The 56605-nt window shown below is 65.9% G+C and carries 56 protein-coding genes (2 of these 56 only partly in view); 38 read left to right on the plus strand and 18 right to left on the minus strand.

The genetic code is table 11. The annotated features are described in order from the left end of the window. The 9 genes from uvrA to secG form a co-directional block, all read left to right on the plus strand. Positions 1-600, plus strand: partial view of an excinuclease ABC subunit UvrA gene (gene uvrA / locus FHG09_RS03745; protein ID WP_152346776.1) — the final stretch only. Its footprint begins 2271 nt before the window's first position; the window shows 600 of its 2871 coding nt (coding positions 2272-2871); its start codon lies off the left edge, out of view; the stop codon is at positions 598-600. A 5-nt stretch (positions 601-605) separates the two neighbouring features. Further along, positions 606-2465, plus strand: a complete 1860-nt coding sequence (gene uvrC, locus FHG09_RS03750; protein ID WP_152346373.1) for an excinuclease ABC subunit UvrC — start codon at positions 606-608, stop codon at positions 2463-2465. Between the two features lie 78 nt (positions 2466-2543). Beyond that, entirely contained in the window at positions 2544-3440 is an 897-nt protein-coding gene (gene rapZ / locus FHG09_RS03755; protein WP_152346374.1) for an RNase adapter RapZ, read from the plus strand. Between the two features lies 1 nt (position 3441). Continuing rightward, positions 3442-4437 carry a gluconeogenesis factor YvcK family protein gene (locus tag FHG09_RS03760; protein WP_152346375.1) on the plus strand — a complete coding sequence of 332 codons (996 nt, stop codon included), beginning with the start codon at positions 3442-3444 and terminating at the stop codon, positions 4435-4437. Between the two features lie 25 nt (positions 4438-4462). After that, on the plus strand, positions 4463-5446 hold the full coding sequence (whiA, locus tag FHG09_RS03765) for a DNA-binding protein WhiA (protein WP_152346376.1): 984 nt from the start codon (positions 4463-4465) through the stop codon (positions 5444-5446). Positions 5447-5455: 9 nt separating this feature from the next. After that, positions 5456-6457, plus strand: a complete 1002-nt coding sequence (gene gap / locus FHG09_RS03770; RefSeq protein ID WP_152346377.1) for a type I glyceraldehyde-3-phosphate dehydrogenase — start codon at positions 5456-5458, stop codon at positions 6455-6457. After that, positions 6454-7671, plus strand: coding sequence for a phosphoglycerate kinase (locus FHG09_RS03775; RefSeq protein WP_152346378.1), 1218 nt, complete (start codon positions 6454-6456; stop codon positions 7669-7671). Before gap ends, FHG09_RS03775 begins: the two co-directional genes overlap by 4 nt. A 14-nt stretch (positions 7672-7685) precedes the next feature. Further along, the gene (gene tpiA / locus FHG09_RS03780; RefSeq protein WP_152346379.1) at positions 7686-8471 is read left to right on the plus strand and encodes a triose-phosphate isomerase; all 786 of its coding nucleotides are present in this window, start codon (positions 7686-7688) and stop codon (positions 8469-8471) included. A gap of 55 nt (positions 8472-8526) precedes the next feature. Then, positions 8527-8772 carry a preprotein translocase subunit SecG gene (gene secG, locus FHG09_RS03785; protein WP_152346380.1) on the plus strand — a complete coding sequence of 82 codons (246 nt, stop codon included), beginning with the start codon at positions 8527-8529 and terminating at the stop codon, positions 8770-8772. A 173-nt stretch (positions 8773-8945) separates the two neighbouring features. Here secG and FHG09_RS03790 read toward each other — a convergent pair whose 3' ends face one another. Genes FHG09_RS03790 through tkt form a run of 3 tightly spaced genes read right to left on the minus strand, consistent with a single transcriptional unit; the run spans position 8946 to position 13755 of the window. Continuing rightward, on the minus strand, positions 8946-10577 hold the full coding sequence (locus tag FHG09_RS03790) for a glucose-6-phosphate isomerase (RefSeq protein ID WP_152346381.1): 1632 nt from the start codon (positions 10575-10577) through the stop codon (positions 8946-8948). Continuing rightward, positions 10574-11677, minus strand: a complete 1104-nt coding sequence (tal, locus tag FHG09_RS03795; protein WP_152346382.1) for a transaldolase — start codon at positions 11675-11677, stop codon at positions 10574-10576. Before tal ends, FHG09_RS03790 begins: the two co-directional genes overlap by 4 nt. Next, the gene (gene tkt, locus FHG09_RS03800) at positions 11674-13755 is read right to left on the minus strand and encodes a transketolase (protein WP_152346383.1); all 2082 of its coding nucleotides are present in this window, start codon (positions 13753-13755) and stop codon (positions 11674-11676) included. Before tkt ends, tal begins: the two co-directional genes overlap by 4 nt. Before the next feature lie 245 nt (positions 13756-14000). Here tkt and FHG09_RS03805 point away from each other — a divergent pair, with 245 nt between their 5' ends. Together FHG09_RS03805 and FHG09_RS03810 are read left to right on the plus strand one after the other, a co-directional pair. After that, a complete protein-coding gene (locus FHG09_RS03805) occupies positions 14001-14537 on the plus strand; it encodes a hypothetical protein (RefSeq protein WP_152346384.1) in 537 nt (178 codons plus the stop codon). Positions 14538-14547: 10 nt separating this feature from the next. Continuing rightward, positions 14548-15534, plus strand: coding sequence for a heme o synthase (locus FHG09_RS03810; RefSeq protein WP_152346385.1), 987 nt, complete (start codon positions 14548-14550; stop codon positions 15532-15534). A gap of 184 nt (positions 15535-15718) precedes the next feature. On the opposite strand, the gene FHG09_RS03815 is transcribed toward FHG09_RS03810, so the two are convergent. From FHG09_RS03815 to FHG09_RS03830, 4 genes are read right to left on the minus strand one after another with little or no spacing between them, the layout of a single operon-like run. Further along, positions 15719-16183, minus strand: a complete 465-nt coding sequence (locus FHG09_RS03815) for a VOC family protein (protein WP_152346386.1) — start codon at positions 16181-16183, stop codon at positions 15719-15721. Next, a complete protein-coding gene (locus tag FHG09_RS03820) occupies positions 16146-17048 on the minus strand; it encodes a COX15/CtaA family protein (protein WP_227492531.1) in 903 nt (300 codons plus the stop codon). The genes FHG09_RS03815 and FHG09_RS03820 overlap by 38 nt, the downstream gene beginning before the upstream one ends. 8 nt (positions 17049-17056) lie before the next feature. Next, a complete protein-coding gene (locus FHG09_RS03825; RefSeq protein WP_152346388.1) occupies positions 17057-17788 on the minus strand; it encodes an ABC transporter permease in 732 nt (243 codons plus the stop codon). Next, entirely contained in the window at positions 17785-18702 is a 918-nt protein-coding gene (locus FHG09_RS03830; RefSeq protein WP_152346389.1) for an ABC transporter ATP-binding protein, read from the minus strand. The genes FHG09_RS03825 and FHG09_RS03830 overlap by 4 nt, the downstream gene beginning before the upstream one ends. A 137-nt stretch (positions 18703-18839) precedes the next feature. On the opposite strand from FHG09_RS03830, the gene FHG09_RS03835 reads away from it, so the two are divergent. From FHG09_RS03835 to FHG09_RS03880, 10 genes are all read left to right on the plus strand, one after another. Beyond that, the gene (locus FHG09_RS03835; protein WP_152346390.1) at positions 18840-19559 is read left to right on the plus strand and encodes a helix-turn-helix transcriptional regulator; all 720 of its coding nucleotides are present in this window, start codon (positions 18840-18842) and stop codon (positions 19557-19559) included. Beyond that, entirely contained in the window at positions 19556-20986 is a 1431-nt protein-coding gene (sufB, locus tag FHG09_RS03840) for a Fe-S cluster assembly protein SufB (RefSeq protein ID WP_152346391.1), read from the plus strand. The genes FHG09_RS03835 and sufB overlap by 4 nt, the downstream gene beginning before the upstream one ends. Before the next feature lie 40 nt (positions 20987-21026). After that, positions 21027-22202 carry a Fe-S cluster assembly protein SufD gene (gene sufD / locus FHG09_RS03845; RefSeq protein WP_152346392.1) on the plus strand — a complete coding sequence of 392 codons (1176 nt, stop codon included), beginning with the start codon at positions 21027-21029 and terminating at the stop codon, positions 22200-22202. After that, positions 22199-22522 carry a non-heme iron oxygenase ferredoxin subunit gene (locus tag FHG09_RS03850; protein ID WP_407645401.1) on the plus strand — a complete coding sequence of 108 codons (324 nt, stop codon included), beginning with the start codon at positions 22199-22201 and terminating at the stop codon, positions 22520-22522. The genes sufD and FHG09_RS03850 overlap by 4 nt, the downstream gene beginning before the upstream one ends. Before the next feature lie 27 nt (positions 22523-22549). Continuing rightward, positions 22550-23308 (plus strand): Fe-S cluster assembly ATPase SufC, encoded by a 759-nt coding sequence (gene sufC / locus FHG09_RS03855; RefSeq protein ID WP_152346393.1) that lies wholly within the window; start codon positions 22550-22552, stop codon positions 23306-23308. Beyond that, positions 23308-24558: a SufS family cysteine desulfurase gene (locus FHG09_RS03860; protein ID WP_152346394.1), complete on the plus strand. Its 1251-nt coding sequence runs from the start codon at positions 23308-23310 to the stop codon at positions 24556-24558. The genes sufC and FHG09_RS03860 overlap by 1 nt, the downstream gene beginning before the upstream one ends. Before the next feature lie 16 nt (positions 24559-24574). After that, positions 24575-25054 carry a Fe-S cluster assembly sulfur transfer protein SufU gene (sufU, locus tag FHG09_RS03865; RefSeq protein WP_193627270.1) on the plus strand — a complete coding sequence of 160 codons (480 nt, stop codon included), beginning with the start codon at positions 24575-24577 and terminating at the stop codon, positions 25052-25054. Continuing rightward, complete coding sequence (locus FHG09_RS03870; RefSeq protein WP_025778421.1) at positions 25047-25382, plus strand: metal-sulfur cluster assembly factor; 336 nt, start codon at positions 25047-25049, stop codon at positions 25380-25382. Before sufU ends, FHG09_RS03870 begins: the two co-directional genes overlap by 8 nt. A 219-nt stretch (positions 25383-25601) precedes the next feature. After that, positions 25602-26291, plus strand: coding sequence for a ribonuclease H family protein (locus FHG09_RS03875; RefSeq protein WP_152346395.1), 690 nt, complete (start codon positions 25602-25604; stop codon positions 26289-26291). After that, a complete protein-coding gene (locus FHG09_RS03880; protein WP_152346396.1) occupies positions 26288-27886 on the plus strand; it encodes an ABC-F family ATP-binding cassette domain-containing protein in 1599 nt (532 codons plus the stop codon). The genes FHG09_RS03875 and FHG09_RS03880 overlap by 4 nt, the downstream gene beginning before the upstream one ends. A gap of 49 nt (positions 27887-27935) precedes the next feature. Here the strand turns inward: FHG09_RS03880 and FHG09_RS03885 are convergent, their stop codons facing one another. The 3 genes from FHG09_RS03885 to FHG09_RS03895 are packed head-to-tail and all read right to left on the minus strand — an operon-like array spanning position 27936 to position 29562. Then, positions 27936-28838 (minus strand): SURF1 family protein, encoded by a 903-nt coding sequence (locus tag FHG09_RS03885; RefSeq protein ID WP_152346397.1) that lies wholly within the window; start codon positions 28836-28838, stop codon positions 27936-27938. Next, positions 28835-29047, minus strand: a complete 213-nt coding sequence (locus tag FHG09_RS03890; protein ID WP_152346398.1) for a hypothetical protein — start codon at positions 29045-29047, stop codon at positions 28835-28837. The genes FHG09_RS03885 and FHG09_RS03890 overlap by 4 nt, the downstream gene beginning before the upstream one ends. Beyond that, complete coding sequence (locus tag FHG09_RS03895) at positions 29044-29562, minus strand: DUF3099 domain-containing protein (RefSeq protein ID WP_227492532.1); 519 nt, start codon at positions 29560-29562, stop codon at positions 29044-29046. Before FHG09_RS03895 ends, FHG09_RS03890 begins: the two co-directional genes overlap by 4 nt. 100 nt (positions 29563-29662) lie before the next feature. On the opposite strand from FHG09_RS03895, the gene FHG09_RS03900 reads away from it, so the two are divergent. The 3 genes from FHG09_RS03900 (at position 29663) to FHG09_RS03910 (ending at position 31764) form a co-directional block, all read left to right on the plus strand. Further along, positions 29663-30373 carry a beta-ketoacyl-ACP reductase gene (locus tag FHG09_RS03900; protein WP_152346399.1) on the plus strand — a complete coding sequence of 237 codons (711 nt, stop codon included), beginning with the start codon at positions 29663-29665 and terminating at the stop codon, positions 30371-30373. A gap of 117 nt (positions 30374-30490) precedes the next feature. Then, the gene (gene fabI, locus FHG09_RS03905; protein WP_152346400.1) at positions 30491-31249 is read left to right on the plus strand and encodes an enoyl-ACP reductase FabI; all 759 of its coding nucleotides are present in this window, start codon (positions 30491-30493) and stop codon (positions 31247-31249) included. An 8-nt stretch (positions 31250-31257) separates the two neighbouring features. Then, complete coding sequence (locus tag FHG09_RS03910; RefSeq protein ID WP_152346401.1) at positions 31258-31764, plus strand: SixA phosphatase family protein; 507 nt, start codon at positions 31258-31260, stop codon at positions 31762-31764. Between the two features lie 92 nt (positions 31765-31856). Here FHG09_RS03910 and serB read toward each other — a convergent pair whose 3' ends face one another. Both serB and FHG09_RS03920 read right to left on the minus strand, forming a co-directional pair. Next, positions 31857-32534, minus strand: coding sequence for a phosphoserine phosphatase SerB (gene serB / locus FHG09_RS03915; protein ID WP_152346402.1), 678 nt, complete (start codon positions 32532-32534; stop codon positions 31857-31859). After that, on the minus strand, positions 32531-33265 hold the full coding sequence (locus tag FHG09_RS03920; RefSeq protein ID WP_152346403.1) for a hypothetical protein: 735 nt from the start codon (positions 33263-33265) through the stop codon (positions 32531-32533). The genes serB and FHG09_RS03920 overlap by 4 nt, the downstream gene beginning before the upstream one ends. Positions 33266-33309: 44 nt before the next feature. Between FHG09_RS03920 and FHG09_RS03925 the strand changes: the two genes are divergently transcribed. The 4 genes from FHG09_RS03925 to FHG09_RS03940 are packed head-to-tail and all read left to right on the plus strand — an operon-like array spanning position 33310 to position 36669. Continuing rightward, positions 33310-34095 (plus strand): ABC transporter ATP-binding protein, encoded by a 786-nt coding sequence (locus FHG09_RS03925; RefSeq protein WP_152346404.1) that lies wholly within the window; start codon positions 33310-33312, stop codon positions 34093-34095. Positions 34096-34097: 2 nt separating this feature from the next. Beyond that, positions 34098-34934: a sulfite exporter TauE/SafE family protein gene (locus FHG09_RS03930; protein WP_152346405.1), complete on the plus strand. Its 837-nt coding sequence runs from the start codon at positions 34098-34100 to the stop codon at positions 34932-34934. Between the two features lie 13 nt (positions 34935-34947). Then, positions 34948-35841, plus strand: coding sequence for a TrmH family RNA methyltransferase (locus FHG09_RS03935; RefSeq protein WP_193627272.1), 894 nt, complete (start codon positions 34948-34950; stop codon positions 35839-35841). Between the two features lie 57 nt (positions 35842-35898). Next, positions 35899-36669, plus strand: coding sequence for a phosphatase (locus FHG09_RS03940; RefSeq protein WP_227492533.1), 771 nt, complete (start codon positions 35899-35901; stop codon positions 36667-36669). Between the two features lie 63 nt (positions 36670-36732). Here the strand turns inward: FHG09_RS03940 and FHG09_RS03945 are convergent, their stop codons facing one another. Further along, positions 36733-37284, minus strand: a complete 552-nt coding sequence (locus tag FHG09_RS03945; RefSeq protein ID WP_152346407.1) for a YbaK/EbsC family protein — start codon at positions 37282-37284, stop codon at positions 36733-36735. Between the two features lie 177 nt (positions 37285-37461). Between FHG09_RS03945 and FHG09_RS03950 the strand changes: the two genes are divergently transcribed. Next, positions 37462-37716, plus strand: coding sequence for a type B 50S ribosomal protein L31 (locus tag FHG09_RS03950; protein ID WP_009375892.1), 255 nt, complete (start codon positions 37462-37464; stop codon positions 37714-37716). Between the two features lie 185 nt (positions 37717-37901). Here the strand turns inward: FHG09_RS03950 and FHG09_RS03955 are convergent, their stop codons facing one another. The 3 genes from FHG09_RS03955 to FHG09_RS03965 form a co-directional block, all read right to left on the minus strand. Beyond that, complete coding sequence (locus tag FHG09_RS03955) at positions 37902-38726, minus strand: PfkB family carbohydrate kinase (protein ID WP_152346408.1); 825 nt, start codon at positions 38724-38726, stop codon at positions 37902-37904. Between the two features lie 45 nt (positions 38727-38771). Next, entirely contained in the window at positions 38772-39236 is a 465-nt protein-coding gene (locus tag FHG09_RS03960) for a tRNA (cytidine(34)-2'-O)-methyltransferase (RefSeq protein WP_152346409.1), read from the minus strand. Between the two features lie 90 nt (positions 39237-39326). Next, positions 39327-40058: a class I SAM-dependent methyltransferase gene (locus FHG09_RS03965; protein WP_152346410.1), complete on the minus strand. Its 732-nt coding sequence runs from the start codon at positions 40056-40058 to the stop codon at positions 39327-39329. A gap of 237 nt (positions 40059-40295) precedes the next feature. Here FHG09_RS03965 and FHG09_RS03970 point away from each other — a divergent pair, with 237 nt between their 5' ends. From FHG09_RS03970 to metX, 6 genes are all read left to right on the plus strand, one after another. Continuing rightward, positions 40296-41951: an HNH endonuclease signature motif containing protein gene (locus FHG09_RS03970; protein ID WP_152346411.1), complete on the plus strand. Its 1656-nt coding sequence runs from the start codon at positions 40296-40298 to the stop codon at positions 41949-41951. A 39-nt stretch (positions 41952-41990) separates the two neighbouring features. After that, positions 41991-42794 (plus strand): DNA recombination/repair protein RecA, encoded by an 804-nt coding sequence (locus tag FHG09_RS03975; protein WP_227492534.1) that lies wholly within the window; start codon positions 41991-41993, stop codon positions 42792-42794. Continuing rightward, positions 42784-44418: a DNA polymerase Y family protein gene (locus FHG09_RS03980; RefSeq protein ID WP_152346412.1), complete on the plus strand. Its 1635-nt coding sequence runs from the start codon at positions 42784-42786 to the stop codon at positions 44416-44418. The genes FHG09_RS03975 and FHG09_RS03980 overlap by 11 nt, the downstream gene beginning before the upstream one ends. 79 nt (positions 44419-44497) lie before the next feature. Then, the gene (locus tag FHG09_RS03985; RefSeq protein ID WP_152346413.1) at positions 44498-47890 is read left to right on the plus strand and encodes an error-prone DNA polymerase; all 3393 of its coding nucleotides are present in this window, start codon (positions 44498-44500) and stop codon (positions 47888-47890) included. A gap of 166 nt (positions 47891-48056) precedes the next feature. Then, complete coding sequence (locus FHG09_RS03990) at positions 48057-49379, plus strand: O-acetylhomoserine aminocarboxypropyltransferase/cysteine synthase family protein (protein WP_152346414.1); 1323 nt, start codon at positions 48057-48059, stop codon at positions 49377-49379. Position 49380: 1 nt separating this feature from the next. After that, positions 49381-50415 carry a homoserine O-acetyltransferase MetX gene (gene metX, locus FHG09_RS03995; RefSeq protein ID WP_152346415.1) on the plus strand — a complete coding sequence of 345 codons (1035 nt, stop codon included), beginning with the start codon at positions 49381-49383 and terminating at the stop codon, positions 50413-50415. Between the two features lie 102 nt (positions 50416-50517). Here metX and FHG09_RS04000 read toward each other — a convergent pair whose 3' ends face one another. Both FHG09_RS04000 and FHG09_RS04005 read right to left on the minus strand, forming a co-directional pair. Further along, the gene (locus tag FHG09_RS04000; RefSeq protein WP_152346416.1) at positions 50518-52557 is read right to left on the minus strand and encodes an acyl-CoA dehydrogenase; all 2040 of its coding nucleotides are present in this window, start codon (positions 52555-52557) and stop codon (positions 50518-50520) included. After that, positions 52554-53165, minus strand: a complete 612-nt coding sequence (locus FHG09_RS04005; RefSeq protein ID WP_152346417.1) for a TetR/AcrR family transcriptional regulator — start codon at positions 53163-53165, stop codon at positions 52554-52556. The genes FHG09_RS04000 and FHG09_RS04005 overlap by 4 nt, the downstream gene beginning before the upstream one ends. Before the next feature lie 58 nt (positions 53166-53223). On the opposite strand from FHG09_RS04005, the gene FHG09_RS04010 reads away from it, so the two are divergent. The 3 genes in view from FHG09_RS04010 to FHG09_RS04020 are tightly spaced (each overlapping or abutting the next) and all read left to right on the plus strand, a layout consistent with a single transcriptional unit that may run on beyond the window. Then, positions 53224-54513 (plus strand): acetyl-CoA C-acetyltransferase, encoded by a 1290-nt coding sequence (locus tag FHG09_RS04010; RefSeq protein WP_152346418.1) that lies wholly within the window; start codon positions 53224-53226, stop codon positions 54511-54513. Further along, a complete protein-coding gene (locus FHG09_RS04015; RefSeq protein ID WP_152346419.1) occupies positions 54510-55862 on the plus strand; it encodes a 3-oxoacyl-ACP reductase in 1353 nt (450 codons plus the stop codon). The genes FHG09_RS04010 and FHG09_RS04015 overlap by 4 nt, the downstream gene beginning before the upstream one ends. Then, positions 55859-56605: the 5' portion of a MaoC family dehydratase gene (locus tag FHG09_RS04020; protein ID WP_152346420.1), read on the plus strand. The gene runs 108 nt beyond the window's last position; 747 of the gene's 855 nt are visible here — the first part of the coding sequence; it begins with the start codon at positions 55859-55861; its stop codon lies off the right edge, out of view. The genes FHG09_RS04015 and FHG09_RS04020 overlap by 4 nt, the downstream gene beginning before the upstream one ends.

Here is a 56605-nt window from a genome sequence, read left to right on the forward strand (position 1 = left end):
AGCGGCGACGGCACCATCAAGATCGAGATGAACTTCCTGCCCGACGTCTATGTCCCCTGCGAGGTCTGCCAGGGAGCCCGGTACAACCGTGAGACCCTCGAAGTCACCTTCAAGGGCAAGAACATCGCCGAAGTCCTCGACATGCCCATCGAAGAGGCCAACGACTTCTTCGCCGCGATCCCCGCGATCTCCCGGCACCTGAAGACCCTCGTCGAGGTGGGACTCGGCTACGTCCGTCTCGGACAGCCGGCGACGACGCTGTCCGGTGGAGAGGCGCAGCGCGTCAAGCTCGCTGCCGAACTGCAGAAGCGTTCGCGCGGACGCACCGTCTACGTGCTCGACGAACCGACGACCGGTCTGCACTTCGAAGACATCTCCAAGCTGCTCATGGTCCTCCAGGGACTCGTCGACAAGGGCAATACGGTCATCGTCATCGAACACAACCTCGATGTCATCGGCAATGCCGACCACATCATCGACCTCGGACCCGAGGGCGGTCGCGGCGGCGGACAGATCATCGCCCAAGGCACCCCCGAGGAAGTCGCCGAGGTGACCTCGTCCCACACGGGGCGGTACCTCAAACCGATGCTCGACGCCTGATCCCCATGCCCGACCCATCCAGCTACCGCCCGGCGACGGGATCGATCCCGACCTCGGCCGGGGTCTACAAATTCCGTGACCCCGACCGGCGGGTGATCTATGTCGGAAAGGCGAAGAACCTCCGCAACCGGCTCAACTCGTACTTCGCCAATCCCGCCCAGCTGCATCCCCGCACCTCGACGATGGTCCACACCGCGAATTCCGTGGAATGGACCGTCGTCGACACCGAGGTCGAAGCGCTGCAGCTCGAATGGACGTGGATCAACGAGTTCAACCCGCGGTTCAACGTCATGTTCCGCGATGACAAGTCCTACCCGTACCTCGCGATCACGATGAACGACGAAGTGCCCAGGGCTTATATCACCCGCGGAAAACGGCGAAAGGGCATCCGCTACTTCGGCCCCTTCGCTCAGGTGTGGGCGATCAAGGAGACCCTCGACCTGCTGCTCAGGGCCTTCCCGATGCGCACCTGCACCCCCGGTGTCTACAGGCGGGCCGAACGCAGCGGCCGGCCCTGCCTGCTCGGCTACATCGACAAATGCGCTGCCCCCTGCGTCGGTCAGATCAGCAAGGACGACCACAAGGACCTGGCCCGCAGCATCTCCGATTTCATGTCCGGCAACACCGGTCGGTTCATCAGTCACCGGCAGAAGGAGATGGCCAGTGCCGCGGCCGAACTCGACTACGAGCGGGCAGCCCGTCTGCGCGACGAGATCTCCGCTCTGCAGAAGGTCCTCGACAAGTCTGCCGTGGTTCTTTCTGTCAGCGCCGACTGCGATATCTTCGCCCTCGTCACCGAGGAGTTCGAAGCCTCCGTCCAGGTCTTCCATGTGCGCCAGGGCCGCATCCGCGGTCAGCGCGGCTGGATCATCGAACGCTCCGACGACCACACTCCTGCGGAGCTGACCACCGACTACCTGCGACAGGCCTACTCCGGTCTCGACGCCGAAGCCATCCCGAAGGAGATCCTCGTCGACAGCCTGCCGGCGGACCTGGACTCCTTGGAAGCGTGGCTGAGTCAGCTGCGCGGCTCCCGCGTGACCGTGCGGGTGCCCGAACGCGGCGAGAAGAAGGCTGCGCTGGAGACCGTGGAGAAGAACGCGAAGGAAGCTCTCGTCCAGCACAAGCTCAAACGCTCTTCCGACCTGACGACCCGCAGCCAGGCGCTCAAGGAGATCCAGGAGCACCTCGACCTGCCGGAAGCGCCGCTGCGCATCGAATGCATCGACATCTCCCACACACAGGGATCGAACGTCGTCGCCTCCCTCGTCGTGTTCGAGGACGGAATGGCGAAGAAGCGCGACTACCGTCACTTCGCCATCCACGGGGAAGCCGCGGCCGACGACACGGCCTCGATGTACGACGTCGTCTCCCGTCGCTTCAGCCGCTACCTCGAACAGATGACCGCCGAAGAACCCGATGAGCGTTTCGGCTACCGGCCCAGTCTCCTCGTCGTCGACGGTGCCGGACCGCAGGTCGCCGCCGCCACCAGAGCACTGATCGATCTCGGCATCGTCGACATCTCCGTCGTCGGTCTGGCCAAACGCCTCGAAGAGATCTGGGTCCCGGACGATCCGTTCCCCGTCATCCTGCCGCGCAACTCCGAAGGGCTCTTCCTCATGCAGCGGCTGCGCGATGAGGCTCACCGCTTCGCCATCTCCTACCACCGATCCAAACGGGCGAAGGCGATGACGAGCTCGGTGCTCGACGACATCGCCGGCCTGGGGGAGTCGAAGCGGACCGCGCTGCTGCGGCATTTCGGATCAGTGAAGAAAGTCCGCGCCGCCACCGCCGAGGAGATCTGCGAGGTCAAGGGAATCGGTCCCGCCCTCGCTGCGAAGATCGTCGCGGCTCTGGCCGACTGAGCTCTGCGGATCTGCTCTAGAGTAGTGCCCAGACACATTGTGCCCACCGACAGAACGGGCACGATCAGAGGAGGACGTGTGAGCATACAGGCCGAATCGACCGGATCCGACCACCCGATCGAGGTTGTGCTCGTCACCGGAATGTCGGGAGCCGGCCGCACGACTGTGGCCAATGTGCTCGAAGACATGGACTGGTACGTCGTCGACAACCTGCCGCCGCAGATGATGCGTCCCCTCGTCGAACTCGTCGCCCGCGCCGACGGCGCCCTGCCGAAGATCGCGATCGTCATCGACGCCAAGGGCCGGACTAAATACACCGAACTGCAGGAGACCATCAGCGACTTCGTCGATCAGGGACTGTCCCTGCGCATCGTCTTCCTCGACGCCTCCGACGAAGTCCTCGTCCGACGCTTCGAATCGACGAGGCGACCCCACCCGCTGCAGGGGGAGGGGACCCTGCTGGAAGGCATCGAAGCCGAACGCTCCCAGCTCGAGTCGCTGCGGCACCGGGCCGACATCATCGTCGACACCTCCGATCTCAACGTGCACCAGCTGTCGGCGGAAGTGCGCAAACGCTTCAGCGACGATGACTCGCCGCCGCTGCGCCTGACCGTCATGAGCTTCGGCTTCAAGTACGGACTGCCGAAGGACGCCGACCACATCGCCGACGTCCGCTTCCTGCCCAATCCGTACTGGATACCCCACCTGCGCGGACACAACGGACTCGACTCCGACGTCGCAGCGTACGTCCTCGAACAGAACGGCGCCGAGGAGTTCATCGAACGCTATGCCGCAACCCTGGCGACGGTCGCCGAAGGCTACCTGCACGAGGGCCGCGGCTACGCGATGATCGGCATCGGCTGCACCGGCGGCAAACACCGTTCGGTGGCCATCAGCGAACGTGTCGGCCGGCTGCTGTCGGCGCAGACCGGGATTCCCGTGACCGTGCGCCACCGCGATCTGGGAAGAGAATGACATGGAGACCGAAGATCTGCCCGTCATCACCACGGGTGCACAGAACGATGGTCCCAGTATCGTCTCCTTCGGCGGGGGCCACGGACTCTACGCCGCACTGAGGGCGTTCCGTCTGCTCACGGAAGACCTCACCGCCGTCGTCACCGTCGCCGACGACGGAGGCTCCTCCGGGCGTCTGCGCGACGAACTCGGCGGTCTGCCTCCCGGAGACCTGCGGATGGCTCTGGCCGCGCTCTGTGATGACGGCACTTGGGGCCAGACCTGGCGTGACGTCATACAGCACCGTTTCGAATCCGCAGGAGAGCTGCACGGTCACGCGGTGGGCAATCTGCTCATCGCCGCACTCTGGCAGATCCACGGCGATCACGTCGCCGGTCTGGACTGGATGGCCAGACTGCTGCGCGCCCACGGCCGGGTGCTGCCGATGTCCTCGGTGCCGCTGACGATCGAAGCCGATGTGAAGTTCCCCGGCTCATTCCAAGTCGTGCGCGGACAGTCCGTGCTCGCCTCGACCATCGGCCACGTCGAGACCGTGCGTCTCGACCCGGCAGCTCCACCTGCCCGCTACGAGACGATCGAAGCTGTGGAGGAAGCCGACGTCCTCAACCTCGGTCCCGGCTCCTGGTACACCTCGGTGATGCCCCACCTGCTCGTGCCCTCTCTGGCGGAGGCGATCGTGGCCTCGACAGCGGTGAAATCCCTCACGCTCAACCTCAGTTCCACCGACGGTGAGACGAAGGATCTGAGCCTCGGCGAACACCTCGTCTCCCTGCACCGGCATGCACGCTCGCTGACCTTGGACTACGTCCTCGTCGACGAGGCCGCCACCGAACTCGAACCCGACCTGTCGCAGCGGGCCGAGGACATGTTCGGCGCGAAACTCTGGGAACGCCCCCTGCGCTCACGGAGGCAGGGCCAACATGACAGCCTCAAACTCGCGGCATGCTACCGTGACATGTTGTTGGACGCCGGGATCGGCGTCGCCGAGCAGTGGTAGAACTTCAGGTGCAGGAGGACGAGCTATGGCACTGACCGCTCAGGTCAAGGACGAGTTGGCGCGAGTGAAGATCACACGCACCTCCGCCCGCAAGGCCGAGGTGTCCTCGATCTTCCGGTTCTCGTCGGCTCTCCACCTCGTCAACGGCTCGATTGTCCTCGAAGCCGAACTCGATACTGCTCAGGCAGCCAAACGACTGCGCGCGGAGATCAAGGACCTCTACGGTCAGCATGCCGATATCGTCGTCATCAACGCTGCCGGCATCCGCCGCTCCAACCGCTATCTGCTGCGCGTGAGCCGCGACGGCGGAGCGCTGGCCCGCCAGACCGGGCTCGTCGACAACCGCGGCCGTCCCGTGCGCGGACTGCCCTCGGCCATCGTCAACGGCTCCGTCGCCGATGCCGAAGCAGCCTGGCGCGGTGCCTTCCTCGCTCACGGATCCCTGACCGAGCCGGGACGTTCCTCGGCCCTCGAAGTCACGTGCCCCGGGCCCGAGGCGGCTCTCGCCCTCGTCGGTGCGGCCCGTCGGCTCGGCCTGAGTGCGAAGGCCCGCGAGGTCCGCGGAGTCGACCGCGTCGTCATCCGCGACGGCGACGATATCGCCGCCCTGCTCACCCGCATGGGCTCCCACAGCGCCGTGCTGGTCTGGGAAGAACGGCGGATGCGCCGGGAAGTCCGGGCGACAGCGAACCGTCTGGCGAACTTCGACGATGCGAACCTGCGCCGCTCGGCCCGAGCCGCTGTCGCCGCCGGTGCCCGCGTCGAACGCGCCCTGGAGATCCTCGGCGACGAGGTCCCCGAGCACCTCCGCTACGCCGGAGAGCTGCGGGTGACCCACAAACAGGCGTCCCTCGAAGAACTCGGTCAGCTCGCCGACCCGCCGATGACGAAGGACGCAGTGGCCGGACGGATCCGGCGGCTGCTGTCGACGGCGGACAAGCATGCGGAAGAACTGGGAATTCCCGGCACCGAAGCCAGTCTGACCCCGGAAATGCTCGAAGATCGCTAAGATCGAGGCATGAGACGAATCGCCATCAACGGCTTCGGCCGAATCGGCCGTGCCCTGTTCCGTCTGTCCCTCGAACCCGATACCGATTTCGAGGTCGTGGCCATCAACGATCTCACCGATACGACGACCCTGGCCCATCTGCTCACCCACGACTCCGTGTGGCCGCGATTCGACCATGACGTCGACGCCACCGCGAAGGCGATCACCGTCGACGGACGTGAAATCGCAGTCACCAGCCAGGCCGACCCGGCGTCCATCGACTGGAGCTCGCACAACGTCGAACTCGTCGTCGAAGCCACCGGACGCTTCACCCGCCGGGATCAGGCCGAGGCCCACCTCGGCGGCACCGTGAACACGGTCGTGCTCTCCGCCCCGGGAAAAGACGTCGATGCCACCCTCGTCATGGGCGTGAATGAAGACACCTTCGATCCGTCCGCGCACTCCGTGGTCTCGAACGCCTCGTGCACGACGAACTGCATGGCCACCGTCGTCAAAGCCCTCGATGACGCCCTCGGCGTCGAATCCGGGCTGCTCAACACCGTCCACGCCTACACCGGCGACCAGATGCTCGTCGACGGACCCCACCGGGATCTGCGCCGCGCCCGCGCCGCCGCCGTGAACATCGTGCCCACCACGACGGGAGCCGCACGCACCGTCGGCCGGGTCATGCCCCACCTCGAAGGCAAGCTCGACGGTCTGGCCGTGCGCGTGCCCGTGCCTGCCGGATCGATCATCGACTTCACCTTCACCACCGGCACGCACGCCGATCGGGATGAGGTCAACGCGATCCTCGCCGCCGCAGCGGACGGATCGGCCTACCTCGACTACTCCGCCGACGAACTCGTCTCCAGCGACATCGTCGGCACGACCGCCTCGGCGATCGTCGATTCCAAGCTCACGATGGTGCTCGGAGACCAGATCAAGGTGGTGGCGTGGTACGACAACGAGTGGGGCTACACGAACCGACTCAAAGACATGGTCAGCTATATTCTCAGCGAAAGGGACTCATGAGGACATTCGACGATGCGGGCATCTTCGCCGGCCACACTGTGCTCGTCCGCAGCGATCTCAACGTGCCGATGGACGATGGCACGATCACCGACCGCGGGCGCATCCTGGCCTCGGCCGGAACGATCAGGTCCCTCGCCGAGGCGGGAGCCAAGGTCATCGTGATGTCGCATCTGGGTCGTCCCAAGGGGGAACCTGATCCGCAGTTCTCGCTGGCTCCGATCGTCCCCGAACTCGCCGAGGCCATCGGCCGTCCGGTCGCCTTCGCCACGGACACCGTCGGTGACGATGCGAAGACGAAGGCCGCCGCCCTGTCCGACGGTGACGTGCTGCTGCTGGAGAACCTGCGGTTCAACCCCGGCGAGACGGCGAAGGACGATGCGCAGCGGGAGGAATTCGCCGCCCAGCTGGCTGCCTTGGCCGATGACTTCGTCTCCGACGGATTCGGCGTCGTCCACCGCAAGCAGGCCTCGGTCTTCGACATCGCCGGACTGCTCCCGCACTTCGCCGGTTCGCTGGTGCGTGCCGAGGTCGAAGTCAGCGACCGGCTGCTCAATGACCCGGCCTCACCGTTCACAGTCGTTCTCGGCGGATCGAAGGTCTCGGACAAGCTCGGCGTCATCGACAACCTCATCGACCGTGCCGACAATCTGCTCATCGGCGGGGGAATGGTCTTCACCTTCCTCGCCGCCCTCGGCCACGACATCGGTTCGAGCCTCGTCGAGAAGGACCGAGTCGAGGACGTCAAGGGCTATCTCGAACGATCCGGATCCGGCGGCGCACGCATCGTCCTGCCCACCGATATCGTCATGGCCGCCTCCTTCGCCGCCGACGCCGACAGCTGGGTTCGCCCCGTCGCCGAACTCGAAGACACCCCGGCAGGAGCGAACGGTCTCGGCCTCGACATCGGGCCCGAATCGGCAAACGCCTACGCCGAGATCATCGCAGGCTCCACCACCGTGTTCTGGAACGGACCGATGGGCGTCTTCGAATTCCCGGTCTTCGCCGCCGGCACCAAGGCCGTCGCCCAAGCACTGACCGGCGACGGCACCGGCGAAGGAAAGCGCCTGACCGTCGTCGGCGGCGGTGACTCCGCGGCCGCCGTGCGCAGCCTCGGCTTCGCCGACGACGCCTTCGGCCATATCTCCACCGGCGGCGGTGCCAGCCTCGAATACCTCGAAGGCAAGGCCCTGCCCGGACTCGACGCACTCGGATGAGGAAGACAGACACCATGAGCGACCGCACCCTGCTGCTGGCAGGCAACTGGAAGATGAACCACGACCACCTCGAGGCGATCTCCGCCGTCCAGAAACTCGCCTGGGCACTCGAGGACGCAAAACTCGACGAGAGCCGCTGCGAAGTCGTCGTCATTCCGCCCTTCACCGACATCCGTTCGGTGCAGACCCTCGTCCAGGGCGACAAGCTGTGGCTGAAATACGGTGCCCAGGATGTCTCCCAGCACTCTCCCGGAGCACACACCGGAGAGATCGCCGCATCGTTCCTCTCCCGCCTCGGCTGCAGCTATGTGGTCATCGGCCACAGCGAACGTCGAGCGGACAACCATGAGACCAACGAGGTCGTGGCCGCGAAGATCAAGGCCGCACTCTCGGCCGAACTCACACCGATCCTCTGCGTGGGGGAGTCGCTGGAACAGCGCCAGGAGAAGAGCCACGTCGAGTTCACCCTCGGACAGCTCGACGAATCCCTGGCCGGATCCGACGCCGCAGATCTCGAGGGGCTCGTCATCGCCTACGAACCCGTGTGGGCGATCGGCACCGGTGAGACCGCCACCGCCGCCGATGCCGCCGAAATGTCGTCGGCCATCCGGGCGCGGATCGGACAGAAGTACGGCGACAGCCTGGCCCAGACGACCCGCATCCTCTACGGCGGATCGGTCAAGGCCGACAATGTGGCCGAGATCGTCGCCTCCGCGGATGTCGACGGCGCACTGGTGGGAGGCGCGAGTCTGAGCGGCCCCGACTTCGCCGCTTTGTGCAAGGCCGCGGTCGCGAAGTAGACTGACAGACGCATCATTCGACGAAACCCTCGACGAAACATAGGTTGAATCCGACGTGGAAATCCTGAACATCATTCTCATCGCGCTGCTCGTGCTCACGAGCATTTTCCTCACCCTGCTGATCCTCATGCACAAGGGCAAGGGCGGTGGCATGTCCGACATGTTCGGCGGCGGAATGTCCTCGTCGCTGGGGTCCTCGGGCGTGGCCGAGCGCAACCTCAACCGGTTCACGACGCTGATGGCGATCATCTGGGCCGCCTGCATCATCCTGCTGGGCGTCCTCACCCGCTTCAACGCCTGAGGCGTCTTTCGAGGCTGATGCGAAGACCGTGAGACACCGGCCCCGAGGCGGCTGGCCGGTGGACGGATGAGAAGGACCCCGACCGATTCGGTCGGGGTCCTTCTCCTTACCCATCGCTCTGTGCCCGGCGATGAGCGCCGATCATCGAGCGCAGGCAGCCACGCTCGTCCGCATCAGTCGAGGCCGAAGTGGTGGAGCGGGCTGATCGACGCGATCGCCGTCCGCAGCTGTTCGAGCCCACGGGCACGATCAAGCAGATGGAGGCGCAGCACGGGCCGGCCCTTCTCGGCCAGCACAGCCGCATCGCCTGCGGCCTGGGCACGCTGCAGCTCAGCGAAGCCGTAGCTTCGCCCCGGCACCAGCAGATCCGTGCGAGCCTCACCGGTGATCTGGAGGAATACTCCGTTCGGATGACCGCCCTTGTGATACTGACCGGTCGAATGCAGGTAGCGGGGACCGAAGCCGAACGTCGTCTGCACGCCCGCATGAGTGGACACGAGCGGACGCAGCTCTGCCGCCTCGGCATCGGCGATCCGGTCCAGGTAGGCCTGAACGCCGACGTAGCCGTATTCGTCGACCTGTGCGAAGAGCTCCTGCAGAGCACCGATGAGATCCGTGGCTTCGTCGACGACGTCGAGGACGTCGATCTCTCCCTCACGGAACTTCGGCTGCCCCGACTGACCGGAGTCCGGTCCGTCGAGCAGCTGCTTGGCCTGCGCCTTCGCCGCTTCCACATCGGGCTGGTCGAAGGGATTGACCCCGATGCTGTATCCGGCGATGGCCGTGGCGTATTCCCAGAACAGGAACAGCTCACCCAATCCTCCGGTGATCGTGGCTTCGAAACCGGACGGTGCGCCCAGCTCCGCGTCGCCGGCCGAGGGCCCGAGCAGGCACAGCAGCGCGTCCGCTCGTGCGTCGGAGAACCCGATGTCGGCGGGGGAGTCGACGACGACGGGAAGGATGCCCTGCCCGTCCTTGCCGAGGGATTCGGCGACGAGCTGCTCGACCCAGGCACCGAGGCCGCGCAGCTGCGGAGCGGTTTCGGCGAGGACGAGCTTCTCCGTCGTCCGGGCATGAGCGATGCTCAGCCAGGTGCCGAAGCGCAGCGCCGGGTTGTCCAGACTGTCGGCGGACAGGTGCGGGACTGCCTCAGCCGCCTCGGCGACGATTCCGCGCACATCCGCACCGGCCAGACCCGCGGGAACGAGTCCGAAGGCCGAGAGCGCACTGAACCGCCCACCGACCGTGGGCTCGGCGAGGAAGGTCGCGAGGAAGCCCTGCTCGGCGGCCAACGCCTCGAGCGCCGTCCCCGGGTCGGTGATCGCGATCATCCGGGACGCCGGATCGACGCCGATCGATTCGAAAGCCGCGGCGAAGCTGCGTCGGATCGAATCCGTCTCCACCGTGGTTCCGGACTTCGAGGCGATGATGAGGACCGTGCGTTCGAGGTCGGTGCCGATCGCCTCGGCGACCTGGTTCGGATCCGTCGAATCGACGATCTCGAGCCGGACGCCCGCGGTCTGGGTCATCACCTCAGGGGCGAGCGACGATCCGCCCATCCCGGCCAGGCTGATCGTGCGCAGACCCTGCTCCTGCAGTCGTGCCCGCAGGGAATCGATCTGATCGAGCAGCTCTGCGGCCTCCTGCGGCAGATCCACCCAGCCCATCCGGTCTGCGGCATCCGCAGCACCGTCGAACAGTTCGGCATCCTGGCGGCTGAGGCGCGAAGCCGGACCGGCGTCGATGAGACGCGCGGCCTCGACATCGAATTCTTCGCCGACGGGAACAGAGAGTGTGAGCTTCATGAGCGGTCCAGAGCCGTACGGATCGTAACCTGGAGTTCGGTCCAGCTGACGTCGAACTTCTCCAGACCCTGCTCTTCGAGCACGGTCATGACGTCGGCGTAGTCGATGCCCAGTCGTGCCAGAGCATCGAAGACCTCGTCGGCGGCACGGTAGTGCTCCGACGTGATCTGCCCGGTGACCTCACCGTGGTCGGCGAAGGCCTCCAGAGTGGGTTCGGGCATCGTGTTCACGGTGTTCGGTGCGACGAGACCGGTCACATACATCGTGTCGGAGTAGTCGGGATTCTTCACCCCCGTCGAGGCCCACAGCAGGCGCTGCGGGCGGGCCCCGGCGAGTTCGAGGACCCGGAAGCGTTCGGAGGTGAACAGCTGCGAGTGGATCTCATGGGCGAGCACGCAGTTCGCGATGCCCGCCTTGCCCTTGAGCTCTGCGGCCTTCGGATCCTCGACGGCGTCGAGACGGGAATCGATCTCCGAATCCACACGGGAGACGAACACCGAAGCCACCGACCGGATCGTCGAGAGGTCATGGCCGGCGGCGCGGGCCTTCTCCAGACCCTGCAGGAAGGCTTCGACGACGTTACGGTACCGGGTCAGCGAGAACACGAGAGTGACGTTGACGCTGATCCCGGCCGCGATCGTCTCGGAGATCGCCCGGAGCCCCTCCTCGGTGGCGGGGATCTTGATCATCGCATTCGGCTCGCCGACGCGTTCCCACAGGGCCTTCGCCGAGGCCACGGTGCCCTCTGCATCGTGAGCCAGCGGGGGTGCGACCTCGATCGACACGCGACCGTCCTCACCGTCCGTGGACTCGAAGACCGGTCGGAACAGACGAGCCGCCTCGGCGACATCCGTCGTGGTCAGAGCCTCGATGGCCGAATCCACATCGGCACCCGAGGCACCGAGCTCGGCGACCGCGGAATCGTAGTCGTTCGCAGCGGAGATCGCGTTGGCGAAGATCGTCGGATTCGTCGTCACCCCCGTGACCGCGGAGTCCTCGATGAGTCGGGCGAGGTCGCCGGATTCGAGCCGGGTGCGGGAGAGGTCGTCGAGCCAGATCGAGACCCCGGCTCCGCTGAGCTGCTGGAGACGTTCACTCATGCTTCCGCCTTTGCTGCGTTGATGGATTCCTTGGCTGCGTCGACGACGGCCGAGGCCGTGATGCCGAACTTCTCGTACAGGGTCTGGTAGTCCGCAGACGCCCCGAAGTGCTCGATGGACACGGCACGACCGGCATCGCCGAGGTACTTGTGCCAGCTCATCGCCGAGGCGGCTTCGATGCTCACACGGGCCCTGAGGGAGCGTGGGAGCACCGTGGTCCGGTAGTCCTCCGGCTGAGCGTCGAACCACTCCTGGCAAGGCATGGAGATCACGCGTGCAGCGGTGCCCGATGCCTGGAGAGCCTCGGCGGCATCGAGAGCGATGGCGACCTCGGATCCGCTGGCGATGATCGCCACCTCGGGCCGGTCGCCGGTGTCGGTGAGCACATACCCGCCGCGTGCCGCCTCGGAGGCGGGTGCGTACTTCTCACGATCGAGGACCGGCACGGCCTGACGGGTCAGCACGAGCCCGCTGGGTCCGTCCGTGCGGTCGAGGATCTTCCGCCAGGCGACCGCGGTCTCGTTCGCATCGGCGGGACGGACGACGTCGAGGCCGGGGATGGCGCGCAGTGCCGAGAGGTGCTCGATCGGCTGATGCGTGGGACCGTCCTCGCCGAGGCCGATCGAATCGTGAGTCCACACGAACAGGTTCGGCAGCTGCTGGAGGGCGGCCAGTCGTACGGCGGGGCGCTGGTAGTCGCTGAAGACGAGGAAGGTGCCGGTGTACGGGCGGGTTCCGCCGTGCAGGGCGATGCCGTTGCCGATGAGGCCGGCGGAGAACTCCCGGACGCCGAAGTGGATATTGCGTCCGTAGGCGTGACCGGAGAAGGCCTCGGTCGAGCGGTGAGTGGGCAGGAAGCTCGGCTCACCCTTGATCAGCGTGTTGTTCGAACCCGCGAGATCGGCGGAACCGCCCCAGAGCTCCGGCATGGTCTCGGCGATCGCATTGAGCACCTGACCGGAGGCCGCACGAGTGGCGATGCCCTTCTCGCTGGCTGCGAAGACCGGGAAAGCCGCATCGAGGCCGGCGGGCAGCTCCCGTTTGGACAGGCGGTCGAAGAGAGCCGCGTTGTCCGGGTTCGCGCTGCGCCATTCGGCGAAGGAGTCGTCCCATGCGAGGTGAGCGGCACGACCGCGGTCGAGGGCCTGACGGGTGTGGGCGAGGACCTCGTCGTCGACGGCGAAGGTCTGCTCGGGATCGAAGCCGAGGATCTCCTTGGTCGCCCGGATCTCGTCCTCACCGAGGGCCGCGCCATGGGACCCGCCGGTGTTCTGCGCGTTCGGGGACGGCCAGGCGATGATCGTGGACAGCCGGATGAATGAGGGGCTGGAATCGGCGCGCGCGGCCTCGACGGCGGCGTGGAAGGCGGCGATGTCCTCGTGGTAGTCATCGCCTGCGGTGAAGTCGACGTGCTGGACGTGCCAGCCGTAGGCGGCGTAACGGGCGGCAGTGTCCTCACCGAAGGCGATGGCGGTGTCGTCTTCGATGGAGATCTTGTTGTCGTCCCAGATGACCAGCAGATTCGACAGCTCCTGTGTGCCCGCCAGCGAGGAGGCTTCACCGGACACGCCCTCTTCGAGGTCGCCGTCGGAGGCCAGCACGATGATCGAGTGATCGAACGGCGAGGTGCCGGGGGCCGCCTCGGGGTCGAAGAGTCCGCGTTCGCGGCGAGCGGCCATGGCCATGCCCACGGCCGAGGCCAGTCCGGAGCCCAGCGGGCCCGTAGTGATCTCGACGCCGGCGGTGTGCCCGACCTCGGGATGGCCCGGAGTCAGCGAACCCCATGTGCGCAGCGCCTTCAGATCGTCGAGTTCCAGTCCGAATCCGGCCAGGTAGAGCTGGACGTACTGAGTCAGCGAACTGTGACCGCAGGAGAGGACGAAGCGATCACGGCCGACCCAGGTCGGGTCGGCCGGGTCGTGAGTGAGTCCGTGCTGATACAGGTAGTGGGCGATGGGGGCCAGGCTCATGGCGGTGCCCGGGTGCCCGTTCCCTGTCTTCTGCACCGCATCCGCGGCGAGGAGGCGGGCAGTGTCGACTGCGCGATTGTCGAGTTCAGTCCAGGACAGAGTTGTCATGTCGTCGAGCGATCCTTCGTTCGTCTGAGAGCGTGCATTCAAACTCTACCCGTCGGACACCGGAAGCGTCGCCCCTGTTCGCCAGCCGCACCGTCGGGGTCCGAGACTTTCCGGCTACTGACGGGTAGAGTGTGGTCTCGAGCACAGCTGTGATTCGACAATCGACAACTGCTGCGAGATGCACAGACTCAGAACAGACCGTGGTCGACAGGAGAGGTGGCAGGGTGGGCGAAGGTGCTGATCCCGTGCTCGATGTCGCTGGCGCAGACGGCGCGGACCGGCGAGCTGAATGGCCGGCGGGCAGGCGTCCCGGCCTCGCCGAGGTGGCCCACCAGACCAGAGCGCTGCGTCGTGCGCTCTCCCGGTTCGGCGCGGCCTTCCCCGTGTTCTTCGCCGTGGTGACCATCGCCGTATCGTCGGCGATCGGACAGCCGCTGCGCGGAAGCGTCGACCTCGTTGAGCTCGGGCTCTGGACGCTGGGCACTCTGCTTCTGCTCACACCCTTCGCAGCCGCGCTGGCTGTGATGCTGGGCGCCCGACGCGGCGGGCTGGTGTGGACGACGGCTCTCATCTATTCCGTCCTCGCCGGCACCCTCGGTCTGTGTGTCGACTTAGGCGTCCTCGGCACGGATCCGCAGTCCGCCTCGCTGAGCTTCGTCTCGGCACTCGTCGTGCAGGTCATCGTGCTTGCACCCGTGTGTGCCGCAGTGGCCTTCCTCGTCCGCATCGTCAGTGAGTCGACTCGCCTTCGCGCGACTGGCAAAAACTTCGACAACAGGTAGAATCTAGGCCGTGAGCAAACTTCGTCAGAACCGGGAAGAGCAGAGTGAACGACCTCTGCAGAGGGCCATCGACGAGCAGAATCTCGCTGCCCGGCCGCGTTCGATCATCAGCGCATATATCTCACTGACCAAACCGCGTGTCATCGAACTGCTTCTCGTCACGACCGCGCCCGTGATGTTCCTGGCCGCTCAGGGCCTGCCGAACATCTGGCTGGTCATCAACACTCTCATAGGCGGAGCCGCGGCCGCGGCCTCGGCGTCGGTCTTCAACTGCTATGTCGACCGTGACATCGACGCGAAGATGGAGCGGACGAAGGACCGGCCCCTCGTCACCGGTGAGGTCAGCCCCCGCTCCGCACTGATCTTCGCCTTCGTGCTCGGCATCGGTTCGATCTTCTGGCTCGGGGGATTCACGAACTGGGTCACGGCGGGGCTCACCGCCTCGGCGATCCTGCTCTACGCAGTCTTCTACACTCTCGTTCTCAAGCGCCGCACCTCACAGAACATCGTCTGGGGCGGCGCCGCGGGCTGCATGCCCGTGCTCATCGGCTGGTCGGCCGTGACTGGGGGAGTCGCATGGGAGCCCGTGCTGCTCTTCCTCGTCGTCTTCTTCTGGACCCCGCCGCACTACTGGCCGCTGGCGATCAAATACAAAGCCGACTACGACGCCGCCGAAGTGCCCATGCTGCCGTCGAAGGTTCCGCCGACGTCCGTCGGTCGTCAGATGATCCTCTACACGTGGGCGATGATCGCATGCTCGCTGGCACTCATCCCCGTCGCTCCGATGGGCCCGGTCTACACGATCGTGGCTGTGGGCGCCGGAGCCTGGTTCCTGTGGTCGTGCTACTCGCTGGTCTCCCGCGCCAAGCAGGGCAAGGACGGCACCTCGCTCAAGGCGATGAAGGTCTTCCACGGTTCGATCACCTACCTGTCGCTGCTCTTCCTGGCAGTGGCCATCGACCCGTTCGTGCCCACTCTGATCCCCGGCATCTGGTGAGTCGTCGCCGGAACCCGGTGCGCTGAGACTCGCCGCCGGGGGTTCACAGAGAAGTCTCGCAGAGAGCCCGGTGTCAGATACGGCCCAATCTGCGCTGAATAGCCCAGTTCCGAACCTGGGCTATTCAGCGCAGACTGGGCCGTTTCCCATTTGTGCCCCGGTTTTCGGTCCGGAGGGCGGATCCTCAGCCGGCGCTCACGAGGTCGTCGATGACGATCTTCTTCATCTGCATGAGGGCCTGAGTCTGTGCCGGGCCGGTCATCAGCTCACCGAGGTTCGCAGGGACGATCTGCCAGCTGATCCCGAATCGGTCCTTGAGCCAGCCGCACTGCTCGTGCTCGGGTGAGGCCGACAGATGCGACCAGTAGTGATCGATCTCGGCCTGGTCGGCACATTCGACGGTCAGCGAGATCGCCTCGTTGAATGTGAACGCCGGTCCTCCGTCGAGGCAGATGAAAGGTGTGCCGTCGAGGACGAAGCGGCCGTCCAGGAACTTCCCGCTCATCCCCGCGAAGTGTTCGTCGAGGGATTCGTCGGGATAGCGTTCGATGGAGAGGATGCGCGAATCGGGGAAGACGGAGCAGTAGAACTCCATGGCCTCCTCGGCGCGATCAGGAAACCACAGACACGGAACGATCGGGACTGGCATCGGTGCTCCTCGGGTATGCGCTGTCGAGGACGGCAACGCTTGCCGCAATCGTAGCGGACAGCCCGACCATGTGTAGGGCCACCAGGGCTTCGGGAACGCCGAGGAAGTACTGGACGTATCCGATGACCCCCTGCGCGATCTCGACGACGAGGAGCACGGCCAGCGGAGCGACCATTGCGGTCTGCGCCTTCTTCCGGGCGACCACCAGGGCGGAGAGCGTGGCGACGACGAGCAGCCACACCGGTGCGGCATGGAGGCGGGTGACCCAGATGTTGTCGAGGTCGTTGCGGGTCGAGATCGTCGAACCCGAGTGTGGTCCGGCACCCGTGGTGAGCACTCCGAATACGACGATGATCGCGGTGAGGCCGAGGATGATCCAGCCGAGTGTCGGCAGGGGAGCCGGAGCCTTGGTGTTCAGTCGCACGCCCGTGTCGTAGGTGCGACGGACGAAGTAGGCGGCGACACCGACGGCGACGGCCGAGGGGACGAAGTGGCCGGCGACGACCCAGGGATTGAGCTTCGTCCACACGGTGATTCCGCCGACGACGGCCTGGACGGGGACGATGGCCAGGAGTCCGATATTGAGCCAGAAGAGATCCGGGCGCTTCTTCCGGTGCCTCCACAGCATGAGCGCGATGCACACGCCGAGGATCGCCAGCGCCACGGCAAGGAGCCGGTTGCCGAACTCGATGGCGCCGTGGATGCCCATCTCGCTGGTGGCCACGAGGGAATCGGGGGTGCACTTCGGCCAGTCCGAGCACCCGAGTCCCGATCCGGTGAGCCGGACGATTCCGCCGGTCAGGATGATCCCGGCCTGGGCGATGAGCATGGCCCAAGCGGCGATGCGGATCTTCTTCGTGACCACTTCACTCCTCATTCGAAACGGAACCACCTGCGTGCCGCAAGCGTTCCCACAAGCCCCCATACCAGGAGCACGATGATTGCCTTGATGTCTGTGCCGCCGTCCCCGATGGCGGACCGCATGGCGTCGCCGAGAGCTCCGGAGGGCAGGTAGCCCACAACTGTTCCCCATTCTCCCGGATGCGCGATGGTGAGGCCACCGACGCCGGCCATGAGAACCCAGATGAGGTTCGTCGCCGCCAGCGTCGCCTCGGCGCGGACCGTTCCGGCCATGAGCAGACCGAGGGAGAGCAGCGCAGCGGTGCCCAGCAGCGTGGTCACCACGAGCCCGAGAACATCGACGGGTCCGCGGAAACCGAGGGCGACCGCCACGGCGAGGACGAGTGCGTACTGGATGACGATGACGACGATGACGGCGCCGAGTTTGCCGAGGATGAGTCCGCTCGTCCCCAGCGGAGTCGTCGCCAGCTGCCGCAGCACGCCATAGCGGCGGTCGAAGGCGGTGGCGATAGCCTGACCGGTGAATGCGCTGGAGGCCAAGCTCAGGCTCAGCGCCCCGGGCACGGCGATCGCCAGCGAATCGGTCCCGGAATCGATGACCCCGAGTCCAGTGAGCAGGGGAGTCTTCGCGAGGAAGACGAGCAGACCGAGAGGGAAGATCACCGAGAGCAGCAGCTGCTCGCCGTTGCGCAGAACGGACAGGGTCTCGAACCTCGTCTGCGAGACGATGCGCGTGAGTGTCATCGCAGCGGCCTCCCCGTCAGTTCGAAGAACACATCGGACAGTGACTGTCTCTGCATCCCGATGTCCGTGATCTGCAGTCCCGCCTCGGCGATGGCTGTGCAGGCGGCCGCGATCTGGCTCGCCGTCGGTGCACCCTCGATGGTGATCAGCGAGTCCTGCGCCGAGGCGGGGCCGAGCTCGGCGAGCCGGTGGACGAGATCGGCGGGGACTGGGGAGCCCAGACGAATCGTCAGCGACCGTGACCCGGCGGAGGCGCTGCGCAGGTCTTCCGGGGCTCCCTGAGCGATGATGCGTCCGCGGTCGATGACGACGACCTCGTCGGAGAGCTCCTCCGCCTCGGCGAGGTCGTGAGTGGTGAGGACGACGGCGACTCCGCGTTCGGCGAGATCGGCGATGAAGCTGTGGACGACCTCGCGAGCCTGCGGATCGAGGCCAGCGCAGGGTTCGTCGAGGAAGACCAGGCGGGGACGGCCGATGAGCGCGGCGGCCAGGGCCACGCGCTGCTTCTGCCCGCCGGAGAGTCTGCGCATCGTGCGACCGGCGAAGTCATGGAGTCCCAAGGGTTCGGCGAGCTCGTCGACCGGCAGGGGGTTCTCATAGAGAGAGGAGAGGTGGCGCAGGACCTGCAGGGGCTTCGAACTCATGGGCAGTCCGCCGTCCTGGAGCATGACCCCGGCCAGCTGCGACGTCGTGGCGTGATCGGAGACGGGATCGTGCCCGAAGATCTCCACCGTGCCTGAGTCCGGACGGCGGGTGCCGACGGCCAGAGAGATGGTCGTGGACTTGCCGGCGCCGTTGGGCCCGAGGACGCCGAGGACGGACCCGGTCTCGGCCGTGAGGTCGATTCCGTCGACGACACGGTGGGTGCCGTAGGAGTACTGGAGACCGCGGATGGTCAGGGCCGGAGTTGACACCAGGCTATTCTACGACGCGTCGAAACCGGTGTCGAAACGGCGATTGGCCGGTGCCGATTCCGCAGGTGGTTAGGCTCACCTAGTTTTACGAAACAAATTACGCAACAATATTGTTGTGTTAGTCAAGGAGGTGGATTATGGCTGCAAACGACACGGAAGATCGCCGAACCCGGCAGAAGGTCTTCCAGTCGGTGCTCGACGAAGGGCCGATCACCGCTTCGTCTTTGGCCAGAGCCCTCGAGCTGACTCCCGCGGCGATCCGTCGTCACCTGGACGCGCTGGAGAGCGAGGGCCTCATCGAGGTCCGTGAACTCGCCGGCAAACAGGCTGGCAGGGGCCGACCGGCCCGGCACTATGTGGTCACGACGGCCGGACACGATTCGGTCAGTCATTCCTACGACGAGTTGGCCGTGAATATCCTGCGCTACATGGAGGACAAGCACGGCAAGTCGGCGGTGGAGGATTTCACCGAAGACCTCGTGGGCCGGCTGCGGGATCGACTCGGACCGGAGCTCGACAAGCGCGGCGGCACCACAGTGGCGTCTCGCTCACGTGCACTCGCTGCTGCACTGACACGGGAGGGGTACGCCGCCTCGGCGACACCGGTCGCGGCCGGAACCCCGCTCGAAGCGATGCAGCTGTGCCAGGGACACTGTCCGATCCAGGCCGTGGCGGCGGAGTACCCGGAGATCTGCGAAGCAGAACTCGCGATGTTCTCCGACTACCTCGGCGTCGACGTGCGCCGGCTGTCCTCGCTGGCACAGGGAGACCATGTGTGCACCACCCACATTCCGACTTCGGAACTGACCAGACCACTCATCCACAGCAATGATCGACCTCAAGGAGGTTCACGATGACTGACACAGGAAATCGGATCATCGATGCGAATCCCGAGCTCAAAGACCTCGGGCAGTATGCATACGGTTGGCACGACGAGAACGACGCAGGAGCGACCGCGACCCGCGGGCTCAGCGAAGACGTCGTGCGCAACATCTCGAAGCTCAAGGACGAACCCGAGTGGATGCTCAAGCGTCGGCTCAAGGCGCTGCGCCTGTTCGACAAGAAGCCGATGCCCAACTGGGGCGCCGACCTCACCGGAATCGACTTCGCCGACATCAAGTACTTCGTCCGCTCCACCGAGGGACAGGCGACTTCCTGGGAGGACCTCCCCGAGGACATCCGCAACACCTACGACCGTCTGGGCATTCCCGAGGCCGAGAAGCAGCGCCTCGTCGCCGGTGTCGCCGCTCAGTACGAGTCCGAGGTCGTCTACCACCAGATCAACGAGGAGCTCGAGGCTCAGGGTGTCATCTTCATGGACACCGACACAGGTCTGCGTGAGCACCCGGAGATCTTCGAAGAGTACTTCGGCTCGATCATTCCGTCCGGCGACAACAAGTTCGCCGCGCTGAACACCGCAGTCTGGTCAGGCGGCTCCTTCGTCTACGTCCCCAAGGGCGTCCACGTCGAGATCCCGCTGCAGGCCTACTTCCGCATCAACACGGAGAATATGGGCCAGTTCGAGCGCACGCTCATCATCGCCGACGAGGGATCCTCGGTCCACTACGTCGAGGGCTGCACCGCTCCGATCTACAAGACCGACTCCCTGCACTCGGCCGTCGTCGAGATCATCGCGAAGAAGGACGCGAAAGTCCGCTACACGACGATCCAGAACTGGTCGAACAACGTGTACAACCTGGTCACCAAGCGTGCCATCGCCGAAGAGGGCGCCTCCATGGAATGGGTCGACGGCAACATCGGCTCGAAGGTGACCATGAAGTACCCGGCCATCTGGCTCACCGGTGAGCACGCTCGCGGTGAGACCCTGTCCGTGGCCTTCGCCGGCGAGGGGCAGCACCAGGACACCGGTGCCAAGATGGTCCACGCCGCTCCGCACACCCATTCGTCGATCGTGTCGAAGTCCGTGGCCCGCGGCGGCGGCCGTGCCGGCTACCGCGGACTCGTCCACGTCCATCCGGGTGCCGAAGGCGCGTCGAACAACGTCCTCTGCGACGCCCTGCTCGTCGACAACGTCTCCCGTTCGGACACGTACCCCTACATCGACATTCGCGAAGACGACGTCACACTCGGCCATGAGGCCACCGTGTCGAAGGTCAGTGAGGATCAGCTCTTCTACCTCATGTCCCGCGGCATGGAGGAGACCGAGGCGATGGCGATGATCGTGCGCGGCTTCGTCGAGCCCATCGCACGTGAACTCCCGATGGAGTACGCCCTCGAACTCAACCGCCTCATCGAACTGCAGATGGAAGGCGCGGTCGGCTGAGACCCGACCCGGCGCCCACTGCACTCAAAGGAGTAAATCTGTGACTGACACCACCAATCCGCTTGGCCTCTCGGAACACTCGCACGGTTCCGAGGTCCAGGTGCCCGATTCGAAGCGCGATGCGCGCACCCGCAGCTTCGACGTCGCCGACTTCCCCGTGCCCACCGGCCGGGAGGAGGAATGGCGCTTCTCTCCCGTGCGCAAGTTCAGCGAGTTCTTCGAGGACACCGCCAGCGAGGCGACGCTGAAGTTCGAGTCGGACCTGCCCGAAGGCCTGTCCGTCGAGGAGATCTCGCTCGAGTCCGCTCAGGAACTGGGCATCCTCGAACCCGAGGACCGCGCTGCGGCCGTCGCCGCCAACCGAGCCGCCGCCGTGACGCACTACTCGATCCCCGCGGACACCGAACTCGATCGGGCCGCGATCATCCACGCCGACGGCACCGGTGAGTCGCTCGGCCACGGCCATGTCGTCGTCACCGTCGGAGCGAACTCGAAGGCGACCATCGTCGTCGAGCACGAGGGACTGGCCCGGTACTCCGAGCTCGTCTCCCTGGTCGTCGGCGACGGCGCGGAGGTCACCTTCGTGTCGCTGCAGCTGTGGGACGAGGGCTCCCAGCACCTCGGCCAGCACGACGCGATCGTGGGCAAGGACGCGAAGTTCAAGCACATCCTCATCACCCTCGGCGGTGAGGTCGTGCGCCTGAACACGAACGTGCGCTACTCGGCGGCCGGGGGAGAGGCCGAACTGCTCGGCCTCTACTTCGCCGACGCCGGTCAGCACCTCGAACACCGCACCTACATCGACCACAACACTCCCAAGGCCCAGTCCAACGTCCACTACAAGGGCGCTCTGCAGGGCAAGGACGCGCGCAGCGTGTGGATCGGCGATGTGCTCATCCGTCCCGAGGCCCTCGACATCGACACCTACGAGCTCAACCGGAACCTCATCCTCACCGAGGGTGCCCGCGCGGACTCGGTGCCGAACCTCGAGATCGAGACCGGCGACATCGCCGGTGCCGGCCACGCCTCCTCGGTGGGTCGCTTCGATGAGGAGCACCTGTTCTACCTCATGAGCCGCGGCATCCCGGAAGAGGTCGCTCGTCAGCTCGTGGTGCGCGGATTCTTCAACGAAGTGATCCAGAAGATCCAGGTGCCCGAGATCGAAGACGTGCTCAACGAACGCATCGAAGACGAACTGTCCCGGAGTGTTCTGTGACCATGATCGACGTGGCGGCCACCGACGAGGTGACCCCCGGCGGCACCATGCGCATCGAGATCGGCGAGTTCGAGATCTGCATCGCTCGCGACTCCGACGGCACGATCCACGCCATCGACGACCTGTGCACCCACGGTGAGGTGTCGTTGGCGGAAGGAGACGTCGAGGACTGCACCATCGAATGCTGGCTGCACGGATCGCAGTTCGACCTGACGACGGGCAGGCCGGTGAATCCGCCGGCCTTCGAACCCGTCGCGGTCTATGACTGCAAAGAGATCGCCGGCCGGATCCTCGTCGACCCGAACACAACCCTGAACTGACCTCAAGACCGAAGAAGAAGGATCAATATGTCCACTCTCAAGATCGAAGACCTGCACGTCGGTGTCAACACTGACACCGGTCTCAAGCCCATCCTCAACGGCATCAACCTCGTCATCAACTCGAACGAGACTCATGCCATCATGGGGCCCAACGGCTCCGGCAAGTCGACCCTGGCGTATGCCCTGGCCGGTCACCCCAAGTACGAAGTGACCTCCGGTTCGGTCACGCTCGACGGTGAGGACGTCCTCGAGATGTCCGTCGACGAGCGTGCGAAGGCCGGCCTGTTCCTGGCCATGCAGTACCCCGTCGAGGTTCCCGGCGTGACCGTGACGAACTTCCTCCGTTCGGCCAAGACCGCCATCGACGGCGAAGCTCCCAAGCTGCGCAACTGGACCAAGGACCTCAAGCAGGCCATGGAGAACCTGCGTGTGGATCCCGCGTTCGCGTCGCGCAACGTCAACGAGGGCTTCTCCGGCGGTGAGAAGAAGCGTCACGAGATTCTGCAGCTCGAGATGCTCAAGCCGAGGTTCGCCGTTCTCGACGAGACCGACTCGGGCCTCGACGTCGATGCGCTGCGCATCGTGTCCGAAGGCGTCAACCGCGTCAAGGACGCCACCGATGTCGGCGTCATGCTCATCACTCACTACACGCGCATCCTCAACTACATCAAGCCCGATCACGTCCACGTGATCATCAACGGCAAGGTGGCCGAGGAAGGCGGACCGGAACTGGCCGAACGCCTCGAGAACGAAGGCTACGACCGCTTCTTCACTGCCGGCGTCTGATGTTCTCACGTCTGAGGGGCGACTTCCCGATTCTCGATGTGAGAGTCGGGGAGTCGCCGCTGTCGTATCTCGACTCGGGCGCGACGTCGCAGAAGCCGCAGTGCGTCATCGACACCTTCGTCGAGTACTTCCAGCAGCGCAATGCCGCCGTTCACCGTGGCGCTCACTCCCTGGCCGTCGAGGCCACCGACGCGTTCGAGAACGGTCGGATCGCCGCTGCCGGGCTCGTCGGCGGCACGCCGGAACAGGTGTGCTGGACGAAGAACGCCACCGAGGCGCTCAACATCGTGGCCCTCGGCATGGATCGGGCCAGCCGCGGCTTCGGGGGAGAGGGCGCAGCGCGCTTCGCCCTCGGTCCCGCTGACTCGATCGTCGTGACCGAGATGGAGCATCACGCGAATCTCGTGCCGTGGCAGCAGCTGGCGGCCTCGACCGGAGCGCAGCTGCGCTGGCTGCCGGTCACCGATTCCGGAGAACTCGATCTGGCCGATCTCGACACGATCGTCGACGAATCGACGAAGGTGCTCGCGTTCACGCACGTCTCCAACGTCCTCGGCACCATCAACCCGGTCGACCGCCTCGTCGAGCGGGCTCGCGCCGTCGGGGCGTACGTCGTCCTCGATGCCTGCCAGTCCGTGCCGCATATGCCCGTGGACTTCGTCGAGCTCGACGTCGACTTCGCCGCGTTCTCCGCTCACAAGGCGCTCGGGCCCACCGGTCTGGGTGCGCTGTGGGGCAGGTCCGAGCTGCTCGACGCTCTGCCGCCGGTGCTCACCGGAGGATCCATGATCACGACGGTGACCATGGAGGAGACCGAGTTCATGCCCGCCCCGCAGCGTTTCGAGGCCGGCACCCAGCCGGTCGCCGAGGTGGCCGCGTTCGCGACCGCGATCGGCTACCTCACCGAGGTGGGGCTGGGCAATGTGTTCGACCATGAGAAGGAACTCGCACAGGTGCTTCTCGACGGGATCGGGCAGATCCCCGGAATCCGCGTCCTCGGCGATGCCGGTGACCGGATCGGGACCGTGGCCTTCGACGTCGACGGCGTCCACGCCCACGACGTCGGGCAGTATCTCGACTCCCAGGGAGTCGCCGTGCGGGTGGGCCACCACTGCGCCCAGCCGCTGCACCGGCGCTTCGGGGTCACCGCCTCGACCCGGGCGAGCACGTATCTGTACAACAACGTCGAAGACTGCACCCGCTTCCTGACCGCTCTGGCAGAAGTGCGGCCCTTCTTCGGAGTCGCATGAAGATGGGAGTCAACCGATGAGCACACAGATGCAGCAGCTCTACCAGCAGGTCATCCTCGACCAGTCCCGGGCACGCATCGGCAACACCGAGCTGCTCCGCGACGACGCACTCTCACCGCACGGGTACTCACACCAGGTGAACCCGACCTGCGGCGATGAGATCGAACTCGAGACCGAGCTGCTCGCGGACGGCAAGATCGCGGTGCGATGGACCGGCGACGGCTGTTCGATCTCTATGGCCTCGGCCTCGGTGCTCGCCGAACTGGCCGCCGACTCGAGCGTCGCGCAGATGCTCGAGATCGAAGCGGTGTTCCACGAACTCATGCATTCTCGTGGGACAATGGAGGCGGATGAGTCGATTCTCGGGGACGCCGCGGCGTTCACCGGAGTGTCGAAGTTCCCGGCCAGGATCAAATGCGCTCTCCTGGCATGGATGGCGTTCAAGGACGCACTCAACCAAACACAAGCAGCTCGTGAGGAGAAACACAATGCCTGAAGTCATTGACGCACCGCAGAATGCCAGCGTCGACGAAGTGCGCGAAGCGATGATGGACGTCGTCGATCCCGAGCTCGGTGTCAACATCGTCGATCTCGGACTCGTGTACGGACTCTCGGTCGAAGACGACGGCACCGCCGTGATCGAGATGACCCTGACCTCGGCGGCCTGCCCGCTGACCGACGTCATCGAGGATCAGACCGCACAGTCGCTCGAGGGAATCGTGCCGGCGTACCGGATCAACTGGGTCTGGATGCCGCCATGGGGCCCGGAGAAGATCACCGAGGACGGACGCGAGCAGATGAGGGCTCTCGGCTTCAATATCTGAGACCGTCATCGACTGAGTCGAACACCGGCGCGTCCCCGCGGGGACGCGATCGATCACATCGCCGAGGTGGGGCTGCCCGAGCAGGGCAGGACCACCTCGGCGATCGTCGTTGAGTTCGGTGCCTGTCGCAGATGCCGGGGTCGTGGAGATCACCGCCCCGCGGACTCCGAACCGGAGTGCGGCGTGAAAGAATGGAATCCGACTTTCCAAGGAGAACCATTGACGATCATCGCTGCCGCCGACGGATCCGCGCTCGGCAATCCCGGACCAGCCGGGTGGGCCTGGTACATCGACGACACCTCCTGGCATGCCGGCGGGTGGAAGAACGCGACGAACAACCGCGGTGAGCTCATGGCCGTGCTCGACCTGCTCCGGTCGACGGCAGGCAGCGACGATGACCTGAAGATATACTGTGATTCGCAGTACGTCATCAACGCCCTGACCAAATGGATGTCGGGGTGGAAACGCAAGGGATGGAAGAAGGCCGATGGCAAAGAAGTCCTCAACAAGGACCTCTTAGCGTCTCTCGACGAGGCACTGAGCGGGCGGACGGTCGAGTTCGAGTGGGTCAAGGGGCACAGCAACCACAAACTCAATGAGGCCGCAGACGATCGAGCCCGCGCCGCAGCCACCGCCTTCCAGAAGGGCACGACTGTGCCGGAGGGCCCCGGATTCGTCCCCGCGGGGACGTCGTCCTCGACCCCGGCAGATGAATCGGCTGAACCTGCGGAGCAGAACGATCTTGCCGCCGGACCCGCGACCTCAGCGGCTGCGTCGGCAACCACCGTCGTGTCCTGTCGGGTCTCGTCCTCAGTCGCAGATGAACTCGTCGCACGGGCACAGGCCCGCGGCATCCACCCCCAAGAATTCCTGGCCGATCTCATCGGCCGCAGTTTGGAGACAGAATGATTCAGGCCTCCGGCCTCGAAGTCGCCGTCGGTGCCCGGACCCTCATGTCCGAGGTGTCCTTCCGCGTCGACAAGGGAGACCGGGTCGGTCTCGTCGGTCGCAACGGCGCCGGCAAGACGACCCTGACCAAGGTGATCATGGGCGGACATCCGGCTCATGCCGGCTCCGTGTCGATCTCCGGCACCGTCGGCTACCTGCCGCAGGACCCTCGCAGCGGCGACCTCACCGCCACCGGGATGGAACGCATCCTCTCGGTGCGAGACCTCGACGTCCTCGTCAAGCGGCTGCGCAAGGCCGAACGTCAGATGGCTTCACCGGATGAGAAGGTGGCGACGAAGGCCATCGATCGCTACCCGCGCATCGAAGCCGAATTCATCGCCGCCGGCGGTTATGCCGCGGAATCCGAAGCCTTCGCCATCGCCGCGAACCTCGGCCTCGACGAAGCTCTGGTCAGTCAGGAGATCGGGACGCTCTCCGGCGGTCAGCGCCGCCGTGTGGAACTCGCCCGGATTCTGTTCTCGTCCCCGGACACGATGATCCTCGATGAGCCGACGAACCACCTCGACGCCGAATCCGTGCTGTGGCTGCGCGACTACCTCAAGGGGTACTCGGGCGGACTCATCGTCATCAGCCACGACCTCGATCTCATCGACGAGGTCGTCAACAAGGTGTTCTTCCTCGACGCGACCAGGCAGACCATCGACATCTATTCGATGGGCTACCGGCTCTACCTCAAACAGCGCGAGGACGATGAACGTCGCCGTCGGCGTGAGCGGGCGAACGCGGAGAAGAAGGCCTCGGCACTGACCGCTCAGGCCAACAAGATGATGGCGAAGGCCACGAAGACCGTCGCTGCCCAGCAGATGGCCAAACGCGCCGAGCGCCTGCTCGCCGGCCTCGATGACGAACGTGCCACGGAGAAGGTCGCGAACCTGCGCTTCCCGGCCCCGGCCGACTGTGGTCGCGTGCCGCTGACCGCCGAGGGCCTGTCCCGCAGCTTCGGCTCGACCGAGGTGTTCACCGGCGTCGATCTCGCCATCGACAAAGGCTCCCGCGTGGTCATCCTCGGCTACAACGGCGCCGGCAAGACGACGCTGCTGCGTCTGCTCGCCGGACTCGACGAACCCGATTCGGGCGAAGTCGTGCCCGGGCACGGGCTCAAGCTCGGCTACTACGCGCAGGAGCACGAGACTCTCGACCTCGAACGCACGGTGCTCGAGAACATGTCGCGGAACTCACCGCATCTCGATGACACTGCGGTGCGCAATGTGCTCGGTTCGTTCCTGTTCAGCGGTGACGACGTGCACAAACCCGCCGCGGTCCTCTCCGGTGGGGAGAAGACGCGTCTGGCTCTGGCGACTCTCGTGGTCTCGAGTGCGAATGTGCTTCTGCTCGATGAGCCGACGAACAACCTCGATCCCGCCTCCCGTGAGGAGATCCTCTCGGCGATCCGCCGCTATGAGGGTGCGATCGTGCTGGTCACCCACGATGAGGGAGCGGTGTCCGCGCTCGATCCCGACCGTGTGCTGCTGCTGCCCGACGGAGACGAGGACCTGTGGAACGACACGTACCTCGACCTCGTCACACTCGCCTGAGCCGACCCGCTGTACGGCCCGGTCAGTCCGCTGACTGGGCCGTATGGACTCACTGAGAGCGGAAGCGCTCCTCGAACAGGGCGTCCTCATCGGCTTCGGCGCGTCCGCGCACGGTGGGCGAAGCCCAGCGATTGCGGCCGTAGCGGCTGCCCGGTTGGCTGATCTTCGCACCTGCGTCGAGGGCGGCCTTGTCGATGACGACCATTTCGCTTCCGGCATCGCCGCGTCCGACAGCCTCGGCGGCGGCCTTGCGCTCTCGGCGGGCCGAGATGACCACGGCGATGATGATCATGATGCCGAAGGCGAACCACTGGAGCATATAGGACAGGTGGTTGCCCGGATCGAGCTCGGGCATCGGCAGCGGGGTCAGTCCCTCTTCCGGCGCACCACCGGTCTCTTCCGGTGAGGCTTCGACGTAGACATTCGAGTAGCCGTCATCCATTCCGGGGATGCGCGCAGGATCGATGGCCCTGATGAGGCCCTGCGGGTTCTCGTCCTCGGAGCCGTCCTGAGCCGGACGCAGATGAGCGACGACGGTCTGCTCACCCTGCGGTGCCGGCGGCACGGAGTCCTGTTCGGCGGTGAAACCGCGGACGACGGCGATCGTCGATCCGCCGGTGAGCTCGAACGGAGTCACCACATAGAAGCCGGGTGTGTCCCCGACCGTGCGGTTGCGGGCGAGGACGGTGTCCTCGTCGGAGTAGTGTCCGGTCAGCTCGACCTGAGTCCACTCCTCGGTGGTGGCCAATGCGGACGTCGGGTTCGGCAGCACCGAGGAGACGTCCACGGGGTCGGCGGAGTAGTTCGCCGTGATCGTCGCGATCTCCTGTTCCCGCTGGTCGCGGCGGTCCTTCTGCCACAGGGCGAGGAACACGCAGGCGATGATGACGATGATCGCCATGGCGATGTATTTGAGCCAGCGTGCGGAGAAGAGGAAGGAATAGCGGCTCAACCGGCGTCCTCCGGAATCTCGTCGACGGAGACGTCGATGATGAAGAAGTCGCGCAGTGTCAGGAAGTCACGCAGATAGTCCAGGTGCTCGTCACAGGCCAGCCACGTCTTCTTCCTCTCAGGAGTGTGAACGCGGGGGTTGTTCCACAGCAGGGCACGGGTCGCGAACGCCCGGCATTCCTTCGCGGAGCACTGCAGCTGCTCGCTCACGCCTGGTCACTCCTGTCGTCGTCGTTGTCTTCCACGGTCTCACCCTGGATGGTCTCACCGGGGATGGTCTCGTCCCGGGCGGTCTGACCTGGACCGGGGCCGTCCGGGGCGGCACCACGGGCATCTGCGTCACCGTCGCTCGTCTCCTCGTCGACGGTCTCGCCATCGAGGGTGTCCGCGGAGATCGTCTCCCCGCGAGCCGGCGGCAGTTCCGCCAGCGGGGCCTGATCGAGCAGCGCCGAACGGTCGTCGCGGGTGCGCTCACGCCCCGCATTGGCGAAGATCACCGCCGGGTAGGGGAGGGCGACAGCTCCGGCCACGCACACCCACATGAGGATGTGCATATCGGCGACGAAAGCGAAATAGGCACCCACAAAGCAGACCGTCCTGATGCCCATGGTGATCGAATACTTGATGATCCGGGACCTCATGTCATCATCAAGGGCGGTGTCTGCCGTTGTGATCTGCTGCGAGTGCCTGACCATATCCTTCTTCGATCGATGACTGCCAAACATGATACTCGTCCTTTGTGAGAGTCGTATCCATCGGCCAAAGGACAGGATAGGTTTGTCCACGATAGATTTGAAGAACACAGTCGAGCAACAGGAGACCAACGTGTCAGAACCACGCACAGTCCTCGTCACCGGCGGCAACCGCGGAATCGGTCGCACCATCGCCGAGGAATTCCTCGCCCAGGGGGACAAGGTGGCAGTCACCTCCCGCAACGGTCAGGCCCCGGAAGGCGCCCTCGCCGTGGCCGCCGATGTCACCGACAGCGAATCCATCGATCGGGCGTTCACCGAGATCGAAGAGAAGCTCGGCCCCATCGAGGTCGTCGTGGCCAATGCCGGAATCACCGCCGACAACCTGCTCATGCGGATGAACGATGACGAGTTCGAATCCGTCATCGACACGAACCTCACCGGTGCCTTCCGCACCGTCAAGCGCGGCATCACCGGGATGATCCGGGCGAAGAGGGGCCGCATCGTCCTCATCTCCTCGGTGTCGGGCCTCTACGGCGTTCCCGGCCAGGCGAACTACTCGGCGTCGAAGGCCGGACTCGTCGGCTTCGCCCGCTCCATCACCCGTGAGGTCGGCTCCCGCGGAATCACCGCCAACGTCGTGGCGCCCGGCTTCATCCGCACGGACATGACCGATGAGCTGAGCGAGAAGCAGCGATCAGAATACCTGGCGACGATCCCGGCCAAGCGCTTCGCCGAAGCCGAAGAGGTCGCCAAGGTCGTCCGCTGGGTGGCCTCCGACGAAGCCGCCTACATCTCCGGTGCCGTCATCCCCGTCGACGGCGGACTGGGCATGGGCCACTGAGCCGGAGCCCGCGGACGATGCGGCCCTGCCCGGCCGCAGCCCGTAGACTTCGATACAGGGACACCGCCTGAAGCGGAGTCATGCACACGCAACCACCTTCCTTTCGAAAGGACCACCATGGGAATTCTTGACGGAAAGCGCATTCTCGTCACCGGCGTGCTCACCGAGGCCTCGATCGCCTTCGCCGCCGCTCGCATCGCACAGGAGCAGGGAGCCGAGGTCATCCTCTCGAGCTTCGGCCGCCAGATGAAGATCACCCAGGTGATCGCCGAACGCCTGCCCCAGACCCCGCAGGTCATCGAACTCGACGCCACCAACGAAGAGGATCTCGCGGCACTGCCCGAGCGCCTCGGGGGCAATATCGACGGCATCGTCCACGCCATCGCCTTCGCCCCGAAGGATGCCCTCGGCGGAGTCTTCCTCGACACCCCGTGGGACTCGGTGTCGGCGGCCATCCACGTCTCCGCATACTCGCTCAAGGCCATCGCCGTGGCTGCGAAGCCCGTGCTCAACAAGGGCGCAGGGATCGTCGGTCTGACCTTCGATGCGACCATCTCCTGGCCGGTCTACGACTGGATGGGTGTGGCCAAGGCCGCCTTCGAATCGACCGCCCGCTACCTCGCCAAGTACGTCGGCGAAGACGGTGTGCGCGTCAACCTCGTCTCGGCGGGACCGCTGAAGACCACTGCCGCAACGTCCATTCCCGGCTTCGGAACGCTGGAAGACATGTGGGGCGACCGCGCACCTCTGGGCTGGGACCAGACGGACACCACTCCTGCCGGCAAGGCCATCGTCGCCCTGCTCTCCGACTGGTTCCCCGCCACCACCGGCGAGATGATCCACGTCGACGGCGGATTCCACTCCACCGGAGCCTGAGCCAGCTCATGCCTGTGCTCATCCTCGCCCGCCATGCGAAGGCGGAAGCGCACGGTCCGACCGATTTCGAACGGTCCCTGGACCCGAAGGGTCTGGCCCAAGCGGTCGAAGCCGGTGCCGAGATCGCCGAACGCTGGTCACCCGATGTGGCCATCGCCTCGGCGGCACGGCGCACCGTGCAGACCGGCCAGGCCGTCGTCGAGGCCGTCAACCGCGCCCACGGAGGATCCCTCGACGAACCGGGGCAGCTGACCCTGCGTGAGGACCCCTCCCTGTATGCCGGGTCCGTCGACGACTGGCTGGATGCGATCAACTCGATCCCCGCGGACGCGGAATGCGCGTATATCGTGGGCCACCAGCCCACCGTCGCCGAGGTGGTCGGCCACCTCAACCCGGAAGGCGGGGTTCCCGATGCGTTCCGTCCCTCCTCGATCGCGGTCTTCGACCTCGAGAGCTGGGACGTGGAACCGGGACAGTACCCTGCCCCGCAGATCCGGGTCTTCCACGGAGTCTGAGCTCTCTGCCCGACTGGTGAGACGGCTGTGGCGCTGACGGATCATCCGTCAGCGCCACAGGCGTCTCACCGGTCAGGTGGCTGTGACGAAGTTCAGCTTCCTGTCCGCGCCGTCACGAGGTCGATCACGGACCGCAGGTCCCGAGTCGTCACCGACGCATCCGCTGCTGCCACGAGAGCCGGCTTCGCGCAGAAGGCGACTCCCAGACCGGCGGCTTCGATCATGCCGATGTCATTGGCCCCGTCACCGACCGCCACCGAGGCGGCACGGTCGTATCCGCCGGCGGCCAGCAGATCCTCGAAGATCTCGGCCTTGACGTCCGGGCCGATGACGCGGCCGCTCGTCCGACCGGTGAGGTGGCCGTCGACGATGTCGAGTCCGTTGGCGAAGACGTCGGTGATGCCCAGCTGCGCGGCCACTGGAGCGATGATGGCGGTGAAGCCGCCCGAGACCAATGCCACCTGACCACCGGAGGAATGCACTGCCGCGACGAGCTCGGCGGCGCCCTCGGTGAGGGTGATCTGCTCCCGCACCTCATCGAGCACGGACTCCGGCAGGCCGCTCAGAAGTGCGACCCGTTCGGCCAGGGACGCGACGAAGTCGAGCTCACCGGCCATGGCGCGTTCGGTGATGTCGGCGACCCGGTCTCCGATACCAGCATGGGCGGCGATGAGGTCGATGACCTCCTCGTTGATGAAGGTCGAATCGACGTCCATGACAAGCAGCTGGACGGGGATCTGGGAGGCGTTGGCCTGTGGTGTCTCATTCACCCCTTCATCGTAGCCACAGTCATGATGTAGTCCGCGGCGGCGGGGTGCAGCTGAGACAGCAGCGCACCGAACCGAGGCGGGGCGACCGTGGCCGGGGCGAGCACCGAGCGCATCCGGTGGTGGATGTCGAGGGCGGCGTAGATCGCTCGGGAATCCGCCTCGGTGGGGATGAGCCGGGAGATCGGGTGCATCGTCGACAGCTCCTCCTGCCAGTCGCGCCACGGTCCCTGCCGCCATTCCTCGGGGACGTCGATGGACTCGATGAGACGAAGACCTTCCATCACCAGCAGACGCAGACGACGCAGCGCCTCCGCTGCGGTTCCGACCGTGACGGGCCGGAACACAGTAGGTCGGCAGGCGAGGACCTCCACGTTCGCCTCGGCACCGGTGAGGGCGATCGCCGCCTGTTCGTCACCGCGGTGGAGGACGACGGGGGCGCTGTGGCGCCCGACCTTCGTCCGGGCGGTGCGATCGACCGGGGGAGTCGTATGCGGCAGCGACGGGTGGTGCAGGGCCAGGCGCGCATGGGTGATTCCGGCGGCGGCCGCCTCGGCTGCGAAGAGCAGCAGACCGGTGGGTACGGACGTGTCGAACACCTCATCGGAGACGATGAGAGGAACATCACGATCATCATCGAGGAAAGCAGAGGTGACCTCGTCAGGGGGCAGCGTCGAGCGCAGACGGTGGTTGATGGCCAGGGTCAGCAGCAGCGAGTCGGTCGTGAGGTCCATGTCGAACCAGGATAGACGGCTCGTCTGCGATAGAGTCTGAGGATATGAGTGAAGTCCTGAATCTGGATTCTGTGTCCGTGCGCCGGGGGACCGATTTCCTCCTCGACGATTTCTCGCTGACCGTCGCCGAAGGCGAGCACTGGGCGGTGCTCGGCCCCAACGGTGCGGGCAAGACGACCCTGCTCGAACTCGCGGCCGGTCGCATGCACCCGACGACGGGTACGGTCAACATCCTCGAAGAGCAGCTCGGGCGCGTCGACGTGTTCGAACTGCGTCCGCGCATCGGCTATGCCTCGACGATTCTGGCCAACCGCATTCCCAGTTCCGAAGCGGTCCTCGACACCGTGCTCACCGCCGCCTACGGCGTCACCGGACGCTGGGTGGAGGAGTACGAGCAGGACGACATCGACCGCGCCCGCGATCTGCTGGCCGCCTTCCACATCACCCATCTGGCCGATCGCACCTTCGGCACGCTGTCCGAAGGTGAGCGCAAGCGCGTGCAGATCGCGCGTGCGCTCATGACCGACCCGGAGCTGCTGCTGCTCGACGAGCCGGCCTCCGGACTCGACTTCGGCGGACGTGAGGAGCTGCTCGGTGCGCTCTCGGAGATCCTGTCGTCGAAGTGGGCACCGGCCACGATCATGGTCACCCACCATGTCGAGGAGATCCCGGAGGGCATCACGCACGTGCTGCTGCTGTCCGAGGGCACCGATCTGGTCGCCGGCCCGATCGAGGAGACCCTGACGGCCGAGAACCTCGCGGCGACCTTCGGCATCGACGTCAAGCTCACGCGGGACGGTCAGCGCTACCACGCACGTTCCGCCCTCTGAGCATGGAGCTGCTGGCGAACCTCAGCCTCGAACCGTGGCAGATCGGCCTCATCATCGTCGCCGGAATCGCGGCGGGCGCCATCAACGCCGTCGTCGGCTCCGGAACGCTCATCACCTTCCCGGCACTCGTCGCCTTCGGAGTGCCGCCGGTGGTGTCGACGATGAGCAACGCGGTCGGTCTGATCCCCGGCAATATCGCCTCCTCGTTCGGATACCGCGAAGAGCTGCGCGGACAGTGGAGACGGATCCTCGGGTTCGTCCCCGCGTCCCTGCTCGGGTCGCTGACCGGGGCGTATCTGCTGCTGCACCTGCCGGAGGACGCCTTCGAGACGATCGTGCCCGTCCTCCTCGTCGTGGCTCTCGTCATGGTCGTGGGGCAGCCGTATCTCTCGCGCTACCTGAAGAACCGGTCCCTGCGCCGGGCCCAGGCCGCCGGCATCGAACATCGGGCCGCCTCGGCGGGGGACAGACTGTCCACGGGCCGGTACATCGCCGTGCTCGTCGTCGTCTTCCTCACCGCGATCTACGGCGGCTACTTCGCCGCGGCGCAGGGCATCATCCTCATCGCCCTGCTCGGCCTGCTGCTGCCCGATGATCTGCAGCGACTCAACGGACTGAAGAACGTGCTCGTCCTCGTCGTCAACACGGTCTCGGCGAGCACGTACATCATCGTCGGCCATGACCGCATCAACTGGATCGCCGTGATCTGCATCGCCGTCGGCTCCCTGATTGGCGGATACTTCGGAGCGCGGGTGGGGCGGAAGTTCTCCCCGGTGCTGCTGCGCACCGTCATCGTCATCCTCGGTCTCGTCGCGATCTGGCGGATCGTCACACTGTGATGGGTAGAGAGCTGTGAACACTCCGGCCAAGGCACCCCTGACGAGGCAGCAGGTCATCGACCGGTCCGCTGAGCTCGGGATCGCCGTCGAACGACTGCGGTTCTTCGACGAAGCGGATCTCGTCGCCGGCGGCTCGGATGAGATGCGCGACTATACACAGCTGACCGACGTCGCCCTGCGCAGCGTCCGGGAACCCGCCGAGGGGCTGTTCATCGCCGAATCCTCGAAGATCATCCGCCGCGCTCACGCTGCCGGTCTGTCTCCCCGGTCATTCCTGACCAGCCCGAAATGGCTGTTCGACCTCGCCGACATCATCGTCGACAGCGATGTGCCGATCTTCATCGGCACGGATGCCGCCGTCGAATCTCTGACCGGATTCCACCTGCACCGAGGCGCCCTGGCCGCCATGGGCCGCCCCGTTCTGGCCCCGGTCGCCTCCTTGGTCGAGGACGCCCGGCGCATCGTCGTCATCGAAGACATCGTCGACCATACGAACGTCGGCGCGATCTTCCGTTCCGCTGCCGCGTTCGGAGCCGATGCCGTGCTCGTGAGCCCGCGCTGCGCCGACCCGCTGTACCGCCGGTCGATCAGAGTCTCGATGGGCACGGTGTTCCAGGTGCCGTGGACCCGTATCGAGACCTGGCCCGCCGGGATCGCCGAACTGCAGGAAGCCGGGTTCCACGTCGCCGCACTGGCGCTCGAGACGGATTCGGTGAGCCTGCGCGAGTTCGCCGCATCCGCACCCGAGCGGACCGCCGTCGTGTTCGGCACCGAGGGCGACGGACTGAAGAAGTCGACGATCGCCGCCTGCGATTCGACCGTGATGATCCCCATGAGCGGGGGAGTGGACTCCCTCAACGTGGCAGCCGCCTCGGCGGTGACCTGCTTCGCCCTGCAGAAGGGGTGAGCTATGACAGTTGAACCGACAGCGCCCTTCTCCGCCGCCGCTACAGAGAGGACCTCAGTGGACCGCAGCACCCTAGCCCAAGCCCTCGAAGCCGGACGGATCACCGGGGAGGTCGCAACTCCCAGGGAGAACAACCTCTCCCATATCCACCGTTTCCTTGCCCAGGAACGCCAGTTCGACTTCGGTGTCGAACTGGCCCGCGACTGGGACTATGACTCCGTGTTCGCGCTCATGGTCGAACGCTGCGGTCTGCGGCCCGACCCCGAATTCGTCGAAGGCGTGGACACGATCTCCACGGAGGCCTGCATCGCCGCGCTGGAGAGACTCGCCGAGGCGGTCGGCGAGGTCACACGCTCAGGTGGCCGGATCCTCTTCGCCACCGGTCACCCGGCCGGGTTGCTGCCCGTCCATATGGCGATCGCCCGGGCCGCGAAGTCCGCCGGCGCGGTCATCGACACCCAGGACCATTTCATCCCGGTCCCGGAGATCGGCGGTGACCTCCGCCAGATCGGCGATGTGTGGACCTGGCATCAGCACGGCGGCAGCCCGCACACCCACCTGGCCGAACCCATGCATGCGCTTCTCAACGATTTCGCCGCTCGCGGCGGATCGTCTCCCGACCTCGTCGTCGCCGACCATGGGTGGGCCGGGGCCGCCTCGAGCAGGGGGCTGCGGACCATCGGCTACGCCGACTGCAATGATCCGGCGCTCTTCGTCGCCGAAGCGCAGGGGCAGGTCGAGGCGACCATCCCGCTCGATGACGACGTCGTGCCGAACCTCTATGCCCCGCTCATCGATTTCGTCATCGAACGGGCGGGGCTGAACTGACGGGCGGTTCTGCACTGACGGGCGGGGCTGAACTGCCAGTCGGCACCGGACCGGACGTCACCCTCAGTCGATCTCGTTGGCCAGGTCCTGGATCACCTCGGCGCCGGGCAGGGACGCGAGCGTGGAACCGGAGAGCAGCAGCTTGGAGCCGCGGATACCGGAACCGATGATGAGTTCGTCGGCTTCGGCGACGCGCGAATCGATGAGCACCCGATAGTTGTCCGGCAGACCGATCGGTCCGATCCCGCCGTACTCCATCCCCGATTCGCTCACGGCGCGCTCGAGCGGGAGGAACGAGGCCTTGCGGACGTCGAGGAGCTTCTTGACTCGTTTGTTGACATCGGCGCGGGTGTTCGCGAGCACCATACATGCGGCGATGCGCTCCTCACCGCCTCGCGAACCGGCAACGAGGACACAGTTCGCCGAGGTAGCCGGAGGCAGATCCGTGGCACCGAGGAGAGACGCGGTGTCCGCGATCTGCGGATCGATGGCGAACACGTCGACGTCACCGGAGACTGTCTGAAGAGCGGCGGCCGTCGAATCGGCCACGAGCTCGGGGGCGGTGGCGGCGGGTTGGAGAGTGAACTGAGTGGTGAGGCGTTCCTTCGTGGTCATGGCCACAGTGTAGGAGATCCGTGTCGAATTGCTTTGCCCGCGCCCATCGGTTAGACTGGACTGTCGCTTCGTGTCCGGTTCCTACGGTTCGGAGCGTGTCCAGCAGACGAATTCGGGCACTGGCAGATGGGTCGGACCCATATCAGGCGCCTGAAAGAATTCAGCAGAGGTAAGAATATGAAGAAGGACATCCACCCGGAATACGCGCCGATCGTGTTCAACGATCTGGCTTCCGGCACCAAGTTCCTCACCCGCTCCACCGCTAAGAGCGACAAGACCATCGAGTGGGAAGACGGCAACACCTACCCCGTGATCGACGTCGAGATCTCTTCCGCTTCGCACCCGTTCTACACGGGCAAGCAGCGCATCCTCGACTCCGCCGGCCGCGTGGAGAAGTTCAAGGACCGCTACAAGGGCTTCGGCAAGCGCTGATCTCGGGCGTTCCCGACAGCTTCATACAGATTGCCCCGCACACCGAGTTCGGTGTGCGGGGCAATCTGCTGCCTGCAGGCCGTCTGCGACTGATGCGACGTCCCCGCGGGGACGAGTCAGGTCGCGCGCACGTCCCCGCGGGGACGCGACGGGTTGTGTCCCGCGGGGGCACAGTCTATCGCAGGTCAGTCGACGGTGACTGAGACCTCGGGGGAGGGGCTCACCCGAGCCGCCGGGTGGTAGAGCGACGCGACGCCGGTGGCGTTGTCGAGGCAGTTCGCGATTCCGTGAGCCACCTTCTCCTTCGCGGAGACGACGGCATCCTTGATATCCAGACCGGTGGCGATGCCCGCCGCGATCGAGGAGGCGAAGGAGCAGCCGGCGCCGTTGACGAGCTTGTCGTTGACCTTGCGCGAACGCAGAGTCGTCACGGTCTCACCGTCGAAGAGGATGTCGATGGCATCATCTCCGGCGAGGCGGGCCCCGCCCTTGACGACGACGTTCTTCGCTCCCTGCCCGTGGATGATCTTCGCGGCCTCGATCATGCCCTCGACGGAATCGATGGCGTCGACCCCGGCCAGGGTCGCGGCCTCTTCGAGGTTCGGGGTGACGACGGTGGCCAAGGGCACGAGGTTCTCGACGAAGAGATCCTTGAGATCGACCATGGTGCCAGCGCCCTTGCACACGAGCACAGGATCGAAGACGTACGGCAGATCGTTGGTCTTCAGCTCTTCGGCGAGGACCAGTGCCGAGTCGACGGAGCCGAGCATTCCGGATTTGATGGCGGTGAACTCGTGCACGGCCAGAGTCGATTCGAGCTGACGGTTGACGACCTCGGGCTCGATGAACTCGAGGACGTGGGCGAATCCGTCATTGGGATCGAAAGTGACGATGCAGGTGACGACGGCAGTGCCGAAGGCACCGTATTCGTCGAACATCTTCAGGTCGGCTTCGAGTCCGGCGCCTCCGGATACGTCGGATCCGGCGACGGTGAGCACCTTTGCGGTCATAGTGGTCCTTTCGGGTAAAGCGTCCGCGAAGAAGTCTACGCGGGTTCAGGCTCCTGCGTAGCCGTGCTGGCGCCAAGCTTCGTAGATGGCGATCGATGCCGAATTCGCCAGGTTGAGCGAACGACGTGCCGGCAGCATCGGAATCCGCACCGCCATGTCCACATGCTCGTCGTTGATGACATCGTCGGGCAGTCCCGTCGACTCGCGCCCGAAGAGGAGGACATCTCCGTCTTGGTAGTCCACCTCGGCGAAGGAATCGTCCGTATGCGTGCTGAACGCGATCACCCGACGCTCACCGAGGTGGCCCCACAGCTCGTCGATCGACCGGTGAACGGTGACATGGGCGAGGTCGTGATAGTCGAGACCGGCTCGGCGCAGCTTCGCATCGGAGAGATCGAAGCCGAGGGGTTCGACGAGATGAAGATGGGCCCCGGTGACCGCTGCGAGCCGGATGGCGTTGCCGGTGTTGCCGGGGATCTCGGGAGTGTGGAAGACGATGTCGATATTCATATCGAACTCATCTTCTCACCCCGCGGTCTGCTGGTCAGACAGCGCGGTCGCACTTTCGTCTGCGCCGTTCTCCCGGCGGGGTGAACATGATCACTGGTCCGGTTTGCGTACAAGCAGGCAGCCCTGTCGGGTCGCCTCCGGATAGCGGCCGACGCGGTCGGGTTCGCGTTCGAATCGGGTGGCCGGTGTGAACCCGTGCGGTTCGAGGGCGGCGAGGACCTGATCGAGCGAGCGCCGGTGGAAATCGAGATCGACGGGGAAGCCGGCGAGATCGGAGACATGGTCGATCCGGCCGCCGAGTTGGAACGCCAGCTGGAACCAACCGCCCGGACGGAGGACACGAGCCGCCTCGGCGAAGGTGAGGGCAAGGGCGTCATCGGGGACGTGGATCGTCGAGTACCAGGCGACGAGACCGGCGTAGGAATCGTCGGCATAGGGCAGGGCGGTCATCGTTCCGACGTCGAATCCGAGCGTCGGATAGAGACCCCGGGCGAGTTCGATCATGGCAGGGGAGAGGTCGAGGCCGCGCGGGGTGAGCCCGAGAGCGGCGAGGAACGAGGTGATGCGACCGGGACCGCAGCCGATGTCGAGGACCTCTGCCGAACCGGTGCCGAGGACGAGTTCTGAGAAGGCTCCGAGGACGGCCCGGTCATGGGGTTTCGCAGTGAGTTCATCGGCGACCCACTCCGTGTAGGTCTGCGCGATCGCATCATAGGAATCGCGCGTGGGCGCCTCCCGGGTGCGCGTGTCATCGGTCGACGGTGTCTGTGCGGTGCCTGCGCCGTGGCCGTCGCCTGCGCTGTCGTTGCTGCCGTCAGTCATGACGTCACCCTACCCGTCGGCGGTGACATGACTGGTGCGGAGGAGCTCGACGATCAGCCTGCCTGCGATGTTCACCTGCATAAACGAAACTCAATCGAATCTGGACTGCGGTCCATGCGTGCAGGGTGCTGTGGATGGATTTCTCGTGTCAGTGCCGGATTCTAGAGTGAAGGCACGGTTGGTGGTCAGGGGGATTGCCGGACCGGAGGACCGAAGAGGTCGCGGAAGGGGAGAACCATGAGAGACGACAACCCGATTGAGGCGGAGGCCGCCGAATTCGACGGGCTGAGTGTCGACCCGAAGGACTGCGGAGGAGCTGAAGCCGATGTGGACCCCGGCACCCTCACCTGTGAGCAGATCGTGATCGATATCCGGCGCAACATCTCGTGCATCTCCTTCTGCCACGCTCGTGTCATCGCGCTCATCGACGAGGTCGAGCGGCGGGGGCTGTGGGCGGAATGGGTCGGCGTGAAGACCTTGACCGAGTGGGTGATGCATGTGGCGTCGGTGAGCATGCACACTGCACGCGAGTACGTCCGTGTGATGACAGCGCTGCGTGAGATGCCGAAGGTGAGGAAGAGTCTGGCGGACGGTGATGTCAGCTTCTCCAAGGTGCGGGAAGTGACCCGACTGGGGGAGCGGATCGGCGACGATGAAGCGCTGCGTCTGGCCACCCTTGCCACGGGCAGTCAGATCAGCCGGATCTCCCAGAACTACCAGCAGCTGGCCGACAAGATCGACAACGGACCGTTCCCGCTGTTCCTGGCTCAGGACAGCGTGAGCATGCGTCAGGTGGCACCCGGTCGGACCCGGATCACGATCGAACTCGAGGAAGACGACGCCGCGGAGATCGCTGCGATGCTCGATGCCGCCCGGCAGGTTCTCGAGCGCCCCGTCGGCGCTGCCGACGAGGAGGGAGCCGTGGCCGAGGGCAGCGCTGTGGCGGACGAAGGCGGCAACGTCGACGGAGACGGCAAAGGGGACGAGGCTCCTTATGAGCCGGTCTCCCAAGTCATGTGCCTGATGGAGATCATCCATGCCTTCCCTCGTGCCGAGCCCACGGGTTCGATCGATGCCGACCGTGCCCGGCTGCTCGTCCATGCCTCCGCCGAGGTGATCACCCGCAGCGGCGCTGCGGTGGAAGCCGCCCCTGCTTTCGAACCCCCTCTCCTCAGCATCCCCGCAAGGGCGGCGACCGAAGCAGGCGTCCCCGCGGGAACGGAGACCGGATCAGACGTTCCTGCAGGGCAGGAGAGCGTCCCCGCGGGGACATCGACAGGACAAGCGGACACGACCTGCCGGATCGAAGGGTTCGGCGGCATCACCGCGGCGACGGCGGAGCGCCTGAGCTGTGAGGCGCTGATCAACGGGGCGATCAAGGACGCCGGAGGCGACGTCCTCATGCTCGGGCGCTCGAAGCGTCTGGTGAGCAGGCGACAGCGAATGGCCCTGAGTGTGCGCGATGTCTGCTGTCAATTCCCCGGCTGTCGCACCCGCAGGCGATGCGATGCCCACCATATCCGTCCCTGGTCGCAGGGAGGGGCGACCGATATGGACAATCTCATCCTGCTCTGCCGCCGGCACCACACCGTGGTGCACAAGTACCAATTGCGCATCGAGCGCACCGGAGCGGACTTCGCCGGAGCGATGCGCGGTCCCGCCGCCTTCGCCTTCTACCTGCCCGACGGCTCCCAGCTGCTTCCTCTGGAGAGTCGGGTGAGGGGACGGATGATGTTCAACACGGCGGTTCGCGTTGCAGAGGTCAAGGAGGCCACGAAGGCGGCCGATCCGGGCACCGTCGGGGGTGGTTACGGCTTTGACCTCGGCCTCTGTATCGCATGGATGTTCGAAGCCGAATGGCGACACGCCCGGGAAGGCAGAGCTGTTGTCTGAATCTTGCCATTTTAGAACACCAGTTCGATAATGGATGTCATGTCAGCAGCACCAGTCATCGAGCAGCTCAGCCGGGAGACGGGGATCTCCACGGCTGCGGCACTGTTCGATAAGATCCCGCCCCATCCGGTGGATCCTGTGCTCTCTCCGCTGTTTCGCCGTGGTGGTCTGCCGCGTGGGGAACTCGTCACCGTCACCGGTGAGCTGTCGCTGAGCTGCGGCCTGGCGACGATCGCTGCGGCCACCCGGGAGCAGAAGTGGTGTGCCGGCATCGGACTCGGCGAACCGTCCGTATCCTCGATCGCCGACCTCGGTGTCGACCTCGACCATTTCGTCAATCTCGCGACCCCCGGGGAGGACTGGCTGCGGGTGGCTTCGATCCTCATCGAATCCTTCGACATCATCCTCGTCGACCCCGGCTTCGCACCGAGCGCTTCGGAGCGGGCCCGACTTCTGGCGAAGATCCGTGAACGACGAATGAGCCTCATCAGTCTCCGCCCCCTGTCCGGCAGCACGGAGCAGATCGAGATCACCGATACCCGCTGGGCGGGTGCCGAACACGGTCGCGGACGCCTGCAGTCCTGCCTCGTGCGCGCCCGTTCACAGACGGGGACCCATAGGTTCCTGCTGCCGGGACCGTCAGGGACTCCCACCAGCGTCCCCGCGGGGACGCTGGAAGTGGTGGCAGGCGCCGCCCCCGCAGGGGCACCCGCAGAGACCTCCGACGTCTCTGACACAGCCGTCGGAGCATCCCGCGTCCCGGCAGAGGATGCGGACGCGGCCGACGATCCTCGGTGGTCGACGATCACACAGCTGCGGCAGGTGATCAGCCATGTCGGGTGAGCCCGACCGCACCCTCGTCCTCACCGTGCCCGACTGGCCGGCCGTGGCCGCAGCGGTCGAACACGACATCGCACCGGGCCGCCCGGTCGCGGTCCTCCACGCAGGCAAGGTCATCGCCGCCGATGCTCCCGCCCGTGCCGCCGGAATCACCGCCGGGAACAACAAACGCGCCGTGGGATACCGCTGTCCGGAAGCCCACGTCGCAGTCTGGGACGAAGAGGCCGACAATCGGCATTTCAGTGCCGGGGTCGGTGCCCTCGAAGGCCTCGTCGCCCGGTTCACTCTGCTCAGTCCGGGAACATTGGCGGTTCCTCTCGCCTCGCTCAGACACGGCTGCGCAAACGAAGTCGATGCTGTCGAAACCCTGGTCTCGGCTCTCGTCGATGACACCGGGTGGGAGTTCTTCCCCGGGATCGCCGACACCGTCTTCGCCGCAGTCCTCGCCGCCGGTCAGGCGCGCCGAGTCGAGCCCGGGCAGACCGCGGACTTCCTCTCCGCCCAGCCGATCACCACCCTGGAGTACGCCGGCGCCGAGGCGACCGCGCTGATCGAGGTCTTCCTGCAGCTGGGGCTGCGCACCCTCGGAGACTTCGCCCGCCTCGAGGCCAAAGATGTGAACGCACGCTTCGGTGCCTTCGGTCGACATCTGCACGACCTGGCCTCCGGACGGGAAGGGGCTCCGCTCGCCGACCACGTCCGCGGAGAACGGCTCGAAGTCGAACTCGACCTCGATGCCCCGACGACCCGCAGCGACACCCTCGGCTTCCTCGCCCGCCAGCTCGGCGCAGATCTGCTGGCCAAGGTGCGCAGGCAGGGGCTGGTCTGCACCCAGATCACGATCGAACTCGATGCAGCGACCGGCCAGTCCTCATCCCGGACCTGGCGAATCGAGGACATGCAGGAGAATGCGATCGCTGACCGCCTGCGGTGGCAGGCCGAAGGCTGGCTGGCCGGAGTGAGCACCGGAACCGCGAACACCGGATCGGGACAGGGTCCTCAGCCGGCGCAGGCCGCCCCGCAGGCGCTCGACATCGGCGACGAACCGGCACCCGATGCCGAGGACTTCACCGAGGACGGCATCATCGCGCTGCGCCTCATCGCGGCCGAACTGACCACTCCGATCGGTGCCACACGCAGCCTGTTCGACGAGAACACCGGCCAGATCACCCATACACTCGAGCGTCTGCAGGGACTGTTCGGTCCCGATGCCGTTCTGGTCCCCGGCCTCCAAGGCGGGTGGGACCCCGCCGAGACGAACCTGTGGACCCCGTGGCAGCAGGCAGCCGTCCCCGAACGCAGCCCTGCCGCCCCCTGGCCCGGTGCCCTGCACGCACCCCGTCCGACGACCGTCGAACACTCCGCCGTCGATGTGCTCGCAGCCGACGGCTCACCGGTGGAAGCACGCCCCTCGGGGTTGGGAGCCGCACCGGCGACGATCAGATTCCCCACCGGGCAGACCGAGACCATCACCGACTACTCGGGCTCCTGGCCCATCGAATCCGGGTGGTGGGACCCGAGCCGATCCGTCTACCGGACACGTCTGCAGGTGGTCACCGATGGCGGCCGTGCCCTCCTGCTGAGCAAGGAACACGGCCAGTGGTACCTCACCGGCCGCTACTGCTGACCGGCAACCCGCTGACCGGCCGCTGCTGCTGACCGGCGACCCACTGACCGACGACGACCTCTGAGAGGAGGAGACCCCGATGGGCTTCTCGAACCCGCGCACCCCCTGGTCGAAGCTGGCCCGCAGACTCGAAGGAAAGGACAGCGTCGACAAACCGGCTGCCGACAAGCAGCCTGTCGATAAGCACGCCGACGGCTCCGATGCGCCCGCATTCTCCCGCCCCGACCGCTACCAAGTCTCGGTCGGCCCCGGCGGTTCGGACGGACGCAGCCGCTATCAGGGACCGAAAGGCACAGGCGCCGGCCAGGGGCCCGGCAGCGGACCGCTGCTGCGCCGCAGCGGTGTGGACTGGGCGGAGCTGCACGTGCATTCCCAGTTCAGCTTCCTCGACGGAGCCTCTGATCCCGAAGAGCTCGTCGCCGCCGGAGCCGCCGCCGGGCTGAGTTCCTTGGCGCTGACCGACCACAACGGCCTCTACGGCGCCGTCCGCTTCTCCCAAGCCGCGGCCGAGGTGGGGCTGGACACCGTGTTCGGCTCCGAGCTGTCCGTGGGGCTGAAGGAGAAGATCCCCGGTCAGACCGATCCCGATGCCACCCACCTGCTCGTTCTCGCCCGCAGCGTCGAGGGCTATCACCAGCTCTCTCAGATCATCACCGCGGCGAACCTGCGCGGTGAGAAGAACCGCCCGCTCTTCGACCTCGAAGAACTGGCGGCCGAGAACGGAGACTGGATGATCCTCACCGGCTGTCGCAAGGGCCCGCTGCGACGGGCGCTGGGCGATGACGACGGCGGGCTCGGTGCTCTGCGCGAACTCACTTCACTCTTCGGACCCGACCGGGTCGCCGTCGAACTCAGCCGGGACGGAACCCCGGACGACGATGAGCGGCTGCGCCACCTCGGCGATCTGGCTTCGCGGATGCGACTGCCGATCATGGCCAGCAACGCCGTCCACTTCGCCACCCGGGCCGGGTGGAAGTCGGCGCAGGTGAGGGCCTCGGTGCGATCACGATTGTCGCTGGACGAACTGGCAGGATGGCTGCCGGCGACGGCGAGCGCACGCATCCACACCGGTGAGGAGATGCTCGCACGGTTCCCTCGGCAGGCTGTGGACAATGCGGTGCGGATCGGTCGGGACTGTTCCTTCGTCCTCTCCTCGGCCCGCCCCGACCTGCCGAAGGCGCCGATGCCCGACGACGGTGACGGTGAGGCCTACCTGCGCGGACTCATCGCTGAACGCGGGCGGCACCGCTACGGTTCCAGAGCGGAGCATCCGCGGGCGTGGGAGCAACTGGACCGGGAGATGGACATGATCGCCCGGCTGGGCTTCTGCGGCTACTTCCTCATCGTCTTCGACATCACCGAGTTCTGCCGCAATATGGGCATCTTCTGCCAGGGTCGGGGTTCGGCGGCGAACTCCGCGGTCTGCTTCGTCCTCGGCATCACCGCCGTCGACGCCGTCAAGCACGGGCTGCTCTTCGACCGGTTCCTGTCCCCGGACCGCAAGGGGTACCCGGACATCGACATCGACATCGAATCCGGCCGCCGCGAAGAGGTCATCCAGTACGTCTACGACCACTTCGGCCGCGACCGGGCCGCCCAAGTCGCCAACGTCATCACCTACCGAGCGAAGTCGGCGATCCGGGACGCCGCATTCAGCCTCGGCTACGCTCCCGGACAGCAGGACGCGTTCTCGAAGTCGAGCAACCGGTGGTCGAGCCTGCCCGATGCCGAGGACTCACCGGTGCCCGCCCCGGTGCTCGAGGTCGCCGAGGATCTGCTCGGCTCACCGCGTCATCTTGGCATCCACTCCGGCGGGATGATCCTCGCCGACCGTGCCATCGGCGAAGTCGTGCCGATCGAAAAGGCGACGATGGGCCACCGCACCGTCGTCCAATGGGACAAGGACGACTGCGCGGCCATGGACCTGGTGAAGTTCGACCTGCTCGGCCTGGGCATGCTCACCGCCCTGCACGAGATGGTCGGACTCGTCCACCGCCACACCGGGATCCTCATCGACCGCGCGGAGATCGATGACGACGACGAAGCCGTCTACGAGATGCTCTGCCGCGCCGATGCCGTCGGAGTCTTCCAAGTCGAATCCCGCGCCCAGCTGGCGACCCTGCCCCGACTGCGGCCGAAGAAGTTCTACGACCTGGCTGTCCAGGTCGCCCTCATCCGACCGGGACCGATCCAAGGCGGATCCGTCCACCCCTATATCCGCCGACGGCAGGGCCTCGATACGGTCGAATACCTCCACCCGCTGCTCGAGAAGTCCTTGTCCAAGACCTGCGGAGTCCCCCTGTTCCAAGAGCAGCTGATGCAGATGGCCATCGACGTCGGCGGCTTCACCGGGGCCGATGCCGACCGTCTGCGGCAGGCCATGGGCTCACGCCGGTCGGAGAAGCGGATGGCCGAACTCGCCGAGAAGTTCCGCTCAGGTGCCATGGAGCGCGGAGTGGATGAGGACACCGCCGAGACGATCTTCTCCACCATCGCCGCCTTCGCGAACTACGGGTTCCCCGAATCGCATGCCATCAGCTTCGCGAACCTCGTCTATCAGTCCGCCTGGTTCAAATACCACCACCACGCGGCCTTCACCGCCGGACTGCTGCGCAGCCAGCCGATGGGGTTCTACTCCCCGCAGTCGCTCATCGCCGATGCCCGCCGCCACGGGGTGCCGATCCTGCCCGTCGACATCCGCTGGTCGCAGGCGGCCACGGACCTCGAGCGGGTCGGGCCCGGGGAACCGGGACACAGCACCGCCTCGGCGGGGGAATTGGGGATCCGCTTGGGACTGGACACGGTCGCACATGTCGGCACCTTCGCCGAGGTGATCGTGACCGAACGCGACAACGCGCCGTTCGCCTCGGTGGCGGACCTGGCCGAACGCACCGGAATCGGCAAACAGGCCCTGGAATCCCTCGCCACTTCCGGAGCACTGGCCGGATTCGACCTCGACCGGCGGCAGGCGCTGTGGCTGGCCGGGGGAGTCGCCGGTGCCCATCCGGGGCTGCTGCCGGGCACGGCGAGCGTGGACTCGGCCCCGACCCTGCCGGCCATGGACGCCTTCGACGTGACCCTGGCCGAACTCTTCTCCACCGGAATCACCGTCGACGGCTATCCCACGCAGATGATGCGTGAGCAGCTGAACGCGCGCGGGTACTCCTCGACCGCGGATGCCGCACGTGCCGCGGACGGGACCCGGATGACGGTGGCCGCGATCGTCACTCACCGGCAGCGCCCGGCCACTGCCTCGGGGATCACCTTCATCAACCTCGAGGACGAATTCGGAATGCTCAATGTCGTGGCCACGGCCGGGCTGATGAAACGCTTCCGCACGGTCGCGACCTCCCGCAACGCCCTCGTCGTCACCGGGCTCATCCAGCGCGGGGGAGACGTGGTCAGCCTCTACGCGCACAAGCTCCTCCCCCTCGAGGTGCAGCTGCCGACGAAGGCACGGAACTTCCGGTGACCCGCGGAAGCGACGATGACCTGCTGGACGTCTTGTGACGAAAGATGACACACGATGACATCAACATGACACACAGGCGGACGCGGGAGGCGAAAGTCGATGACAGTAGACACATCACACCGACTCCATCAGCCGGCACCACCGCTGCACCCACCGAGGAGACACCATGAGCCAGTCATTCGACACCCGCCAGATCCACGCAGGACAGACCCCCGACCCGGTCACCGGTTCGCGCGCCCTGCCCATCCACCAGACCACCTCGTTCGTCTTCGACAGCAACGAGACCGCGGCCAACCGCTTCGCTCTGTCCGAACTCGGGCCCATCTACACCCGCATCACGAACCCGACCACCGAGGTCGTGGAGAACCGCATCGCCGACCTCGAAGGCGGAGTCCACGCCGTGCTCACCGCTTCGGGACAGTCCGCGGCGCTGCTGGCGATCACGAACATCGCCGGCGCCGGTGACCATATCGTCGCCAGCTCCAGCCTCTACGGCGGAACCCAGAACCTGTTCAACGTCACCCTGCGCAAGCTCGGCATCGACACCACCTTCGTCGACGTCGATGACCTCGATGAATGGAAGAACGCGGTGCAGGACAACACGAAGCTGTTCTTCGCCGAGGTCGTATCCAACCCCCGCTCCGACGTCCTCGACATCACCGCCGTCGCGGATATCGCCCATGCCGCCGGTGTGCCGCTGTTCACCGACAACACCCTGGCCAGCCCCTACCTGGTGCGTCCGATCGAGCACGGCGCCGACGTCGTCATCCACTCGGCCACGAAGTACCTCGGCGGCCACGGCACCTCGATCGCCGGAGTCCTCGTCGACAGCGGAAACTTCGACTACGGCGCACAGCCGGAGAAGTTCCCCGGCTTCAACGAACCTGATGAGTCCTACAACGGTCTCGTCTACGCCCGCGACCTCGGCGCCGACGGCGTCCTCGGAGCGAATGTGGCCTTCGGACTCAAGGCCCGCGTGCAGGGTCTGCGCGACCTCGGACCGGCAGCCAGCCCGTTCAACGCCTTCCTCATCGCCCAGGGACTGGAGACGCTGAGCCTGCGCATCGCCCGCCACGTCGAGAACGCGGAGAAGGTCGCCGCCTACCTCGAAGGCCACGAACAGGTCACCCGCGTCGCCTACGCCGGACTCGCCTCGAGCCCGTGGAACGACAAGGCGAAGAAGTACCTGCCGAACGGTGTCGGTTCGGTGCTGGCCTTCGACATCGCCGGCGGCTACGACGCGGCAGTCGCCTTCGTCGACGCCCTCGAACTGCACTCGCACGTGGCCAATATCGGCGACGTTCGCTCGCTCGTCATCCACCCGGCCTCGACCACCCACTCGCAGCTCGACGAAGCGGCCCAGGAAGCAGCCGGAGTCAACCCGGCCCTGGTGCGTCTGTCCGTGGGACTCGAAGGCATCGACGACATCATCGGCGACCTCGACAAGGGCTTCGCGGCGGCAGCGGCGAAGGCGTCGGCCGCGGCCTGAGATGACCACCCAGAGCACCTCCGTCGAACGGATCCTGGGCTTCGGCACGGACTCGGGGCACACATTCGGCACGGTCGAGATCGCCTATGAGACCTTCGGCACCCTCAACGCCGAGCGATCCAATGCGATCCTCATCGAGCACGCTCTGACCGGCGACACCCGCGTCACCGAATGGTGGGCGGGTGTTGTGGGGCCCGGAGAAGCCGTGGATACGAACAAGTACTTCGTGGTGTGCGCGAATTCGCTCGGGGGCTGCTCGGGCACGACCGGGCCGCAGTCGCCCTACGGTGACGGTCTGGCCTACGGCTCGCGGTTTCCCACGGTGTCGATTCGGGACATGGCACGCCTGGAACACAACCTCGCCCAGATCCTCGGCATCGATTCCTGGGTCGCCGTCATCGGCGGATCCATGGGAGGTGCGCGGGCCCTGGAATTCGCTCTGCTGGACGCTCGGAAGGTCCGCAAATGCGCGGTCATCGCCGCACCGGCCTTCTGCGAAGCCGACCAGATCGCCTGGGCGATGATGCAGGAACGCGCGATCGAACTCGACGCCGACTACTATTCCGGAGACTATTCGGCCGTCGGCAGCTTCCCCAGTCAGGGGCTCGGTCTGGCCCGACAGATCGCGCATCTGACGTATCGCAATGATGCCGACCTCAACGAACGCTTCTCCCGTCGGATGCGTTCGGAGGACTACTACGAGGTGACCTCGTATCTGGACCACCAGGCGAAGAAGCTCACCGCCCGGTTCGACCCGCACAGCTACCTCGTGCTCACGCGGGCCCTGCGTGATCATGATGTGCGCCGAGGTCGCTCCTCCGATCTCAGGACCGCATTGGCCGACGCCTGCACGGACAACCTCGTCGTCTCGGTGTCCTCGGACCGGCTGTTCCCGCCCGAGCAGGTGGGAATCCTCGCCGAGGCGCTGCCGGGCAGAGTCCGACACGACATCATCGACTCCCCGGTCGGCCACGACGGGTTCCTCACCGAGACCGTGAAGATCTCCGCGGTGCTCGCCGACTTCCTCGCCGCCTGAGATCGATCGGAACGCCGAAGCGCGCCGAGTCCCCGAGCACCGGAAGACCCCCGCAGACCGTTCGCTGCGGGGGTCTTCCGGTGTGCCTGCTTCAGGCTGCGGTCACTTCGCGCCGGCCTTCGCCTTCTTCTTCGCGGCCTTGCGCAGCTGCTTCTCGTCGACCGGGAAGTCCTGGCGGGCGCGTGCCCGTCGGTAGTAGTCGGCGGCCTCGGCTTGTCGTTCGGCCTCGACACCGGTGGAGATCGTGGCCCGGCGGTGGATGTCCGAGTAGCCGAATGCCTCGACGAGGTCGAGGGCGTTGGCCGCGAGCTTCGCGCACAGGCGGTTGAGCGTCTCGTTGATCTGGCGTGCACGCGACATCGGCAGACGACCGTACATGAGGTGCCAGGCCATGTGCTTCTCGATGAGTCCGAGACCGTAGGTATCACGCAGCCGACGGAAGACCTTGGCCTGATCGGCCTCGGTCTGCTCCTTCATCTTCTCGTCCAGGGCCTTCCACTTCTCGAGTTCGACATAGGCGCGTGCCATCTCGATGAGTTCGTGCTGGTGGACGTTGAACAGATCGGCTGCCTGAGCGGCCGGCATCTTCGTCGCCGGGCGCAGAGCCTGAGCGACACCGGCGACCATGACCTCGAGACGAGTCTCGAGCAGGGTGCGCTGCAGTCGACCGGACCGGATCCGCTTGTCGCCGAGGTTCGGGGTCAGCACATCAGAGATCGCCCGCCCCGCATTGGCCAGACCCGTGCGGTAGAGAGTGTGCTCGGCGGCCTGAGTGCCGATATAGCGGGCGGCACCGCCGACGTCGAGATGCGCGAATTCCTTCGCATAGTCGCCGAGGAGGCGCTTGGCCGCGAGCTGCAGCAGCACCGTGTTGTCGCCTTCGAAGGTGACATAGACGTCGAGGTCGGCGCGCAGTCCCACGAGCCGGTTCTCTGCCATGAATCCGGCACCGCCGCAGGCTTCGCGGCATTCCTGGATGACGTCGAGAGCCATCCACGTCGAATCGGCCTTGAACGCCGCCGCCCGAGTCTCGAGCAGCGCTCGGTTCTCCTCGGAGTCATCGGCACCGGAGAAGACCTCTTCGAACGATGTCAGCAGCTTCTCGTGCGCAAACGTCGAAGCATATACCGCGGCCAGGGCCGGCATCAGACGACGCTGATGCTGTCCATAGTCGAGCAGCGTGGTCTCGGCGAAGTCGTCACCTGCCGTGAACTGCTTGCGCTCGAGGCCGTAGCGCACTGCGATGTCGAGCGCGAGCTTGGACGCGACGACCGAGGCTCCGTCGAGGGACACCCGGCCCTGGACCAGGGTGCCGAGCATCGTGAAGAAGCGGCGTCCGGGCGACTCGATGGGGGAGGAGTACGTACCGTCTGCGGTGACGTTCCCATAGCGGTTGAGCAGATTGGTGCGCGGGATCCGCACCGAGTCGAAGGCGATGCGACCGTTGTCGACGCCCTTGAGTCCGCCCTTGTATCCGTCGTCTTCGATCGAGATTCCCGGCATCGGCTCACCGGCCGCGTCGCGGATGGGTACGAAGAAGGCGTGCACTCCGTGGTTGACGCCCTGGGTGACGAGCTGGGCGAAGACGACGGCGGCTCGGGCATCGCGGGCGGCGTTGCCGATGTACTCCTTCGTCGCGGCGCGGAAGGGAGTGACGATGACGAACTCTTCGGTCGCGTCATCGTAGGTGGCGGTGGTCGCCACGTTCGCGACATCGGAGCCGTGTCCGATCTCCGTCATCGCGAACGAACCCAACAGCCGTCCTTCCTGAGCGTCGAGCAGCCACTTCCTCTGCTGCTCGGCGTCGCCGAGGTGGAGGATCGCGCCGCCGAAGAGCCCGAACTGGACGCCCGCCTTGATCTGCAGGCTGGGGTTGGCCGTGACGGTCTCCTCGAACCCGGCGACATTCGTGGCGTGTTCGTTCTTCCCTCCCATCTCCGGGGCCAGGCCGGTCAGCGGCAGTCCGGTCGCCGCCATCATTGCGACCCCGTCGAGGGTCTTCGCCCGTGCGGTTTCGAGATCATCGGCCGGGTCATCGTGCGTCGACGGCTCCTCGGCGAGTGTCCGCCCGCGACGGCGAGCCTCTGCCCAGTGTCCGTCCAGGACGTCGTTGATGGCGTGCGGGTCAAGAGACAGCTTCATAGTTCTACTCCTCGTTGTTCGGGCAGGGTTGCCCAGAGCCAGTGAGTGATCGTGGTGGCGAATTCCTCGGGCCGTTCCGGTCGGGACAGCCAGGTCTCGGTGGCGGCGCGGACGAACCCGATCGCCCCGGCCGACCACAGTTGAGCCTGCTCGCCGTCGAGGTCGAGACGTTCGGCCAGCAGTGCGGCGATCGAATTGAAGAAACCGCCGGTCTCCTCGGGCGCGAACCGGTTGACCGCGGTGTCGCAGAAGCGATAGACGTTCGGCGAGTTCGCGGCGAGGGTGACGAAGGCCCGGATCATCGCGGCCAAGGACTCCTCCCCGTCGGGGGCGCCGTTGACCTTCCCCGAGGCGGCCGCGGCATCATCGAGAGACCGGACGATGACGCCCATCGCCCATTCGCCCATGGCCGCTTGGAGGCCCGCCCGGTCGGTGAAGTACCGATAGAGCACTGACTTCGTCGTACCCGAAGCCTCCGATATCTGATCCATCGACATGTCATCGCCGTGTTCGTCGACGACGAGTCGCACGGCCCGCAGAAGTTCGCGACGACGCTCGTCGCGGTGCTTCTGCCACCTCGTCGAGCGACCGTCTGTGATCGATTTCATGTAACAGACAGTATCAGGTACTGTCGGTACCAGCTAAATCAACCACTCGGAGGTGCACATGTCCGCTCCCACCACCCGCGCCGTCATCCTCGGCGGCAACCGAATTCCCTTCGCCCGCTCGAACAAGCAGTACGCGAAGGCCACCAACCTCGATATGCTCACCTCGGCCATCGACGGGCTCGTCGCCCGCTTCGGACTGGCCGGCGAGAACATCGGCGAAGTCGCCGGTGGCGCTGTCCTCAAGCATTCGAAGGACTTCAATCTCACCCGCGAGGCCGTGCTCGGCTCCGCACTGGCACCGACGACCCCCGCCTTCGATCTCGGTCAGGCCTGCGCCACCGGCCTGGAGGCCGTGGTCAGCCTGAACAACAAGATCAACGCCGGACAGATCGACTCCGGAATCGCCTCGGGCGTGGATTCGACGTCCGACGCTCCGATCGTCATCAACGATTCGATGCGCGAGATCCTCCTCGAACTCACCCGCGCGAAGACGATGGTGCAGAAGGCGAAGATCGCCTCCCAGATCCGCCCCGCCTACCTCGCACCGCAGGCCCCGAGCACGGGGGAACCGCGCACCGGTCTGAGCATGGGTGAGCACCAGGCGATCACCACCGCCGCCTGGGGGATCACCCGCCAGGCTCAGGACGAGCTCGCTGCGGCCTCGCACCAGAACCTCGCCGCGGCATGGGAGTCGGGATTCTTCGACGATCTCACCACCCCGTACCTAGGGGTCAGCCGGGACACCAACATGCGTGCCGACTCGACCGCAGAATCCCTCGCGAAGCTCAGCCCCGTCTTCGGAAAGAAGCTGTCCGCGGAGGCGACCATGACCGCCGGCAACTCGACTCCGCTCACCGACGGCGCCTCCTCGGTGCTGCTGGGCAGCGAGGAGTGGGCCGCCGACCACGGATTCACCCCGCTGGCACGCCTCGTCGACGCCGAAGCCGCGGCCGTGGACTTCGTCGACGGGGCCGAGGGCCTGCTCATGGCTCCGGCCTATGCGGTCCCACGTCTGCTGGCCCGCAACGGTCTGACCTTCGATGACTTCGACGTCTTCGAGATCCATGAAGCCTTCGCCTCGACCGTGCTCTCGCACCTCGCGGCCTGGGAGTCCGAGGAATTCTGCAAGGACAAGGTCGGACTCGACGCGGCTCTGGGCACCATCGACCGCGACAAGCTCAACCCGCTGGGTTCGAGCCTCGCGGCCGGTCACCCCTTCGCCGCCACCGGCGGACGCATCATCGCCACCACCGCCAAGTACCTGAAGACCACCGGGAAGAAGCGCTCCCTGGTCTCGATCTGCGCTGCAGGCGGCCAGGGACTCACCGCGATCGTGGAGGCAGCATGAAAGACACCTATCTCTCCCTCGTCAACGGACCGCTGAAGCAGGTCGCGAAGACCCTCGGTCTGCCGCAGCCGGTCGAACTCAACCGCTTCGGATCCACCCCGGCCTCGTATGAGAGCAAGCCGGTCCTCGTCCTCGGCACGGGTCCCGGGGCCCAGGGCCTGGCCGATCTGCTTCTCGAGAACGGTCTCGAGGTCCGCCGCAACGCTCAGACCGGTGAGAAGCTGCGGGCGATCATCGCCGTCCTCGACGATGCGCAGTCCCCGGCAGAGCTCTCGCCCATCGTCCTCGAAGTCGGCGCCGCCCTCCGATCGCTGACGACCTGCGGTCGCGTGATCACGATTTCGACGGCACCGGATGCCGGGAACCAGACACCGGAGCAGGCCGCCGCCACTCAGGGCATCACCGGCTTCACCCGGTCGGTCGCCCACGAGATGCGGGCCGGTGCCACCGCCAACGGCATCCTCCTCGACGGAGTCGACCTCACCGCGCCGTCGGTGGCCGCGGCCCTGTGGTTCCTGCTGTCAGGAAAATCCGCTTATGTCTCCGGCCAGTTCCTCACGGTGTCCTCGGACGCCGGGCAGCGCCTGAGTCTGGACGCGTTCATGTCCACCGGTGACGCCGGGCCGCTGGCCGGTCGCACCGCCGTGGTCACCGGCGCCGCCCGCGGAATCGGGGCCGCGATCGCCGAGAACCTCGCCCGTGACGGCGCTTATGTCATCGGGGTGGACATGCCGCAGGCCGGTCAGGCGCTGGCACAGGTGATGAACAGGATCGGCGGGAAGTCGCTGCAGCTCGACATCACCGCGGCCGACGCTCCGGACAAGATCACCGAGGCGCTCGGAGCCCCCGTGGACGTCCTCGTCCACAATGCCGGGATCACCCGCGACAAGATGCTGGCGAACATGGACGCCGCCAAATGGGATTCGGTCATCGCCGTCAATATCGCCGCGCAGACGATGATCAATGCCCGCCTGGCAGAGAAGGGCCTCTTCGCCGAGGGCGCCCAGGTCATCTCCCTGGCCTCGACCTCGGGAATCGCCGGCAACCGCGGACAGACGAACTACGCGACCTCGAAGGCCGGAGTCATCGGACTCACAGCCGCCTCAGCGGAGGACTTCGCGGCTCGTGGGGGAGCGATCAACGCGGTCGCACCCGGGTTCATCGAAACGGATATGACCGCGAAGATGCCGACGCTGACCCGTCAGGTCGCGCGCCGACTCTCGAGCCTGCAGCAGGGCGGCCAGCCGATCGACGTCGCCGAAGCCATCGGCTTCCTCGCATCAAGCGGTGCCCGCGGAATCAACGGGCAGACCCTGCGCGTGTGCGGTCAGAACATGGTGGGTGCATGATGGCGGATTCGATGCTTCCCGTCTACGCCCGGGCCCTGCTCAAGACCCTCCCGGTGGGACCGCGCACCAGCCCGGAGCTGCCGGACCATGCGATCGATCGCAGCATTCCGCTCGAACCGGTCGCCTATGCGGGCTTCGCCCATGTCGTCGGCCAACGTCTGGACGATATCGTCCACCCCGGCTACCTGCACATCCTCGGCTTCCCACTGAGCATGCAGCTGCTGGCCGACCCCGAGGTCCCGCTGCCGATGATGGGGATGGTCCACATCCACAACCGCGTGGACATGCATTCGCAGGCCCGCCTCGGCGAGGTCGTCGACTTCCACCTCGAACTCGCCGGGCCCTTCGAGCACACGAAGGGTACGACGATCGAGATTCGACTCGAGGCGAAGGTCGACGGGCGTCCCGTGATGGAGGAGGTCTCGACGTACCTGGCCAAGGGGCGCAAGCTGTCCGGAGCGAAGCCGAAGGCACAGGTGCCGCACCTCGAGTTCGCGGCACCACAGCCGAGTGCTGTGTGGCGTCTGGATCCGATCATCGGTCAGCGCTATGCGAAGGTCTCCGGCGACTACAACCCGATCCACCTCAACGGACTCGCCGCGAAGGGATTCGGGTTCCCCCGGCAGATCGCCCACGGGATGTACAGCGCCTCTCGGGCGTTCTCGGCAATGGATCCCCGACTCGAGTCCTACCGGTGGGACGTGTCGTTCGCGAAGCCGATTCTGCTGCCCGGCACGGTCGGC

The organism is Brevibacterium sp. CFH 10365, from assembly GCF_009299785.1.
Classification (GTDB): Bacteria; Actinomycetota; Actinomycetes; order Actinomycetales; family Brevibacteriaceae; genus Brevibacterium; species Brevibacterium limosum.

What these genes read in the sequence shown, in the direction of transcription:
- uvrC (WP_152346373.1), top strand. Translation starts at nt 606, where the DNA reads ATGCCCGACCCATCCAGCTACCGCCCGGCGACGGGATCGATCCCGACC.
- FHG09_RS03760 (WP_152346375.1), top strand. Translation starts at nt 3,442, where the DNA reads ATGGAGACCGAAGATCTGCCCGTCATCACCACGGGTGCACAGAACGAT.
- whiA (WP_152346376.1), top strand. Translation starts at nt 4,463, where the DNA reads ATGGCACTGACCGCTCAGGTCAAGGACGAGTTGGCGCGAGTGAAGATC.
- gap (WP_152346377.1), top strand. Translation starts at nt 5,456, where the DNA reads ATGAGACGAATCGCCATCAACGGCTTCGGCCGAATCGGCCGTGCCCTG.
- FHG09_RS03775 (WP_152346378.1), top strand. Translation starts at nt 6,454, where the DNA reads ATGAGGACATTCGACGATGCGGGCATCTTCGCCGGCCACACTGTGCTC.
- tpiA (WP_152346379.1), top strand. Translation starts at nt 7,686, where the DNA reads ATGAGCGACCGCACCCTGCTGCTGGCAGGCAACTGGAAGATGAACCAC.
- FHG09_RS03790 (WP_152346381.1), bottom strand. Translation starts at nt 10,577, where the DNA reads ATGAAGCTCACACTCTCTGTTCCCGTCGGCGAAGAATTCGATGTCGAG.
- tal (WP_152346382.1), bottom strand. Translation starts at nt 11,677, where the DNA reads ATGAGTGAACGTCTCCAGCAGCTCAGCGGAGCCGGGGTCTCGATCTGG.
- tkt (WP_152346383.1), bottom strand. Translation starts at nt 13,755, where the DNA reads ATGACAACTCTGTCCTGGACTGAACTCGACAATCGCGCAGTCGACACT.
- FHG09_RS03815 (WP_152346386.1), bottom strand. Translation starts at nt 16,183, where the DNA reads ATGCCAGTCCCGATCGTTCCGTGTCTGTGGTTTCCTGATCGCGCCGAG.
- FHG09_RS03825 (WP_152346388.1), bottom strand. Translation starts at nt 17,788, where the DNA reads ATGACACTCACGCGCATCGTCTCGCAGACGAGGTTCGAGACCCTGTCC.
- FHG09_RS03835 (WP_152346390.1), top strand. Translation starts at nt 18,840, where the DNA reads ATGGCTGCAAACGACACGGAAGATCGCCGAACCCGGCAGAAGGTCTTC.
- sufB (WP_152346391.1), top strand. Translation starts at nt 19,556, where the DNA reads ATGACTGACACAGGAAATCGGATCATCGATGCGAATCCCGAGCTCAAA.
- sufC (WP_152346393.1), top strand. Translation starts at nt 22,550, where the DNA reads ATGTCCACTCTCAAGATCGAAGACCTGCACGTCGGTGTCAACACTGAC.
- FHG09_RS03860 (WP_152346394.1), top strand. Translation starts at nt 23,308, where the DNA reads ATGTTCTCACGTCTGAGGGGCGACTTCCCGATTCTCGATGTGAGAGTC.
- sufU (WP_193627270.1), top strand. Translation starts at nt 24,575, where the DNA reads ATGAGCACACAGATGCAGCAGCTCTACCAGCAGGTCATCCTCGACCAG.
- FHG09_RS03870 (WP_025778421.1), top strand. Translation starts at nt 25,047, where the DNA reads ATGCCTGAAGTCATTGACGCACCGCAGAATGCCAGCGTCGACGAAGTG.
- FHG09_RS03880 (WP_152346396.1), top strand. Translation starts at nt 26,288, where the DNA reads ATGATTCAGGCCTCCGGCCTCGAAGTCGCCGTCGGTGCCCGGACCCTC.
- FHG09_RS03895 (WP_227492532.1), bottom strand. Translation starts at nt 29,562, where the DNA reads ATGTTTGGCAGTCATCGATCGAAGAAGGATATGGTCAGGCACTCGCAG.
- fabI (WP_152346400.1), top strand. Translation starts at nt 30,491, where the DNA reads ATGGGAATTCTTGACGGAAAGCGCATTCTCGTCACCGGCGTGCTCACC.
- FHG09_RS03910 (WP_152346401.1), top strand. Translation starts at nt 31,258, where the DNA reads ATGCCTGTGCTCATCCTCGCCCGCCATGCGAAGGCGGAAGCGCACGGT.
- FHG09_RS03920 (WP_152346403.1), bottom strand. Translation starts at nt 33,265, where the DNA reads ATGGACCTCACGACCGACTCGCTGCTGCTGACCCTGGCCATCAACCAC.
- FHG09_RS03925 (WP_152346404.1), top strand. Translation starts at nt 33,310, where the DNA reads ATGAGTGAAGTCCTGAATCTGGATTCTGTGTCCGTGCGCCGGGGGACC.
- FHG09_RS03930 (WP_152346405.1), top strand. Translation starts at nt 34,098, where the DNA reads ATGGAGCTGCTGGCGAACCTCAGCCTCGAACCGTGGCAGATCGGCCTC.
- FHG09_RS03945 (WP_152346407.1), bottom strand. Translation starts at nt 37,284, where the DNA reads ATGACCACGAAGGAACGCCTCACCACTCAGTTCACTCTCCAACCCGCC.
- FHG09_RS03950 (WP_009375892.1), top strand. Translation starts at nt 37,462, where the DNA reads ATGAAGAAGGACATCCACCCGGAATACGCGCCGATCGTGTTCAACGAT.
- FHG09_RS03955 (WP_152346408.1), bottom strand. Translation starts at nt 38,726, where the DNA reads ATGACCGCAAAGGTGCTCACCGTCGCCGGATCCGACGTATCCGGAGGC.
- FHG09_RS03960 (WP_152346409.1), bottom strand. Translation starts at nt 39,236, where the DNA reads ATGAATATCGACATCGTCTTCCACACTCCCGAGATCCCCGGCAACACC.
- FHG09_RS03965 (WP_152346410.1), bottom strand. Translation starts at nt 40,058, where the DNA reads ATGACTGACGGCAGCAACGACAGCGCAGGCGACGGCCACGGCGCAGGC.
- FHG09_RS03970 (WP_152346411.1), top strand. Translation starts at nt 40,296, where the DNA reads ATGAGAGACGACAACCCGATTGAGGCGGAGGCCGCCGAATTCGACGGG.
- FHG09_RS03975 (WP_227492534.1), top strand. Translation starts at nt 41,991, where the DNA reads ATGTCAGCAGCACCAGTCATCGAGCAGCTCAGCCGGGAGACGGGGATC.
- FHG09_RS03980 (WP_152346412.1), top strand. Translation starts at nt 42,784, where the DNA reads ATGTCGGGTGAGCCCGACCGCACCCTCGTCCTCACCGTGCCCGACTGG.
- FHG09_RS03985 (WP_152346413.1), top strand. Translation starts at nt 44,498, where the DNA reads ATGGGCTTCTCGAACCCGCGCACCCCCTGGTCGAAGCTGGCCCGCAGA.
- FHG09_RS03990 (WP_152346414.1), top strand. Translation starts at nt 48,057, where the DNA reads ATGAGCCAGTCATTCGACACCCGCCAGATCCACGCAGGACAGACCCCC.
- metX (WP_152346415.1), top strand. Translation starts at nt 49,381, where the DNA reads ATGACCACCCAGAGCACCTCCGTCGAACGGATCCTGGGCTTCGGCACG.
- FHG09_RS04000 (WP_152346416.1), bottom strand. Translation starts at nt 52,557, where the DNA reads ATGAAGCTGTCTCTTGACCCGCACGCCATCAACGACGTCCTGGACGGA.
- FHG09_RS04005 (WP_152346417.1), bottom strand. Translation starts at nt 53,165, where the DNA reads ATGAAATCGATCACAGACGGTCGCTCGACGAGGTGGCAGAAGCACCGC.
- FHG09_RS04010 (WP_152346418.1), top strand. Translation starts at nt 53,224, where the DNA reads ATGTCCGCTCCCACCACCCGCGCCGTCATCCTCGGCGGCAACCGAATT.
- FHG09_RS04015 (WP_152346419.1), top strand. Translation starts at nt 54,510, where the DNA reads ATGAAAGACACCTATCTCTCCCTCGTCAACGGACCGCTGAAGCAGGTC.